Annotated in this window: 62 protein-coding genes (1 of these 62 cut by a window edge); 18 read left to right on the top strand and 44 right to left on the bottom strand. The window is 68.4% G+C overall.

Going from position 1 to position 53,947, the window contains the following annotated elements; all coding sequences use genetic code 11:
* Both AB0B90_RS19860 and AB0B90_RS19855 read left to right on the top strand, forming a co-directional pair.
* Positions 1-316: the 3' portion of a sigma-70 family RNA polymerase sigma factor gene (locus AB0B90_RS19860; RefSeq protein ID WP_362923917.1), read on the top strand. It extends 212 nt beyond the left edge of the window; only the last 316 of its 528 coding nucleotides appear in the window; its start codon lies off the left edge, out of view; it ends in the stop codon at positions 314-316.
* Between the two features lie 5 nt (positions 317-321).
* Complete coding sequence (locus AB0B90_RS19855) at positions 322-1,467, top strand: CU044_5270 family protein (protein ID WP_362924199.1); 1,146 nt, start codon at positions 322-324, stop codon at positions 1,465-1,467.
* Between the two features lie 12 nt (positions 1,468-1,479).
* Here the strand turns inward: AB0B90_RS19855 and AB0B90_RS19850 are convergent, their stop codons facing one another.
* Both AB0B90_RS19850 and nhaA read right to left on the bottom strand, forming a co-directional pair.
* On the bottom strand, positions 1,480-2,055 hold the full coding sequence (locus AB0B90_RS19850; protein ID WP_350942680.1) for an HD domain-containing protein: 576 nt from the start codon (positions 2,053-2,055) through the stop codon (positions 1,480-1,482).
* A gap of 190 nt (positions 2,056-2,245) precedes the next feature.
* Positions 2,246-4,282, bottom strand: a complete 2,037-nt coding sequence (nhaA, locus tag AB0B90_RS19845) for a Na+/H+ antiporter NhaA (protein WP_362923915.1) — start codon at positions 4,280-4,282, stop codon at positions 2,246-2,248.
* A gap of 226 nt (positions 4,283-4,508) precedes the next feature.
* On the opposite strand from nhaA, the gene AB0B90_RS19840 reads away from it, so the two are divergent.
* Positions 4,509-4,844, top strand: coding sequence for a metalloregulator ArsR/SmtB family transcription factor (locus tag AB0B90_RS19840; protein ID WP_350942677.1), 336 nt, complete (start codon positions 4,509-4,511; stop codon positions 4,842-4,844).
* Entirely contained in the window at positions 4,841-5,311 is a 471-nt protein-coding gene (locus tag AB0B90_RS19835; protein ID WP_362923913.1) for an SRPBCC domain-containing protein, read from the top strand. The genes AB0B90_RS19840 and AB0B90_RS19835 overlap by 4 nt, the downstream gene beginning before the upstream one ends.
* 266 nt (positions 5,312-5,577) lie before the next feature.
* Here AB0B90_RS19835 and AB0B90_RS19830 read toward each other — a convergent pair whose 3' ends face one another.
* Positions 5,578-6,129 carry a CGNR zinc finger domain-containing protein gene (locus AB0B90_RS19830; RefSeq protein WP_362923911.1) on the bottom strand — a complete coding sequence of 184 codons (552 nt, stop codon included), beginning with the start codon at positions 6,127-6,129 and terminating at the stop codon, positions 5,578-5,580.
* Between the two features lie 25 nt (positions 6,130-6,154).
* Between AB0B90_RS19830 and AB0B90_RS19825 the strand changes: the two genes are divergently transcribed.
* Complete coding sequence (locus AB0B90_RS19825) at positions 6,155-6,346, top strand: hypothetical protein (protein ID WP_362923909.1); 192 nt, start codon at positions 6,155-6,157, stop codon at positions 6,344-6,346.
* Positions 6,347-6,417: 71 nt separating this feature from the next.
* Here AB0B90_RS19825 and AB0B90_RS19820 read toward each other — a convergent pair whose 3' ends face one another.
* A complete protein-coding gene (locus AB0B90_RS19820) occupies positions 6,418-7,212 on the bottom strand; it encodes a DUF2306 domain-containing protein (protein ID WP_362923907.1) in 795 nt (264 codons plus the stop codon).
* Between the two features lie 657 nt (positions 7,213-7,869).
* Between AB0B90_RS19820 and AB0B90_RS19815 the strand changes: the two genes are divergently transcribed.
* Positions 7,870-8,949, top strand: coding sequence for a TNT domain-containing protein (locus tag AB0B90_RS19815; RefSeq protein WP_350942668.1), 1,080 nt, complete (start codon positions 7,870-7,872; stop codon positions 8,947-8,949).
* Positions 8,950-9,099: 150 nt separating this feature from the next.
* On the opposite strand, the gene AB0B90_RS19810 is transcribed toward AB0B90_RS19815, so the two are convergent.
* Positions 9,100-9,306: a hypothetical protein gene (locus AB0B90_RS19810; protein WP_350942666.1), complete on the bottom strand. Its 207-nt coding sequence runs from the start codon at positions 9,304-9,306 to the stop codon at positions 9,100-9,102.
* 30 nt (positions 9,307-9,336) lie between these two features.
* The gene (locus AB0B90_RS19805; protein ID WP_362923904.1) at positions 9,337-10,095 is read right to left on the bottom strand and encodes a L,D-transpeptidase; all 759 of its coding nucleotides are present in this window, start codon (positions 10,093-10,095) and stop codon (positions 9,337-9,339) included.
* Between the two features lie 90 nt (positions 10,096-10,185).
* On the opposite strand from AB0B90_RS19805, the gene AB0B90_RS19800 reads away from it, so the two are divergent.
* Both AB0B90_RS19800 and AB0B90_RS19795 read left to right on the top strand, forming a co-directional pair.
* Positions 10,186-10,872 (top strand): response regulator transcription factor, encoded by a 687-nt coding sequence (locus AB0B90_RS19800; protein WP_362923902.1) that lies wholly within the window; start codon positions 10,186-10,188, stop codon positions 10,870-10,872.
* On the top strand, positions 10,869-12,644 hold the full coding sequence (locus tag AB0B90_RS19795) for an ATP-binding protein (protein ID WP_350942660.1): 1,776 nt from the start codon (positions 10,869-10,871) through the stop codon (positions 12,642-12,644). The genes AB0B90_RS19800 and AB0B90_RS19795 overlap by 4 nt, the downstream gene beginning before the upstream one ends.
* A gap of 90 nt (positions 12,645-12,734) precedes the next feature.
* On the opposite strand, the gene AB0B90_RS19790 is transcribed toward AB0B90_RS19795, so the two are convergent.
* The 3 genes from AB0B90_RS19790 to AB0B90_RS19780 form a co-directional block, all read right to left on the bottom strand.
* The gene (locus AB0B90_RS19790) at positions 12,735-13,223 is read right to left on the bottom strand and encodes a hypothetical protein (RefSeq protein WP_362923900.1); all 489 of its coding nucleotides are present in this window, start codon (positions 13,221-13,223) and stop codon (positions 12,735-12,737) included.
* Between the two features lie 453 nt (positions 13,224-13,676).
* Positions 13,677-14,093, bottom strand: coding sequence for a PIN domain-containing protein (locus AB0B90_RS19785; protein ID WP_350942656.1), 417 nt, complete (start codon positions 14,091-14,093; stop codon positions 13,677-13,679).
* Positions 14,069-14,380: a hypothetical protein gene (locus tag AB0B90_RS19780; protein ID WP_350942654.1), complete on the bottom strand. Its 312-nt coding sequence runs from the start codon at positions 14,378-14,380 to the stop codon at positions 14,069-14,071. The genes AB0B90_RS19785 and AB0B90_RS19780 overlap by 25 nt, the downstream gene beginning before the upstream one ends.
* 311 nt (positions 14,381-14,691) lie before the next feature.
* Between AB0B90_RS19780 and AB0B90_RS19775 the strand changes: the two genes are divergently transcribed.
* Complete coding sequence (locus AB0B90_RS19775; RefSeq protein ID WP_362923897.1) at positions 14,692-15,609, top strand: hypothetical protein; 918 nt, start codon at positions 14,692-14,694, stop codon at positions 15,607-15,609.
* Positions 15,610-15,930: 321 nt separating this feature from the next.
* On the opposite strand, the gene AB0B90_RS19770 is transcribed toward AB0B90_RS19775, so the two are convergent.
* From AB0B90_RS19770 to msrA, 3 genes are all read right to left on the bottom strand, one after another.
* Positions 15,931-16,230 carry a helix-turn-helix transcriptional regulator gene (locus tag AB0B90_RS19770; protein WP_350942651.1) on the bottom strand — a complete coding sequence of 100 codons (300 nt, stop codon included), beginning with the start codon at positions 16,228-16,230 and terminating at the stop codon, positions 15,931-15,933.
* On the bottom strand, positions 16,227-16,583 hold the full coding sequence (locus AB0B90_RS19765; RefSeq protein WP_362923895.1) for a type II toxin-antitoxin system RelE/ParE family toxin: 357 nt from the start codon (positions 16,581-16,583) through the stop codon (positions 16,227-16,229). The genes AB0B90_RS19770 and AB0B90_RS19765 overlap by 4 nt, the downstream gene beginning before the upstream one ends.
* Positions 16,584-16,747: 164 nt before the next feature.
* Positions 16,748-17,437 (bottom strand): peptide-methionine (S)-S-oxide reductase MsrA, encoded by a 690-nt coding sequence (gene msrA, locus AB0B90_RS19760; RefSeq protein WP_350942647.1) that lies wholly within the window; start codon positions 17,435-17,437, stop codon positions 16,748-16,750.
* A 136-nt stretch (positions 17,438-17,573) separates the two neighbouring features.
* On the opposite strand from msrA, the gene rarD reads away from it, so the two are divergent.
* Complete coding sequence (gene rarD / locus AB0B90_RS19755; RefSeq protein WP_350942646.1) at positions 17,574-18,524, top strand: EamA family transporter RarD; 951 nt, start codon at positions 17,574-17,576, stop codon at positions 18,522-18,524.
* 10 nt (positions 18,525-18,534) lie between these two features.
* Here the strand turns inward: rarD and AB0B90_RS19750 are convergent, their stop codons facing one another.
* From AB0B90_RS19750 to AB0B90_RS19665, 18 genes are all read right to left on the bottom strand, one after another.
* A complete protein-coding gene (locus AB0B90_RS19750; protein ID WP_350942644.1) occupies positions 18,535-18,936 on the bottom strand; it encodes a MarR family transcriptional regulator in 402 nt (133 codons plus the stop codon).
* Positions 18,937-19,293: 357 nt separating this feature from the next.
* On the bottom strand, positions 19,294-20,289 hold the full coding sequence (locus AB0B90_RS19745; RefSeq protein ID WP_350942642.1) for a polyprenyl synthetase family protein: 996 nt from the start codon (positions 20,287-20,289) through the stop codon (positions 19,294-19,296).
* 14 nt (positions 20,290-20,303) lie between these two features.
* The gene (nuoN, locus tag AB0B90_RS19740; RefSeq protein WP_350942640.1) at positions 20,304-21,854 is read right to left on the bottom strand and encodes an NADH-quinone oxidoreductase subunit NuoN; all 1,551 of its coding nucleotides are present in this window, start codon (positions 21,852-21,854) and stop codon (positions 20,304-20,306) included.
* Positions 21,851-23,461 (bottom strand): NADH-quinone oxidoreductase subunit M, encoded by a 1,611-nt coding sequence (locus tag AB0B90_RS19735; protein WP_350942638.1) that lies wholly within the window; start codon positions 23,459-23,461, stop codon positions 21,851-21,853. The genes nuoN and AB0B90_RS19735 overlap by 4 nt, the downstream gene beginning before the upstream one ends.
* Positions 23,461-25,323, bottom strand: a complete 1,863-nt coding sequence (nuoL, locus tag AB0B90_RS19730) for an NADH-quinone oxidoreductase subunit L (RefSeq protein ID WP_362924197.1) — start codon at positions 25,321-25,323, stop codon at positions 23,461-23,463. The genes AB0B90_RS19735 and nuoL overlap by 1 nt, the downstream gene beginning before the upstream one ends.
* A gap of 66 nt (positions 25,324-25,389) precedes the next feature.
* Positions 25,390-25,686 carry an NADH-quinone oxidoreductase subunit NuoK gene (gene nuoK, locus AB0B90_RS19725; RefSeq protein ID WP_350942636.1) on the bottom strand — a complete coding sequence of 99 codons (297 nt, stop codon included), beginning with the start codon at positions 25,684-25,686 and terminating at the stop codon, positions 25,390-25,392.
* Positions 25,683-26,516 (bottom strand): NADH-quinone oxidoreductase subunit J, encoded by an 834-nt coding sequence (locus tag AB0B90_RS19720; RefSeq protein WP_350942635.1) that lies wholly within the window; start codon positions 26,514-26,516, stop codon positions 25,683-25,685. Before AB0B90_RS19720 ends, nuoK begins: the two co-directional genes overlap by 4 nt.
* Entirely contained in the window at positions 26,509-27,024 is a 516-nt protein-coding gene (gene nuoI, locus AB0B90_RS19715; RefSeq protein WP_350942633.1) for an NADH-quinone oxidoreductase subunit NuoI, read from the bottom strand. The genes AB0B90_RS19720 and nuoI overlap by 8 nt, the downstream gene beginning before the upstream one ends.
* Positions 27,011-28,360, bottom strand: a complete 1,350-nt coding sequence (gene nuoH, locus AB0B90_RS19710; protein WP_362896821.1) for an NADH-quinone oxidoreductase subunit NuoH — start codon at positions 28,358-28,360, stop codon at positions 27,011-27,013. The genes nuoI and nuoH overlap by 14 nt, the downstream gene beginning before the upstream one ends.
* Positions 28,360-30,969: an NADH-quinone oxidoreductase subunit G gene (locus AB0B90_RS19705; RefSeq protein ID WP_362923891.1), complete on the bottom strand. Its 2,610-nt coding sequence runs from the start codon at positions 30,967-30,969 to the stop codon at positions 28,360-28,362. Before AB0B90_RS19705 ends, nuoH begins: the two co-directional genes overlap by 1 nt.
* Positions 30,970-31,036: 67 nt before the next feature.
* Positions 31,037-32,323, bottom strand: a complete 1,287-nt coding sequence (gene nuoF / locus AB0B90_RS19700; RefSeq protein ID WP_350942628.1) for an NADH-quinone oxidoreductase subunit NuoF — start codon at positions 32,321-32,323, stop codon at positions 31,037-31,039.
* A 130-nt stretch (positions 32,324-32,453) separates the two neighbouring features.
* On the bottom strand, positions 32,454-33,116 hold the full coding sequence (gene nuoE / locus AB0B90_RS19695) for an NADH-quinone oxidoreductase subunit NuoE (protein WP_350943545.1): 663 nt from the start codon (positions 33,114-33,116) through the stop codon (positions 32,454-32,456).
* Between the two features lie 161 nt (positions 33,117-33,277).
* Positions 33,278-34,648, bottom strand: coding sequence for an NADH-quinone oxidoreductase subunit D (locus AB0B90_RS19690; protein WP_350942626.1), 1,371 nt, complete (start codon positions 34,646-34,648; stop codon positions 33,278-33,280).
* Positions 34,645-35,331, bottom strand: a complete 687-nt coding sequence (locus AB0B90_RS19685; RefSeq protein WP_362923889.1) for an NADH-quinone oxidoreductase subunit C — start codon at positions 35,329-35,331, stop codon at positions 34,645-34,647. The genes AB0B90_RS19690 and AB0B90_RS19685 overlap by 4 nt, the downstream gene beginning before the upstream one ends.
* Positions 35,328-35,882, bottom strand: a complete 555-nt coding sequence (locus AB0B90_RS19680; RefSeq protein ID WP_350942624.1) for an NADH-quinone oxidoreductase subunit B family protein — start codon at positions 35,880-35,882, stop codon at positions 35,328-35,330. The genes AB0B90_RS19685 and AB0B90_RS19680 overlap by 4 nt, the downstream gene beginning before the upstream one ends.
* Positions 35,883-35,884: 2 nt before the next feature.
* Complete coding sequence (locus tag AB0B90_RS19675) at positions 35,885-36,244, bottom strand: NADH-quinone oxidoreductase subunit A (protein ID WP_350942623.1); 360 nt, start codon at positions 36,242-36,244, stop codon at positions 35,885-35,887.
* A gap of 121 nt (positions 36,245-36,365) precedes the next feature.
* Complete coding sequence (locus AB0B90_RS19670) at positions 36,366-37,643, bottom strand: geranylgeranyl reductase family protein (protein ID WP_350942622.1); 1,278 nt, start codon at positions 37,641-37,643, stop codon at positions 36,366-36,368.
* 147 nt (positions 37,644-37,790) lie between these two features.
* Positions 37,791-38,516: a demethylmenaquinone methyltransferase gene (locus AB0B90_RS19665; protein WP_350942621.1), complete on the bottom strand. Its 726-nt coding sequence runs from the start codon at positions 38,514-38,516 to the stop codon at positions 37,791-37,793.
* 78 nt (positions 38,517-38,594) lie between these two features.
* On the opposite strand from AB0B90_RS19665, the gene AB0B90_RS19660 reads away from it, so the two are divergent.
* Positions 38,595-39,965 carry a hypothetical protein gene (locus AB0B90_RS19660; protein WP_362923886.1) on the top strand — a complete coding sequence of 457 codons (1,371 nt, stop codon included), beginning with the start codon at positions 38,595-38,597 and terminating at the stop codon, positions 39,963-39,965.
* Here the strand turns inward: AB0B90_RS19660 and AB0B90_RS19655 are convergent.
* Positions 39,949-40,146: a DUF4229 domain-containing protein gene (locus AB0B90_RS19655; RefSeq protein WP_350942619.1), complete on the bottom strand. Its 198-nt coding sequence runs from the start codon at positions 40,144-40,146 to the stop codon at positions 39,949-39,951. The two genes, AB0B90_RS19660 and AB0B90_RS19655, sit on opposite strands and share 17 nt — an antisense overlap.
* Positions 40,147-40,409: 263 nt before the next feature.
* Here AB0B90_RS19655 and AB0B90_RS19650 point away from each other — a divergent pair, with 263 nt between their 5' ends.
* Positions 40,410-40,649 (top strand): BldC family transcriptional regulator, encoded by a 240-nt coding sequence (locus tag AB0B90_RS19650; RefSeq protein WP_012887349.1) that lies wholly within the window; start codon positions 40,410-40,412, stop codon positions 40,647-40,649.
* Positions 40,650-40,834: 185 nt separating this feature from the next.
* Here AB0B90_RS19650 and AB0B90_RS19645 read toward each other — a convergent pair whose 3' ends face one another.
* Both AB0B90_RS19645 and AB0B90_RS19640 read right to left on the bottom strand, forming a co-directional pair.
* Entirely contained in the window at positions 40,835-41,074 is a 240-nt protein-coding gene (locus AB0B90_RS19645; RefSeq protein ID WP_350942618.1) for a hypothetical protein, read from the bottom strand.
* Between the two features lie 10 nt (positions 41,075-41,084).
* Positions 41,085-41,840 carry a hypothetical protein gene (locus AB0B90_RS19640; protein ID WP_350942617.1) on the bottom strand — a complete coding sequence of 252 codons (756 nt, stop codon included), beginning with the start codon at positions 41,838-41,840 and terminating at the stop codon, positions 41,085-41,087.
* A 192-nt stretch (positions 41,841-42,032) separates the two neighbouring features.
* Here AB0B90_RS19640 and AB0B90_RS19635 point away from each other — a divergent pair, with 192 nt between their 5' ends.
* Positions 42,033-42,329 (top strand): PLD nuclease N-terminal domain-containing protein, encoded by a 297-nt coding sequence (locus AB0B90_RS19635; RefSeq protein ID WP_350942616.1) that lies wholly within the window; start codon positions 42,033-42,035, stop codon positions 42,327-42,329.
* A gap of 165 nt (positions 42,330-42,494) precedes the next feature.
* Here the strand turns inward: AB0B90_RS19635 and ccsB are convergent, their stop codons facing one another.
* The 5 genes from ccsB to AB0B90_RS19610 are packed head-to-tail and all read right to left on the bottom strand — an operon-like array spanning position 42,495 to position 47,026.
* Positions 42,495-43,463 carry a c-type cytochrome biogenesis protein CcsB gene (gene ccsB / locus AB0B90_RS19630; protein WP_362923884.1) on the bottom strand — a complete coding sequence of 323 codons (969 nt, stop codon included), beginning with the start codon at positions 43,461-43,463 and terminating at the stop codon, positions 42,495-42,497.
* On the bottom strand, positions 43,453-44,988 hold the full coding sequence (locus AB0B90_RS19625) for a cytochrome c biogenesis protein ResB (protein WP_362896831.1): 1,536 nt from the start codon (positions 44,986-44,988) through the stop codon (positions 43,453-43,455). The genes ccsB and AB0B90_RS19625 overlap by 11 nt, the downstream gene beginning before the upstream one ends.
* 35 nt (positions 44,989-45,023) lie before the next feature.
* The gene (locus tag AB0B90_RS19620; RefSeq protein WP_350942613.1) at positions 45,024-45,758 is read right to left on the bottom strand and encodes a cytochrome c biogenesis protein CcdA; all 735 of its coding nucleotides are present in this window, start codon (positions 45,756-45,758) and stop codon (positions 45,024-45,026) included.
* Between the two features lie 15 nt (positions 45,759-45,773).
* Positions 45,774-46,343: a TlpA disulfide reductase family protein gene (locus AB0B90_RS19615; RefSeq protein WP_350942612.1), complete on the bottom strand. Its 570-nt coding sequence runs from the start codon at positions 46,341-46,343 to the stop codon at positions 45,774-45,776.
* Between the two features lie 56 nt (positions 46,344-46,399).
* Entirely contained in the window at positions 46,400-47,026 is a 627-nt protein-coding gene (locus AB0B90_RS19610; RefSeq protein WP_350942611.1) for a histidine phosphatase family protein, read from the bottom strand.
* Between the two features lie 78 nt (positions 47,027-47,104).
* Between AB0B90_RS19610 and AB0B90_RS19605 the strand changes: the two genes are divergently transcribed.
* Positions 47,105-47,971: a DMT family transporter gene (locus AB0B90_RS19605; RefSeq protein ID WP_350942610.1), complete on the top strand. Its 867-nt coding sequence runs from the start codon at positions 47,105-47,107 to the stop codon at positions 47,969-47,971.
* An 84-nt stretch (positions 47,972-48,055) separates the two neighbouring features.
* Here AB0B90_RS19605 and AB0B90_RS19600 read toward each other — a convergent pair whose 3' ends face one another.
* Positions 48,056-49,033 (bottom strand): LysR family transcriptional regulator, encoded by a 978-nt coding sequence (locus AB0B90_RS19600; RefSeq protein ID WP_350942609.1) that lies wholly within the window; start codon positions 49,031-49,033, stop codon positions 48,056-48,058.
* A 74-nt stretch (positions 49,034-49,107) separates the two neighbouring features.
* Between AB0B90_RS19600 and AB0B90_RS19595 the strand changes: the two genes are divergently transcribed.
* Positions 49,108-50,025 (top strand): EamA family transporter, encoded by a 918-nt coding sequence (locus AB0B90_RS19595; RefSeq protein WP_362923880.1) that lies wholly within the window; start codon positions 49,108-49,110, stop codon positions 50,023-50,025.
* 42 nt (positions 50,026-50,067) lie between these two features.
* Positions 50,068-50,664 (top strand): Uma2 family endonuclease, encoded by a 597-nt coding sequence (locus AB0B90_RS19590; protein ID WP_362923878.1) that lies wholly within the window; start codon positions 50,068-50,070, stop codon positions 50,662-50,664.
* An 8-nt stretch (positions 50,665-50,672) separates the two neighbouring features.
* Here the strand turns inward: AB0B90_RS19590 and AB0B90_RS19585 are convergent, their stop codons facing one another.
* Genes AB0B90_RS19585 through AB0B90_RS19565 form a run of 5 tightly spaced genes read right to left on the bottom strand, consistent with a single transcriptional unit; the run spans position 50,673 to position 52,654 of the window.
* On the bottom strand, positions 50,673-50,888 hold the full coding sequence (locus AB0B90_RS19585) for a DUF397 domain-containing protein (RefSeq protein WP_362923876.1): 216 nt from the start codon (positions 50,886-50,888) through the stop codon (positions 50,673-50,675).
* 45 nt (positions 50,889-50,933) lie between these two features.
* Positions 50,934-51,137: a DUF397 domain-containing protein gene (locus AB0B90_RS19580; RefSeq protein WP_362923874.1), complete on the bottom strand. Its 204-nt coding sequence runs from the start codon at positions 51,135-51,137 to the stop codon at positions 50,934-50,936.
* Positions 51,138-51,189: 52 nt separating this feature from the next.
* On the bottom strand, positions 51,190-51,420 hold the full coding sequence (locus AB0B90_RS19575) for a DUF397 domain-containing protein (protein ID WP_362923872.1): 231 nt from the start codon (positions 51,418-51,420) through the stop codon (positions 51,190-51,192).
* Between the two features lie 29 nt (positions 51,421-51,449).
* Positions 51,450-51,662 (bottom strand): DUF397 domain-containing protein, encoded by a 213-nt coding sequence (locus AB0B90_RS19570; RefSeq protein WP_362923870.1) that lies wholly within the window; start codon positions 51,660-51,662, stop codon positions 51,450-51,452.
* Positions 51,663-51,694: 32 nt separating this feature from the next.
* On the bottom strand, positions 51,695-52,654 hold the full coding sequence (locus AB0B90_RS19565) for a helix-turn-helix transcriptional regulator (RefSeq protein ID WP_362923868.1): 960 nt from the start codon (positions 52,652-52,654) through the stop codon (positions 51,695-51,697).
* Positions 52,655-52,745: 91 nt separating this feature from the next.
* Here AB0B90_RS19565 and AB0B90_RS19560 point away from each other — a divergent pair, with 91 nt between their 5' ends.
* Both AB0B90_RS19560 and AB0B90_RS19555 read left to right on the top strand, forming a co-directional pair.
* Positions 52,746-53,033 (top strand): hypothetical protein, encoded by a 288-nt coding sequence (locus AB0B90_RS19560; RefSeq protein ID WP_362923866.1) that lies wholly within the window; start codon positions 52,746-52,748, stop codon positions 53,031-53,033.
* Entirely contained in the window at positions 53,030-53,557 is a 528-nt protein-coding gene (locus AB0B90_RS19555) for an ATP-binding protein (protein WP_362923864.1), read from the top strand. The genes AB0B90_RS19560 and AB0B90_RS19555 overlap by 4 nt, the downstream gene beginning before the upstream one ends.
* The last annotated feature ends 390 nt before the right edge of the window (positions 53,558-53,947 follow it).

The raw sequence follows: 53,947 nt of genomic DNA, 5'->3' as shown, positions 1-53,947 counted from the left end.
CGCCGAGATCCGGCGTGAGTCGCTCGCCCGCGAGCTGCGCGCGTGGACCGAAGAGGACCACGCCGACCAGGTCGCCGAACGCCTCGCCGTCATGACCGCGCTCGCCTCGTTGAACCAGGACGAACGCGAGCTGCTGATCCTGGTGGCCTGGCAGGGACTCACGCCGCGCGACGCGGCACGCGTCATCGGCTGTTCCGCCGCGACCTTCCGCGTACGGCTCCATCGGGCCCGCAAGCGGCTGGTCCACGCGATGAAGTCGGCATCGGCGATCCGCCCCCGGCCCCGGGTGCGCAATCTCAGTGAGGAGTGGTCTTGAACCCGATGGACCAGCTGCGGGCGGCCCGCCCGGCACATCTCGACACCCCGGCCGACGAGCACACCCGTGCCGCCGAGCTCTCCTACGCCATGTCACAGCCCAGGACGGGGCGCACCCGCAAGGCCGGTATCCCCAGGCCGGGGTGGGCGCTCGGCCTGGCGGGCGTGGCCGCCGCCACCGCCGCGGCCGTGACGATCGCCACGACCGGCGGCACCACACCGCCTCCGGGCTCCCCGATCGCCACGGGCCGGCAGCCGACGACGCACTCGTCGGAGCCGGTGGCGCGGCTGTCGGCCAGGCAGCTCCTCCTCGTCGCGGCCGAGTCGTCGCTCAAGGCCCCCCAGGGCAGCGGGGCCTACTGGTACGTCGAGAAAGTGAGCGGCGACGCCCAGCAGGTGGGCACCAGGACGCGGTACACGGTGGACAGCCTGGGCCGCAGCCGGACGTGGATCGCCCGCTCGCCCGAGCGGGAAAGCTGGTGGGTGTCCCAGAACCTCGGCACCAAGCCCGCGTCCGGCTCGGAGGATGCCTGGAAGCGGGACGGCTCGCCGTCCACGTGGACGGTGAGCGTGAACAAGAACGCCGGCGCCAGGGAACAGCTGATCATCGAGGCCAAGGGCGGCAAGCCCTTCGGCAACGCGATCAACGACGGCGACAAGGTCGCCGACCTGGCCGGCGAGAACGTCTCGATGGCCGAGCTCCAAGATCTGCCCACGACCGCGGCCGAGCTGAAGGCGTACCTGCTCAAGGGATACCGGGGGCACGGCACCGAATCCACGGGCGACCCGCAGGACGCCGACTCCTGGCTCTTCCAGGTGACCGCGGGCCTGTTGAGCGACATGCCCGTCAAGCCCGCCGTCCGGGCCGCGGCCTATCAGGTGCTCGCCGGGCTGGACGGCGTGCGGTCGCTGGGTGAGGTGACCGACGCGCTGGACCGCAGGGGCGAGGGCATCGCCCGTACCGAGAAGTGGCCCACCGGCGAGTTCGAGCGCCAGCTCGTCGTCGACCCGCGGACCGGCATCCTGCTCACGGACCGGTTCGTCGCCGTCGCCCCGACCGGAACCTACGGCTGGGCGAAGCCGGGCACCGCCGTCCACTGGAACGCGATCGTCAAGGCCGAGTGGACCGACCGGGAGCCGGTCAAGCCGTAACCGCGAGGTGTCTCAGCCTCCGTTCAGGACGCGTTTCACCCATTCCAGCGACCCCGTGCGAAGCGCCTCGTCCGCGAGGCGCTTCGCCGACGTCGTCTTCAGGGCGGCGAGTGAGCTGTCGATCCACGGCTGGACGTTCTGGTGGCCCTGCTCGCGGTACTCGATCGCCTGGATCAGGCATTCGAGCTTGTCGGCGTCACGGGCGCAGACCGCTTCGAGACTGGCCTTCTCCTCGTACTCGCCGACCGCGCCGCTCACCATCTCCGCCACCGGCCCGGGAACCCCGCGTACCTGGTCGGCGGTGACCTCCTCGTTCGGCGTCGCCTTCAGGTACAGCTTGCCGAGATAGGGGATGTCGGTGATGCGGGTCTCCTGCGTGTCGTGGAAGAGGCTCATGAACGCCGCACGCTCGGGATTCCCGCCCTCCAACGCCGTGATCACACTCGCGATGATCGCCGTCCTGAAGGAGTGGTCGGCGATGCTCTCGGGGTCCCGTACCCCCGCGACCAGCCAGCCCGTGCGCCGGTAACGCTTGAGCAGCCCGATCTCGTACAGCAGGCCCGTCAGATTCGACAGTTCCTCCGCCATGGAAATCCCCTCTCCCCCTCGGTGGATCATGCGCGGCGCGTAGCCGACCATCCCGTTTCCGGCGTGGACCGCGGTCGCCTCCTCCAGCGTACGGATGGCCGCTTCCCTGAGCGTCTCCCGTGGTCCGCGTGTCCGGCGTCGGGCACGCGGCACGGGCGACGCTCACATGAGAGGTCCCCCTCTCGTGCCGTCAGGTCGTCTCCGGGCGATCAGGAGACCGGTCCGCCTCCCGCGCGGGGGCGTCGGTCGAGTCCGACACGGCCTCCGCACCCGGCTCGGCCGCCCCCGCCGCGGGGACCGTACCGGCCGAGCCCGGGGCGACGGGCGCGAGAGCGTCGACCGCCTCCGGCAGGGCGGGCCCGGCGTCCCCGCGCGACTTCTCCAGCGCGCGGATGAGGGACTGCGCGTCGTAGGGGCCGACGTGCCGACGGCCGTTGACGAAGAGCGTCGGCACCGCCGTGATGCCCATCGCCTCGGCGTCCAGCATGTCGTCGCGGACCCTGCCGGTGACCTCCGGCGCCGTGAGGTCCCGTTCGAACTTCTCCATGTCGAGTCCGAGGTCGCGCGCGAGACGGATGATGTCGGAAGGCCGCTGGTTCTCCTGGTCCGCGAACAGGCCGCGCTCGAACTCGAAGAACTTGCCCTGAAGCGCCGCGGCCTCGGCCGCCTCGGCGCCCGCGAGAGCGTTCGGGTGATACTGCGTGAGTGGCGCGTGGCGCCAGACGTATCGGAGTTCGTCGCCGAGGACCTCGTGCACCTCCAGGATGGAACCGGAGGCCTTGAGGCAGAAGCCGCACTGGAAGTCGCCGTACTCGACGATGGTGTAGGGCGCGTCCACCGGTCCGAAGACGTGGTCCCGCCTCGGATCGACCGGGCGGGCGAGCGCCGCCTCGGAGTCGGGTCCCGGGCGCAGGGCGTCGGAGACACGGAAGATCACCGTCGCGATGAGGAGGGCGATGACGGATGCCGCGAGCACCCCGACGCGCGCCTCGTTCTGTGCCGCCGGGTCGTCGATCGCGAGGTCGACGATGAACAGCGAGATCGTGAAGCCGATACCGCACAGCGCGGCCCCGCCCGCGACGCGGTCGAGCGTCAGCCCGGGTCCGAGCTCTCCCAGTCGCAGGACGCGAAGGATCGCGGTGGAGCCGAAGACGCCGACGAACTTGCCCGCCACGAGGCCGGCCACGATTCCCCAGGTCAGGGGCGATCCAAGCGCGGCGGCGAGGTTTTCCCGACTGATCTCGACACCGACGTTCGCCAACGCGAACAGGGGCAGGATGACGTAGGCGACGTACGGGGCATACGCCGACTGGAGCCGTTCGTTGATCGAGATCGACTCCCGCAGGCTGTTCGCCGCCGCGCGGGCGTACGCGGTGTTCGGTGACTGACGGAACACCCGCGCGAGGTCGAGAGCGTGCTCGACGTCCCGTCGATCGGGCCGGTAGACCGGTACGAGAAGGGCGATGGCGACGCCCGCCAGGGTGGGGTGCACGCCCGAGGCGAGGAACGCCAGCCAGACGATGATCGCCAGCGTGCCGTACACCGGACCGCGCCCGCCGCGCAGGTACCGCGTGAAGTAGACGCCCGCGAGCCCGGCCGCCGCGACGATCAGCGGGAGGAGGTCGAGGTTCTCGGTGTACATGATCGCGATGATGCTGAGCGCGCCGATGTCGTCGACCACCGCGAGGGCGAGGAGGAAGACCCTCAGCCTGCCCGGTATCCGCGGGCCGATCAGAGCGAGGGCGCCCACCAGGAACGCGGTGTCGGTCGAGATCACGACGCCCCACGCGTACTCGTGTCCCGACCCCGCGGCGATCAGCACGAACAGCAGCGCGGGGATCGCGAGCCCCGCGACGGCCGCGGCCACCGGCACGACCGCCCGGGACCAGCTGGTGAGCTCACCGATCGCGAACTCGCGGCGCACTTCGAGCCCGACGGTGAAGAAGAAGATCGCCATGAGCGCGTCGTTCACGAGCGCGTGCAGGGTGAAGTCGAGATGAAGATCGCCGACACCGATGGTGAGGTGCGTGTCCCAGAAGGCGTCGTGTGAGCCGGGAGAGGCGTTCGCCCAGATGATCGCGGCGAAGGTCGCGAGCAGCAGGAGCAGCGCCCCGATCCGGTTCTGGCCCAGCGCACGAACGCGCTCGGCGATCGAACGCGAGGCGACCGAGTGCGCGTCGACCTGCTCAGGATTCGGTGATTGCCGAGTGGTCGTCGAGTTCGCCATACGTCAGGTCCTCGGAACCTCGTGGGGAAACAGCAGGAGCACAACATCCGCTGAAAAATCGTCAGTATATGGCGAAGGCCCGCAACCCCATAGAGGGACGCGATGTCCCCCGAAAGCCGTCAGCACGTGACGACGGCCCGCGACCACGTGGCGACGCGGTAACCGACCGGGGAGCACTCCCGGCCAATCATTGAACCATATGGTTCAATGAGCTATAGTGAACCACATGGTTCAGCAAGAGGTCCTTGACCGCACGTTCGCGGCCCTCGCAGATGCCACGCGACGACAGATCCTCATCCGGCTCGGCCAGGGGCCCGCCACGATCGGCGAGCTGGCCGCACCGTTCGACATGTCGCTCACCGGCATGAAGAAGCATGTGCACGTCCTGGAGAACGCCGGACTGGTCACCACGGAGAAGGTCGGGCGATCGCGGCAGTGTCGCCTCGGCACCGAACGACTGGAGGACGCCATGTCCTGGATCAGGTTCTACCAGCGGCTCTGGGAACGTCGGCTCGACGGCCTCGACGCCTACTTCACCCTCACGAAGGAAGACGACCAATGACCCGGAACATCGAGACCGATCGGCTCCACCTGAGCCGTGTCCTGCCCGCGAAGCCGGAGGAGGTCTTCGACGCCTACACCGACGCCGAGAAGCAGAAGATCTGGTTCAACATCCTCAACGAGGAACCCGGCATCGTCGAGATCGACGTCGACCTGCGCGTCGGAGGCCGGCAGACCGCGGTGTGGGGGCCCGACCGCGAAACCCTGTTCCGAGAGACGCAGACCTTCCTGGTCGTCGACCGCCCGCATCGCCTGGTCACCGAGTCCGTCGGCTCCAGCCCGGACGGCATGACCATGACCACCACGATCGAGATCACGTTCGAGGAGCACGAGGACGGAACGCTCTTCACCGTGACGCAGACCGGATTCCCGACGCCCGAGATGCGCGACTTCTTCGTGGGAGAGGTCCTGCCGGGAGCACTCGACCGGATCGAGACGTACCTGCGCGGCGTGCGGACGCGGCCCTGAAGCGGCACTGAAGGAGAACGCGAAGAGCCGGGATCCGACTCGACCCGCGGATCCACGCCTCACCGGAGGCCGGGCCGACCGGAGACCTCGATGTCCGGTCGGCCGGAGACTCGAACGGAGCCAGGCCGGTAACCGCACCACCGGTTATCGCCGGTACGGCGTCGCCGAGCTGTCACGGTCAGAACGCATCCGCGGCCTGCGACGCCTCGAACCGCCGCTGCGCCAGATCGCCGATCTGCCGGACGTTCCCGAGGCTCAGCGGAGGTTCACCGTCGATGCGCCGTAGAAGCCGTAGAAGAGGGGACGTGCCTGGCCCGGTGCCGCCGCACCGCGTCGCGGTTGGCGCAGCGCGGCGAGCAGTAGCGTTGCCGGCCGCTCCGCGAGACGTCCGCGTAGACCAGCCCGCAGCCGTCGCGTGCGCAGCGCGCCAGCCGTGACATGCCGCGCCCCGTCAGATGCAGGGCGGTGCCCACCGCGACCAGGGCGCGCAGCACGCCGCCGAGCGGCAGGTCCGCGTCGCGGTAGTGCAGGTGCCAGCCGGTTCCGTCGTGGTCGGTGACGCGGGGGTACGCCGCCGAGGTGGCCAGCAGGTCGTTGAGCAGCGCGACCCGTGCGCGCTCGTCGCGGGTGTCGACGATCTCGCACCACTGCTCGGACAGGTTGAGCGTGGCGACCAGGTCGGCCTCCCCCGGGGAGCGGTCGATGACGAGGCCGGCGTCCGCGCACCGTTTCACCAGGTCGTCGAGGGAGGCGGGCGGGACGTTGACCAGGTCCGCCATCAGCAGGACCGCGTCCGCTCCGTAAGGGTTGATATGCACAATGCCATTACAGCACGCTGGACCCATGAACGACCACGACGGACATGACTGGCACACCCGCTCCCACCACCGCACCAGCGAAGGGCTGGTGCGCTACCAGTCCTGCCACTGCGGCACCTGGCGGGTGCTGTGCGAGGCCCCCGCCCCGCCCGCCGCGGCGGTGGTGGCGTGGAGCGCCTGGCGGAGCGCGGTCCGGCCGGGCGCGCCGCCGACATGAATCGTGCGGCGCGCCCAAGGGCGGTCAAGGGCGGTCAGGGGTGCTCAAGGGTTCAGGCACCGCTGTCGCCCTCACCGGTCGGCGAGACCGCCCACGGAGGGACGACCCGCCAGGACGCGACTCCGACCGATCGGCCGCCTGCGGATGAACCATTCGGCCACGGTGAGGTTGATCACCCACCCCGCGGCCACGAGCAGTGCTCTGGGGAACTCGTCGGGCGTCCCGAAAATCAGGAACCACGGCAGGTGGGTCAACGCCTGCGTGCCCGCCCCCAGGCCGATCGCATAACCACGCATCATCCAGGCGCGGTGTCGGGCGATGTCCCGCCGCCGGATCGCGGCGAGCCCGAGAACGATGGCCACGACCATGGCGGAGCCGAACACGAGCCGGATGCCGGCGAGAAGATCACCGTCACCGACGGGGCGGGGATAGAACAGGTTCATCCACAGGCCGGAAAGCGCCGCGACGAGGCCGCAGAGAACCAGGACCCGCCCGGCGATGCGGTGCCAGCCCGGCCTACGGCCGCGGAAACGGGGGGCGAACTGGAAAGCTCCCAGAACGCTGTACACGCTGACACTGAAAATGTGCAGCACCACGGGCAGAGGTGCCGCGAAGAACCGCGCGTTTCCCGGCGTGATCTCCGCGCCGACCGTCAACTCGGTCAGGCGGACGGCTCCGGCGATCATCGGAACGGCACTGAGCGCGATCAGCGCGGTGGGCAGAAGCCAGCCCGGCCGCCGGGAGGTCGCGGCGACGTTGTGGCCACGAACAGCGAAAGCCTCCGCCGTGTTCCGGTCATTCGTCGACCGGCTGCTTCGCGGTGACTGCGCGGACGGGGGGCGTCCCGTCGAGCTCTCATCGGTCATGATCCGATCGTGACGGCCGGCACCCCGGACGCTCATCGGTAGGACGGTCCGATCCGAACCGGCCGATCATCCATCGGCAGGCCGTACTTTCGGCCCACACTGAGCTCCCCACAGCCCGGAAACCGCTCACTCGCCTGTCCTTTTCCGGCACTCGCCGAACGACGGGCGGGATGACCGCGACCGGGTGTGGCCACCTCGGGTGCTCCACGTCTGCCGGCCACCGCGATCACCGAGGTGTCGGCGACACCCGGCGAAAGGTCGGCGCACACCTCCGCACATTTTCCCCACATTATCGTGACGAGATCCGCGAATAGCACACATAGCTAACTCAACACGTAAGAGATCGCATATTCCGATATTTGCCATATGGCGAGCCAACCCTTTCCCGCCCCATTTTTTGCCCTTCCCTTATGGCTTGGACACTGCAATCCATGCGACATCGGGAATGTAGGAATCAATCACTGATCCAACGTGTACGACCACACCTGTAGCAACGTGCCCTAATTCGGATAACCCTCTCGCTTTTGAAGCCGAGAGAACCGGTTCTTCCTGAATCCTGGGTGGACCGGGGTGCGCGCATCGCGGGTCGGCGTTTCATCGACTCGCCCGTGGTCGGTCGATTCTCGTCCGTCTGCCTTTAACACCAGCAGGGAAGTCATGCCACATTACCGACGGAGCGTCGTACTGGCCACCGCGATATGCGCGCTGGTCTGCGCCATGAGCGACACGGCCGCGCGTGCCGACAGCCCCGCCCAGCGGAAAACCCCACTGATCACCTTGGCGGATCTCCAACCCGCACCGCCGTCTGCCGAGAGAGTGGCTCATGACCAGAGCCCGCAGAACGGGGCGCAGGTCTGCGGACCGCCGTACGTGACCGGAGACCCGGACCTCGGACCGACACTCCTGCCACGGACCGGCTATCTCGGCGCACTCCTGCGCGGTTACGTGCCACTGGGCGGTCTCACCCCCCAGCACTTCCTCTCGCGCTACTGGAACTACACCGTGAACGACTATCGCTACCCGCCCAACTCCGGATTCGCCAACTCCGGTGACTATCCCAACGGCAGGCCGCTGGTCAAGACGACGTTTTTGCAGATCGGCATGAGACTCGACCGTTTCGGCGGCTACGGCGGCTCGTTTCTGGCGCCGATGGGAGATCTGTTCACCCGGCGCGCGCTGCCGCCACGGAACCTGAACACCAACCCGCTGGATCCCACACACCTGTGCAACTATCACGTGTTCAAGGTGCTCAAGTCGTTCCGCGTCGACGTGGGCCCGGTCTCCCTCGCGTTCGAGATGCCGGGCTGGGGCACGCAGTACCACGTGCTCAGCAAGTACATTCCCGAGGCCCCGCAGACGAGCGAAGAGGTTCCGGTGAGCTGGCTGCTGCAGAACGGATATCTGGAAGAACTCCCACCGCCCGTCCTGCCTGACCCTCCCCCGCCTCACCGGATCACCGTACCGACAACGTTGTCCGAGGACGCCGACCAGGACGAGCCGACAGAAAGAGCCGACGACAGAAAACCCCTCTGCTCACCGTCGGCGAGGGCGAAGCGGTCTGCCACCGGGCGGTGCTTCGCCTCGGCGGGACGCGAAGGCCTCGGCCCCGACACACGTCACGCCTCTCCCTCTCGCGGTCGTGCCGTCAACCGGCCGCCGACAGCCGCCGACCGGCGGATATCCGCGGCGGGAAGGCCGGCTGATCGCCCGCGGCCGCACCGGTCGTCGCGTCTCTGAGGAGCGGAGTCCTGCTCCTGCCCGCGATGGCCTGGTCGCCGACGCGACCGCGGGCAGGAGAGGACCGTCATGAGCCCGCAGGCGCCAAGAAACACCGGAGACACCGGAGACACCGCCGCGGGCCCCGGAAACCGCGGCGACGCTCCATGATCAGCCGGTGTAGGCCGGCCTGACGACGACGGCCTCCCTCGGGACCGGCCTCGGCTCCTCGACCGCGGGCCGGCGCTCGGCCGGGGCCGGGGAGGGTGAGGCGGACGGCTGCCTGGGATCGGCCGCGGCCGTACCGGAAAAGCCCGCGAGGCCCGCGGCCAGAGCCAGCGCCGCGCTGAAGCCGATGAGCGTGGCTTTGATCTTCATATGGATTCCCCTGTTCATTCGAGTCGGGCCTCAGCCCTTGATGACGACCGGAGTACCGATCGCCAGGTTCTTCGCCATCCACCTGATGTCGTCGTCGCCGACCCGGACGCAGCCATGGCTGGCCCGTGTCCCGATGGCGGACTGCTTGTTCGTCCCGTGGACCGCCAGCTGGCCCGGGCCTCCGGCGAAGCTCTTCAGCACGGGCGAGAAGCCGCTCAGCCCGAAGGCGTAGGCGCCGTAGGCCCCGCCGTCGTCGACGGGTTTCACCAGCTCGGTGAAGAAATAGCGACCCGGAGGCGTCGGCGTTCCCGCCTCACCCGTCGCGACCTTGCCCGTCCTGACGGCCCGGTCGCCGTCGTAGACCGTGAACCTGAACGCCCCGCGGTCGATCTCCACCCGGTGGGAGGTCTCCGCGAGCGTCACGTCGGTGGCCCTGATCCAGCCCTTGCTGCCGTTCGGCCGGACCGGCAGCAGCACCCGCAGCCACTCACCATCGTCACGGTCCACCAGGAAGACCCGCGTCGCGCCGTAGTCGTTGGGGCTCGTGATCGTCCGCTGGACCACCCCCTCCTTGTTCCGGTAGACCGTGATCCGAGCCCCCTTGACGCTCGCGATCTTCGATCCGGCGCCGCTCACCGACTCCGACCGCGGGCCACCTGTCGCCGGCTCCGACCGCGCGCCACCGCTCGGAGGCTCATGCCGTACGGCGCCGCGCGCGTCGGCCGCACAGCCGGTCAGCAGGAGGACGAGTGTCGCCGCGGCGGCCGTACCGAGCAGGTTGGTTCTCACCCGCCACAGCCTCGCGGCAGAATGTGTGAAACCTGTTTGGTTGTCATGCAGATCCCATATGCACCCCTGGCATGCGCATAACCTCAGGCCATGTGCGCGTACGTACTGGTCGCCGAGGACGACCCCAAGCAGGCCGAACTGCTCAGGCGGTATCTGGAGCGGGAGGGCCACGAGGTCCTCGTCGTGCACGACGGGCGTTCCGCGATCGACGAGGCCAGGCGGGCGGATCCCGGCCTCGTGGTGCTCGACGTGATGATGCCGAAGGTCGACGGGCTGGACGTCTGCCGGGTGCTACGTGCCGAGTCCGACCTGCCGATCCTGATGCTGACCGCCAGGTCCACCGAGGACGACCTGTTGCTGGGGCTCGACCTCGGCGCCGACGACTACGTGGCCAAGCCGTACAGCCCTCGTGAGCTGATGGCCCGCGTGCGAACGCTGCTGCGCCGTGCCGGCAGGTCCCAGGACGCCGACCGGCGGCTGTTCCAGGCGGGCGATCTCGTCGTGGACCCGATCAGGCACACCGTCACCGCGGCGGGCACGCCGGTGGAGTGTACGCTCGCGGAGTTCCGGATCATCGAGACGCTGGCCGCCGAGCCGGAACGGGTGTTCACCAGGAAGCAGTTGCTGGAGCGTGTCCACGGCTTCGACAGGTTCATCACCGAACGCACGGTCGACGTGCACGTGATGAACCTGCGCAGGAAGATCGAGCCTGATCCGCGCCGCCCGGTCCGGTTGCTGACCGTGTACGGCGTCGGCTACAAGCTGACCCACGCATGAGGTCGCTGTTCGTCAGGCTGCTCACGAGTTCGGCCGTCGTGGCGGTCTGCTCGATCAGCGCGACGGCGTGGCTGGCCGCGAGCAGCACCTCCGGCGCCATCCAGCGCGAGCAGGGGCAGACGCTGGCCAGCGACGCCCAGATCAACAACAACCTGCTCGGCTACGCCTCCCGCCATCCGGACTGGTCGGGCGTCGCCGCCACCGTACGTGATCTCGCCGCCCGGCACAGCCGTCGCATCGCGTTGACCACCGAGAAGGGCACCCTCATCGCGGACTCGGCGACCGCCGGGACCCCACTGCCCTCCAGGGTGTCGGCCGTCGTCGACCCGCTGGCCGTGGACGTGACCCTGGTGCCCGGGGCGGCCAGGGACCGGATCGATCCACGCGCGGTGGGTCCTTTCCTGCTGCCCGCCTCCGAGCGCGCCCGGCTGGTCAAGGCCGTCGACAACTACGCCATCTGTGCCGGCCGTGTCAGACAGACCGTACAGATGACCGTCTCGAACACCGGCCGGCCCGTCGTGACGACGACCGCCATGGAGGCCGACCAGGAGCCACGCCCGGTGCCGCGCGAGTTCCCCGTGCTGAGGGACGTCTGCGACGCCACTCCCTTCAGCGCGCCGACGCGCACCGAGAAGGCCGCGTTGAAACAGCTCAACCACCTGGTCGGCAGATGCCTCAAAGGCAAGAGCAAGGAACGGGGCTCGGTCGGCCTCGACTTCGCCTGGGTTTCCAAGGAGAGGCGGCCTCCTGACGCGGAACCCGAACAGACGATCTCGTCCTGCATCGTCACCGCCCGCAAGGAGCAACTCGATCCCTACGTCGCCCCCGCGGCCTACCTGTACATCGGCTCCCCCACCGAGGCCACCGGCCAGCGCTTCCCGCTCCCCTCGATCGCCGGCGCCGCCCTCCTCGTGCTCGTGCTGACCGTGGGTGTGAGCGTCATGGCGGCCCGGCGCCTGGTCATGCCCGTCAACGCGCTCACCCACGCCGCGCGACGGATGCGTGACGGGGACAGCTCCGCCCGCGTCACCGTCAGGACGACCGGCGAGATCAACGAGCTCGCCACGGCGTTCAACGAGATGTCGGAACACCTTCAGCGCATGGAGGAGCAGCGCAAGGCCATGGTCAGCGACGTCTCCCACGAGCTGCGGACCCCGCTGAGCAACCTCAGGGGGTGGCTGGAGGCGGCCCAGGACGGCGTCGCCGAGCTCGACCCGGCGCTGATCGCCTCACTGGTCGAGGAGATCCTGCTGTTGCAGCACATCGTCGACGACCTTCAGGAACTCGCCCTCGCCGACGCGGGCAAACTCCGTCTGCACGTCGAACCCGTTCACCTCGGCGACCTTCTCGACCAGGTGGCCACCGCTCACCGAAGCCGGGCAGAGGCCGCGGGGCTCACCCTGACCACCACCGTCATCGGCGACCCCTCGCTGACCGCGGATCCGGTACGGCTCCGTCAGGCCGTCGGCAACCTGGTCACCAACTCCCTACGCTACACGCCACCCGGCGGGCACATCACGCTGTGCGCCCGCCAGGACGGCGACCGGGTCGTCATCGAGGTGACCGACACGGGGGTCGGGATCCGCGCCGAGTATCTCCCCCACGTCTTCGACAGGTTCTGGCGAGCCGAGAAGTCCCGCAACCGGCGGACCGGGGGCAGCGGACTCGGGCTCGCCATCGTGCGCAACCTGGCCGAGGCGCACGGCGGCACGGCCACGGCCACCAGCGTGCCAGGCGTCCGCACGACGTTCACCCTGCGCCTTCCTGCGTAGCGAGCCCCGAACCAGGCGGGCGGCCACTCCTGGCACGATTCAGCCTCACCAGGTGGCCGAGACGCAGGGTATGTGTACGCGCCTCTTGGCTCATGACCATCCCCTGTAAACGATCATCTGGTCAGCCCCACGAGTGTCCTTCCTGGAGAGGAACAGCAGGATCGTCGCGGCGACGTAGAGGAGCCAGACCACGATCGCCAGCCAGGCGGCCAGGTGCGAGTATCGCTCCAGGATTTCATCGGCCCGGAAAACCGACGTCAACCACAGGATGAAACAGAGCAGCGTGTACGGTACGAGGCCCACCGTCATGGCGGCCCGCGTGCCCGGCGTCCCGCCTCGTCGCCATGCCAGAGCCGCCAGCGCCAGCGTGATCGCCCCTAGCATGGCGTAGGAGTACAGAAGCGTCTGGGCCTTGTCCAGCGCGAACTCGGTGTAGAAGCTCACCCCGTCACCGCCCTTCTCCTGTCTCTCCGACTCCGCCGCAAGGCCGGGCAGAAGAGCGAGGCCGACTCCCACGACCACCAGCTCGCACAGGCAAGCCGCCAGCAGGCACATGGAAGCACGTCCCGGAACCTTCAATCCCGCCCTCCCTCATCGCCGCCTTCTCCTGGGACCATGGCGGAACCTGCTTGCGAGGCGCTTGTGGGTCACAAGGAAATCCCGCCGAACCCTGATCGCGAACACGTCTCGAAACCAGGGCTTCGGCGTAGTGAGGATTCACCCGTTTGCTTGATCGGGGTTCCGGCGCACGCTCGGAGAGTGGGTGCGAGCCGTACGAGCGCGATCCAGAGGATTACTCCTCTGCGGGAATCAGGCCTGTCTGGCAGGCGGCCCACTCGGACGGGTCACCTGGCTTGACGTTGGTGCCGTCGATGCCGCGGTGGCCGTCCGAGGACCTTGGACAGGTGCTGCCGGCCACGCCCGGATGGAGTACGGCCGGTGAAATCCAGGTCAGGCCTCGCCGGAGGTCAGGCCGACGGGGCAGCTCACACTGGTGCCGGCCACCGTGCACTGCCAAGTGGCCGGTGGGCCTCAGACTCCGATGACCTTGACGGTTTTTCCGCAGAGCTTGTACATGTCGTCCTCGTCGGAGGTGAGGACGATCACCGGCTTGACCGCACGCAAGGCGGTGGCAGCCACCACGGCATCGATGGCGTACTTGTGACCGTGCAGCCGAGCCTCGCGAAGAAGCTCGATCGCCCGCACACAGATGTCCTCGGTCACCGGCTCGACCTTCAGCCGGGACAGATGCCATGTGAGGCGATCATTCTTCACTCGGACGTCCTGAGCCTCGATCGGCGTCATCGCGCTGACGACGACTCGGAAGTCGTTGTCCTGGGCCTCGCGCACGATCGCGGTCACCCTCTGATCGGCCTCGCACCACCTGACGAGGCCTTCGCAGTCGAGGACCACGGTGCCCGCGCTCAGCTTGCTTCGTGTGCGCGCCATCCGCCCTCTTCCTGGAGCTCGGGTGCGGATTTCACGCTGCGAAACAGCTCCGCCGCCTCATCGCGCAATCCTTGCGGAATCGGCCCACAGGCGGTCTCGTTCGCCTGAAGTGCCTCCTCCAGGAGATCCCGCTCGATCTGACGTTCAACCGCGGCATCGACATAGGCGGAGAACCCGCGCGCTCCAACGCGTTCCCTGACCGCCCGGATGTTCCCCGCGCGCAAGGAGACACTCACCTTGGCCGCCGGGCCGTCCCCCGGGGCGAACTCCCGCTCAGGCACACTCATGCAGTCAGTTTACTACTTCAAGTAGCAAATGGCTGGGAAGTTCACCACTCACTTGGATCGAGCGGTCGAGCTCTACTCCTCTGCGGGAACCAAGCCCCTCCGGCAAACGTCCCACTCGGATGGATCACCTGGATTGACGTTGGTGCCGCAGTAACGTTCAGTGCATTTGCACCATGAGGGAACCCTCCGCGAGAGTCTCCGGCCACGAACCGACGCCGGGTAGCCGACGACCTTCGCAAATTGTGTGCCCGGCAGGCGCTTCCGCCCCCTGGGCTGGTCACCTGTCCGCGCCCTGTGTCAGAGTGACCGGCATGCTCGCGATCACCGTACTGACAGAGGACGGTCACCGGCACGTCCGGGCAAGCGCTGGGAAACTCGCCGAACTGGTCAACCGGCTGGGCGGTCAGAACGATAGGTTCCTGGTTATCCAGCGGATTCCCGACCTACCCGAAGTCTTCATCCAGGTATGGCACGAGGATGAAGGCGACTATGAGCTGGAACACCGCGACGGGGCATCCGACCGGCACTTCCAGGCGGTAGTCGACAGGCCCGAGTCGGTGATCGCGGCCATGACCCGCTGGGCTTGCCGTGAAGACGAATGGGGCTCCGGCCTGAATTGGACCCCGCTGGACCTGGGCCTCCCCGAACCTCCACCGTCTCTCGAACTTGACGAGGACGAGCGCAAGGAGCTCGATGCGCGCATCCGTGAAGTGATCGTGGGCGGTTACGCGACACGGGCACAACTGGCCGAGATCGCACAGGACTATCTCGTGTCAGGAGACCGCCGACCGGTCTCTCCCGAACAGGCACGCCGGTTAGTGGACCGAATGTGGCTGGAGCGCGTCGAGGAGCAAGCCTCCTGGAAGGGGGAGACGGACCCGGAACGGCTCAGCCGGGCCTTCACCGCCCTGGAAGCCACAGGCATCACGGCGAGGGAGAACTTCGCCTGCTGCCGTACTTGCGGTCAGGCGGAGATCGCAGCGACAGGCTCACCGGATGCCCGCGGCTATGTCTACTTCCACAGCCAGTGCACGGACTCGGCCACAGCCGGCCACGGGCTGGCACTCCTGTACGGCGGATTCGACTGTTCATCGGATACGACGGCGTCCATCGGCCGAGAGACCGTAGCCGCACTCCAGGAGACCGGCCTTTCGGTGGAGTGGAACGGCGATCCCCTGCAGACCATCACTGTTGTCCCTCTCGACTGGCGCAAACGCCTCATCGGCTAAGGCACGTCCTGCAGTAAAGATCGCCATCGGGGACGTCGACAGCCCAGACCGTCGTGGGATGAGCCTGGGCCAGGCTACGTGTCAGGTCAGGTCACGCCTCACCGGCCATGAGGCCGAAGAGGCAGGTGTCCCGGCACCGACCTGAGTCCGCACGAGAGTCTCCCGCTGCCGTGCTCACTTCTCCGAGTCCGTCAGGCCCGTCTGGCAGCTGGCCCACTCAGATGGGTCACCTAGCTTGACGCTGGTGCCACCAACGCTGCAGTAACCCGCGAGGTGTCGGCAGCATGACGACAGGTTTCCTGTCGGCGTTGAGGCCTCGGCTCAAGCAGCGGGAGCCCGTGGTGTAAAGCGAACCTCGACATCCGCGTCCAGGGCACGCGCCAGACGTTCCAGAACCGGCAACGTGGGAATGGTCCCGCCCGCCTCGAAGCGCGCCACGGCCGACTGTGTCATGCCTGCCGCACGAGCCAGGTCGTTCTGACTCCAGCCTCGCCCCTCACGCATCCCCCGGACCGTCTTACCCAGTTCGTAGGCGAGACGTGTGGCCTCATAAGCCTCAGCCGCGCCCGGCTCGGTCATCCGACGATCTCTGAGCTCTCGCCAGCTCCCCTGCTCGCTCATGCTGTTTCTTCCTCCTCGTCGATGGTGTGCGCCAGTTCGACACAGCGACGCATGGCTCGCCGAGCCCGCTCAACTTCACGGTCATCACGCATCCGCGTCTTGTGAAACACGGTCAAGAGCACGATCCGGCGATGAGGTGCGATCCAGTAGGTGATGCGCATGGCGAACTCGTCAAGGTGAAACCGGAGCTCACGTAGCTTGCCGTCAAGCTGCTTCGTGTAGGGCTCCCCCAGCAGGGGCCCTTCCGCCGCAAGCAGATCAACATAGAAAGCCGCCCTCGCGAACGATGCCGCAGGTAGACCTTCAAGCCACTTCTGAACTTCCGGTTCCAGTTCTACGGTACCCCAGCTCATAGCGTTGATGCTATGGCCACACCTTCGTCGCACTCTGCTTTCAACTGAACACAGCCGCCTACCGAAGGAGCATCTTCGCCGAGGAAGACGGCGAAACCGGACGATCAACGAATACGGCTCACGCCCACAAGATGAGCGGAAGCCGTATGAGTGGACCCCGGAGGCTACTCCTCGGTCGGGACCAGACCCGTCTGGCAGGCGCCCCACTGGGACGGGTCACCCAGCTTGACGTTGGTGCCGCCGATGCCGCAGTAGCCGCCGGGGTTCTTGTAGAGGTACTGCTGGTGATACTCCTCGGCAAGGTAGTAGGCACCCGCCGGGGCGATCTCGGTGGTGATGGGGCCGTAGCCCGACTCGGTGAGCACCTGCTGGTAGGCGTCACGCGAGGTGAGAGCCGACTTCTCCTGCTCGGGGGAGTTGAAGTAGATCGCCGAGCGATACTGCGTGCCGACGTCGTTGCCCTGGCGCATGCCCTGGGTGGGGTTGTGCGCCTCCCAGAAGACGCGCAGCAGCTCCTCGTACGACACCTTGGAGGGGTCGAAGACGACGCGGACGAGCTCGGTGTGACCGGTCTGGCCGCTGCAGACCTCCTCGTACGTCGGGTTCTGGGTGTAACCACCCGCGTATCCGACCGAGGTGGAGATCACGCCCGGGGTCTGCCAGAAGATGCGCTCGGCGCCCCAGAAACAGCCGAGGCCGAAGTCGGCGATCTCGCTTCCCTCGGGGTACGGCGGGGCGAGCGGGGCGTCGAGGACGGCGTGCCGGCCGGGCACCATGATCGGTGTGGGGCGGCCGGGGAGCGCGTTCTCCGGGGACACCATCGTCGTCTTGTCCTTGCCGAACAACCAGCCCATTGTGAACCTCCTCCTGACACGTTCTCACCAGGAGGCAACCACGGGCCACCCCTCCGTGTTCCCGTAAGGATCTCTTAACAGATAGAAAAGCACTACTAAATTGCGGTAAATAAAGTAAGGGGCGAAGATGGGCTACATGCCTGAAACGCGCCGGGGAGTTCTGTACGGCATCGCCGCCTACAGCATGTGGGGACTGTTCCCGCTGTACTGGCCGCTCCTGAAGCCCTCCACCGCCCTGGAGATCCTCGCTCACCGTATCGCGTGGTCTCTCGTCGCCGTGGTCGCCATTCTGGCGGTACGACGCCACTGGTCCTGGTTCCGCGCGCTCCTGCGCACTCCGCGGAAGCTCGGCCTCCTCGTCCTGGCGGCGGCGATCATCACGGTCAACTGGGGCCTCTACATCTACGCCGTCAACAGCGGCAACGTGGTCGAAGGAGCGCTCGGCTACTTCATCAACCCGCTGGTCAGCGTGCTCTTCGGGGTGTTCCTGCTGAAGGAGCGGCTGCGAAGGTGGCAGTGGGTCGCGGTGGGACTGGGCACGGTGGCGGTGGTCATCCTCGCCTTCGACTACGGGCGGCCGCCGTGGATCGCGCTCGTGCTGGCCGCGAGCTTCGGCACGTACGGGCTGGTCAAGAAGACCGCCGGGGTGGGCGCGGCGGAGAGCATGACGGTCGAGACGCTGGTGCTGCTGCTGCCCGCGCTGGGCTACCTCGTCTACCTGGAGCAGCAGGGGACGAGCACGTTCGGCAACGTGGGAGCGGGCCACGCGTTGCTGCTGGCGGGGGCGGGTGTGGTCACCGCCGTCCCGCTGCTCTGCTTCACCGCCTCCGCGATCCGGATACCGCTCACCACGATCGGCCTGCTGCAGTACATCGCCCCGCTGCTGCAGTTCCTGTGCGGTGTGTTCGTCATGCGGGAGGTCATGCCGCCCAGTCGCTGGCTGGGATTCTGCGTCATCTGGCTGGCGCTGTCGGTCTTCACCTGGGACAGCCTCAGGGCGGCCGCCCGGTCCCGCCGGACGGTCGCGGAATCCGTCCCGGCACGAGAGCCCGGGAGTGTGGAAAGCGTGGAAACCGTGCCACGGTGACCGGGGACGGTCAGGAGCCGCGTACCGCGAGGACGAGCGGGCTGAGCTCCGGGTCGACGTCGGCCTGTTCCAGGGCCGCGGCGAGCGAGCGCTCGTAGGTGGGCGTGGCCCCCGCCAGGCGGGTGCGCCCCTCGTCGGTGATCACCGAGTAGACGCCGCGACGGTCGTCCGAGCAGAGGTCACGCCGGGTCATTCCGGCCGATTCGAGGCGGGCGACAAGGCGGGTGACCGAGCTCTGGTTGAGTCCCACCGCCTCGGCGAGCTCCTGCATGCGCATGCAGCCGCCGGGAGCGGTGGCGAGCCGTCCCAGTGCGCGGTACTCCGACAGGCCGAGGCCGTGCCCGCGCTGGAGTGCCTTGGTCAACTCCGCCTCCACGCGAGCGTGCAAGAGGGCGAAACGGTCCCACGACATGGTGATTCCTCCTGGGGTGTTCCATCGGCAGGAGTCTACATGCACGTACATTATTTGCTTTCATCTGCAAGCAATATCGTGGAAGAGACACGAAAAAAGCTCGGCCGAGCCAGCCGATGATCATGCCTGCGGTGGCCCACCCGAACGTTTCACGAGGCGGTCACGCGGGGCGGATGACCATGCCCGCGACAGCGGGCCCGGACGTTTCACGACGTGGTCGCGCGGGGCGGGTGACGGGCCCCGACGGGGTCAGGGCCGGGCGGACAACTCCCCCACGTGGTCAGGACCAGGCCGAACGGCTCCCCGGCAGGTGCCGGGCGGCGGGACCGTGCCCCGGCCCGCACGACGGGCCGGGCGTCAGCCGGACCGCTCCACCACGTAGTCGCACAGTGCCAGGTAGGCGGCGCGGGCCGGGATGTCGGGAAGGCCGTTGAGCGCCTCGCGGGCGCGGTCGGCCCAGGCGAGCAGCTCGGCGCGGGCACGCTCCATCGCGGGGTCGGCGCGGAGCAGGCGCAGGGCCTCCTCGATGTCCTCCTCCGCCACCGGACCGGCCAGCAGCTCGCGCAGGCGGGCGTTCTCGGGAGCGTCCGAGGCGAGGACGTAGAGCACCGGCAGGGTCCGGATGCCCTCGCGCAGGTCGGTTCCTGGCGTCTTGCCCGACTCGCCCGTCTCGGCGGCGACGTCGAGCAGGTCGTCGCCGAGCTGCCAGGCGACCCCGATCGCCTCGCAGGCCCGGGTCACACGCTCGATGATCTCGGGCGAGGCACCGCTGAGCATCGCGCCGAACCGGCCGCCGGTGGCCACCAGCGAGCCGGTCTTGTCGGCCAGCACCCCGATGTAGTGGGCCACCGGGTCGTCACCGGGGCGAGGACCGATGGTCTCGCGAATCTGGCCGCGCACCAGGCGGGAGAACGTCTGGGCCTGGATCCTGATGATGTCGGAGCCGAGGTCCGCGAGGATCTCCGACGCCTGGGCGAACAGGTAGTCGCCGGTCAGGATGGCCACGGTGTTGTTCCAGCGGGCGTTCACCGAGGCGGAACCCCTGCGGACCGAGGCCTCGTCCATCACGTCGTCGTGATAGAGCGTCGCCAGGTGGGTCAGCTCGATCACCACGGCTCCCGGCACCACGCCCGCGGACTCCGGTGAGCCGAACTGGGCGGCGAGCAGGACCAGCATCGCCCGGAACCTCTTGCCGCCGGCCTCGATGAGGTGCTTGGACGCCTCCGTGACGAAGGCGTCCTCGCTCTGCACCGAGGACCGCAGCAGCTTCTCGACCTCCGCCAGTCCGGTAGCGAGGTCCTGCGCCAGCCGTTCGTCGACAAGCGGGAGATCAACAACCGGTGGCGCAGCCATGAAACGTTACTCCTCTAGCGAATGAACAGCGCGGACGCAGCCTTGTCCGCGAGATCGAGCACCGGCTGCGGGAAGACTCCGAGCACTACCGTAGCCGCTGCCGCGAGAGCGACCACCGCCGAGGTGCCCACCGTGGGAGCCGCGATGGACGGCCCGTCGGCGGAGGGCTCGCTGAAGAACATCAGCACGATGACGCGGACGTAGAAGAACGCCGCGATCGCCGAACTGACCACACCCACGACGACCAGCGGCAGCGCGTCACCGGCGACCGCCGCCGAGAAAACGGCGTACTTGCCGAAGAAACCGCTGGTGAGCGGGATGCCGGCGAAGGCGAGCAGGAAGAAGGCGAAGATGCCCGCGAGCACCGGGGCGCGCTTGCCCAGACCGGCCCACCGGGACAGGTGCCCGGCCTCGCCTCCCGCGTCGCGGACCATGGTGACGACCGCGAAGGCGCCGACCGTGGTGAAGCCGTACGCGGCCAGGTAGAACAGGATCGCCGACAGGGCCTGCGCGTTCTGCTCGGCGGCGCCGACCGCGACGACGCCGGTGAGCAGGAAGCCGGCGTGCGCGATCGAGGAGTAGGCGAGCATCCGCTTGATCTCGGTCTGGGTGATCGCCAGGATCGCGCCGACGATCATCGTCAGGATCGCGACGCCCCACATGACCGGCTTCCAGTTCCACTCAAGACCCCCCAGAGCCACCCAGAAGACTCTGAGGACGGCACCGAAGGCCGCGACGAGCACGGTGGAGGCCATCAGGGCGGTGACCGCGGTGGGCGCGCCCTGGTAGACGTCAGGCTTCCACGCCTGGAACGGCGCGGCTCCGATCTTGAAGAGCAGGCCGATGCCGAGCATCGCGGTACCGATCAGCAGCAACGTCTCCTGGCCGCTGACCGCGCTGAGCGAGTCGCTGATGGCCCGCAGGTCCACCGATCCGGCGTAGCCGTAGACCAGGGCCATCCCGTACAGGAAGAAGGCCGAGGAGAACGCGCCGAGCAGGAAGTACTTGACCGACGCCTCCTGCGAGAGCAGGCGGCGACGACGGGCCAGGCCACAGAGCAGGTACAGCGGCAGGGACAGGACCTCAAGCGCGACGAACATGACCAGCAGGTCGTTGGAGGCGGCGAAGAGCAGCATGCCGCCGACCGAGAACAGCAGCAGCGGATAGACCTCGGTCTGGGCGTGGCCGCTGAGGATCGCCTCCTCCTCGTCGGGGCTTCCCGGCACCGCCGCCGCCTGCGCGACGAACTGGTCCTCGTCGTTGATCAGGAGCGTGCTGACCAGGGCGAGAACGAGGATGATGCCCCAGATGAACAGGGAGGGCCCGTCCACCGCGATGGAGCCCATCGCCGCCGGGGTGTCCGGCAGGCCGTTGACGGCGTTGAGCACCGTCATGAGGAACGCCCCGAGCAGGGCGAGCAGCGTGAGCGGCATGTGGATCGACTTGCGCAGGTAGCGGGGCGCGAACGCCTCGATCAGCACGCCGAGGATGGCGGCACCGAAGACGAGCAGCAGCGGCGAGAGCAACGCGTACTCGATCATCGGGGCTTTGATGGTGTCGTTCACTCCCCGGCCCCCTTCTGGTCTGCCACGGCGGGGTTGGGCTGGTCGATCTTGACGCTGGTGAGCGTCTTGTCCACCGCGGGATTGATCACGTCGAGCACCGGCTTGGGATAGAAGCCCAGGATGAGGAGCACCGCGATCAGCGGAGCCACCACGTACATCTCACGCCGGTTGAGGTCGGGCATGGCGTAGGTCTTCTTCGGGGAGTCGGCCGTGACCTGCGCGGATCCTTCCTCCGAGGAGACCGGCTCCTTCGGGGAGGAGGCGGCCACGGCGTACGCCGGGTTCGGAGCACCGGTCATCATGCGCTGGTACATCCACAGGATGTAGACGGCCGCGAGGACGACGCCGCTCGTCGCGATGATCGCCGGGATCGGGTAACGCTCGTAGGTGCCGACCAGGACCATGAACTCGCTGACGAACGTGGACAGACCCGGCAGGGAGAGCCCGGAAAGACCGGCGATCAGGAAGGTGCCCGCGAGCAGCGGGGCGACCTTCTGCACGCCTCCGTAGTCGGCGATCTGACTGGAACCCCGGCGGTAGATCAGGAATCCGGCGATGAGGAACAGCGCGCCGGTCGAGAAGCCGTGGTTCACCATGTAGAGGGTGGCGCCCGCGCCCGCGTGCGCGGTCATCGCGAAGACGCCCAGCGCGATGAAGCCGAAGTGCGAGATCGAGGTGTAGGCGATCAGGCGCTTCATGTCGGTCTGGCCGATCGCCACGATCGCGCCGTAGACGATGCCCACGACCGCGAGCACGATCACCAGCGGGGTGAAGAACTTCGACGCCTCGGGGAACAGCTCCAGGCAGAAGCGGAGCATCCCGTACGTACCGACCTTGTCCAGCACGCCCACCAGCAGCACCGCGGCACCGGCGGGGGCCTGCGCGGCGGCGTCGGGCAGCCAGGTGTGGAACGGCCACAGCGGCGCCTTCACCGCGAACGCGATGAAGAAGCCCGCGAAGAGCCACTTCTGCGTGGTCGGGTCCTGAACGACCCCGATCAGGTCGGGGAACATGAAGGTGTTCTTCTGGGCGACCACGTAGAGCGCGATCACCGCGACCAGCATGAGCAGGCCACCGAAGAGCGAGTACAGCAGGAACTTCACGGCCGCGTAGGACCGCTGCGCCCCGCCGTACGACCCGATCATGAAGTACATCGGGATGAGCATGGCTTCGAAGAAGACGTAGAACAGGAAGACGTCGGTCGCCGCGAAGACGCCGATCATCATCGCTTCCAGCACCAGCAGCAGCGCGAAGTAGGTCTTCACCGACCGCTTGGGCGGTGCCGCGGCCCCCGAGCCGTCGGCGTCGTGCCAGGAGGCGAGGATCACGATCGGCACCAGCACCGCCGACAGCGCGATCAGCACCAGGGCGATGCCGTCGACGCCGACGCCGTAGTGGACGCCGAAGCTCGGGATCCACTCGTAGACCTCGGCGAACTGGAACCGCGTCCCGGACGGGCTGAACTGGGCCGCGATGGCGCCGGTGAGCAGCAGCACGACGAGCGAGACCACCAGGGCCAGCAGCTTGGCGAGCTTGTCACTCTTGACAAGGGAGACACCCACCGCGCCCAGCAGGGGCACGGCTATCAGGGTCGAGAGCCAGGGCATCACATGTTCCCTACGTAGAGCAGCGCGCCAACGACCACGGCGGCACCGAAGAGGATGGACAACGCGTAGGACCGCACGTAGCCGGTCTGGATGCGGCGCAGCCGCCCGGAGGTCCCGCCGATCCCCGCCGCCAGGCCGTTGACCAGGCCGTCGATGCCGCGGTTGTCGAAGAACACCGCGATGCGGGCCAGCCACTGGCCGGGGCGCATGAACAGCGCCTCGTTCAGCGCGTCGCCGTACAGGTCACGGCGGGCGAAGGTGGTGACGAACGAGCCGCGCGGGGCGACCCGGGGAACCTCGGCGGCGCCGTAGCGGAACCAGGCGAGCACGACGCCGACGGCGACCAGCGCGAGCGTGGTCAGGCCGGGGACGCTGAAGGGGTGGAACCCGGGGAGCTTCTCGGGCAGTCCCACCGCGGGGGCGAGGAACCTCATGAGCCGGTTGTCCAGGATCATGAAGGCGCCCAGGACGATCGAGCCGATCGAGAGCAGGATGAGCGGCACGGTCATCACCGAGGGCGACTCGTGCGGGTGCGCGTCGTCGGCCCAGCGCTTCTTGCCGAAGAAGGTCATGAAGATCATCCGCGACATGTAGAAGCCGGTGATGCCCGCGCCCAGCACCGCGAGCCAGCCCAGGATCTGGTTGTGGTGCATCGCCGTCTCGATGATGCCGTCCTTGGTGAAGTAACCGGACAGCAGCGGGAAGCCGATGATCGCGAGGTAGCCGACGATGAAGGTGGCCGCGGTGACCTTCATCACCGAGAACAGGCCGCCGTACTTGCGCATGTCGACCTCGTCGTTCATGGCGTGCATCACCGAGCCCGCCCCGAGGAACATGTTGGCCTTGAAGAAGCCGTGCCCGATCAGGTGCGCGATGGCGAACGCGTAGCCGACGGGGCCGAGGCCCGCGCCGAGCATCATGTAGCCGATCTGCGACATCGTCGAGCCCGCGAGGCCCTTCTTGATGTCGTCCTTGGCGCAACCGATGATCGCACCGGCGAGCAGCGTGGCCACACCGACGATCGTCACGACGAGCTGCGCGGTCGGGGCCGCCTCGAAGAACGCGCCGGAGCGGACGACCAGGTAGACGCCCGCGGTGACCATGGTCGCGGCGTGGATGAGCGCCGAGACCGGGGTCGGGCCCTCCATCGCGTCCAGCAGCCACGACTGCAGCGGCAGCTGGGCCGACTTTCCGCAGGCGCCCAGGAGCAGCAGCAGGCCGATCGCGGTGATCGTGCCCTGCGAGACGCCGCCGGACTGGAGCGCCCCGTCCACGGTCTGGCCGGACAGCTCGCCGAAGGCGACCGTGCCGAACGTCGTGAAGATCGTGAAGATCGCGATCAGCAGGCCGAAGTCACCGACGCGGTTGACGATGAAGGCCTTCTTCGCCGCGGCCGCCGCCGAGGGCTTGAACTGCCAGAACCCGATGAGCAGGTACGAGGCGAGGCCCACGCCCTCCCATCCGATGAACAGGGCGACGTAGTTGTCGGCCAGCACCAGCAGGAGCATCGCCGCGACGAACAGGTTCAGGTACGCGAAGAACCTGCGCCGGTCCTGGTCGTGCGACATGTAGCCGATCGAGTAGATGTGGATCAGCGATCCCACACCGGTGATCAGCAGGGCGAAGCTGATCGACAGCGGGTCGATCAGCAGCCCCATGTCGGCGATGCCGGGGATGAACTGGTAGAGCGCGACGCCCTGGCGGCGCTGTGCTTCGGGCAGGCCGAGGATCTCGACGAAGGCGGCGACCGCCACCACGAAGGCGGCCAGGGACATCGCGACGCCGAGGAGGTGCCCCCAGCGGTCGGTGCGACGCCCGCCCAGCAACAGGACCGCGGCGCCGAGCAGCGGGAGGGCGATCATGAGCCAGGAGACTCCGATCACGCCCCCGGAATGCTGGATGATCTCAGCGGGTTCCACGGCCACCTCTTAGTACTTCAGCAGGTTGGCGTCGTCCACCGACGCGGACCTGCGGGTTCGGAAGATCATCACGATGATGGCGAGGCCGACGACGACCTCGGCCGCGGCCACCACCATCACGAAGAACGCGATGATCTGGCCGTCCAGGTTGCCATGCTGTCTGGCGAAGGTGACGAACGCGAGGTTGCAGGCGTTGAGCATGAGCTCCACGCACATGAACACCACGATCGCGTTGCGCCGCACCAGCACACCGACGGCGCCGATCGCGAACAGCAGCGCGGAGAGCACCAGATAGTGAGTCGTCACTTGCCGTCCTCCTGCTGGAGTGCCGCGTCCCTCACATGGACGGGCTCGTCGCCCGAGTCGGAGTCACGGCCCTGCGCCGCCTCCTTCTCCAGGACCTGCTTGATGAGCGCCGCCTTCTCCGGGTCGGTCGGCTCGAAGCCCTCCGCGACCTGCCGGGCGAGCACCCGGTTGACGGACTTCTCCGAGACCGTGCCGTCGGGCAGCAGGGCCGGCATGTCGATCGCGTTGTGCAGCGCGTAGGTGCCCGGCCCCGGCAGCGGCGAGGGCTGCGGGCCGGCGAAGCGGGCGCGGGCCAGGTCACGCTGGGTGGCCTTGGGCCGGATGCGCTCGCGGTGCGCCAGCACCATCGCGCCGAGCGCGGCGGTGATCAGCAGCGCCGAGGTGACCTCGAAGGCGAAGACGTATCTGGTGAAGATGAGCTCCGCCAGACCGGGCACGTTGCCGCCCGCCGCCTGCACGGCCGCGTCGAGGCCGACGGGCGGGGCGTAGACGGCGTTGCCGACGCCCAGGGCGAGCAGCACCGCGAAGCTCAGGCCCGCGACGGACGCCCACAGGCGCTGTCCCCTGATCGTCTCGACCAGCGAGTCGGCGGAGTCGACGCCGACGAGCATCAGGACGAACAGGAAGAGCATCATGACCGCGCCGGTGTAGACGATGATCTGCACCGCGGCGAGGAAGGGGGCCTCCTGGACGGCGTACAGCACGGCGAGCGACAGCATGACGACGCCCAGCATCAGCGCCGAGTAGACCGCCCTGCGGCTGAAGACGAGCCCGAGGGCGGCCCCCACCGAGACGACCGCGAGAACCCAGAACGTGATGGTCTCACCCATTGTTGCGTCCCAGCCGGTAGTAGTCCTCTTCGTTCTCGCCGAGACGCATGGGGTGCGGCGGGATCTCCATGCCGGGACCGAGCGGCGCGAGCAGCATCTCCTTGGTGTAGATCAGGCTCTCACGGCTGGTGTCGGCGAGGTCGTACTCGTTGGTCATCGTGAGCGCCCGTGTCGGGCACGCCTCGATGCACAGGCCGCACAGGATGCACCGCAGATAGTTGATCTGGTAGGTGCGCCCGTAGCGCTCACCCGGCGAGAACCGCTCCTCGTCGGTGTTGTCCGCGCCCTCGACGAAGATCGCGTCGGCCGGGCACGCCCAGGCGCACAGCTCGCAGCCGACGCACTTCTCCAGGCCGTCGGGCCAGCGGTTGAGCTGGTGCCGGCCGTGGAAGCGCGGCGCCGTGGGCCGCTGCTCCTCGGGATAGTTGACCGTCTCGACCTTCTTGAACATCGTGTGGAAGGTCACGCCGAACCCCTTGATGGGGTTCAGCCAATCAGTTGCTCCCACTGGGAACCTCCTTGCGCGCTACACCGTGGTAGTGCGGCAGGTCGAGCGGCGGCACCGGGAAGCCACCCGCGGACGGCTCGGCTTGGAGTTGCTCGAACTCGGCCTCGACCTGGGCGGCCTTGGCCTCCTTGCGCTTCTGCAGCACGCTGTCGAAGCGCCACCAGATCCCGAGGCAGGCGATCATCACGACCGCGGCCAGGATGAGCACGAGCGAGCGGTCGGTGCCCTCCAGCTGCAGGGCCCGCACCGTGGCGACGAGCATGATCCAGGCCAGGTTGACCGGGATGAGGATCTTCCAGCCGAGGGCCATCAGCTGGTCGTACCTGACGCGCGGCAGCGAGGCCCGGCACCAGACGAAGAAGGAGAAGACCAGCACCATCTTGAGGAAGAACCACAGCAGCGGCCACCAGCCGGTGTTGGCCCCGTCCCACATCGAGATCGGCCACGGGGCCCGCCAGCCGCCCATGAACAGGGTGATGGAGACCGCGGAGACCACGAAGACGTTGACGTACTCGGCGAGCATGATGACCGCGAACTTCAACGAGTTGGAGTATTCGGTCTGGAAGCCGCCGACCAGCTCGCCCTCACCCTCGGGCAGGTCGAAGGGGACCCGGTTCGTCTCGCCCAGCATCGTGATGATGTAGATCAGGAAGGACGGGATCAGCAGGACCATGTACCAGGAGGGCATCGGGATCTCCAGGCCGAAGAGCGGGAACACCCCGCCCGACGCCTGCTTCGCGACGATCTCCGAGGTGGAGAGGGTCCCGGCGAACAGGAAGACACCCACGAACGACAGGCCCATCGCGATCTCGTACGAGACCACCTGGGCGCTGGCCCGCAGTCCGCCGAGCATCGAGTAGGGGGAGCGCGAGCCCCAGCCCGCCAGCACGATGCCGTACACGCCGATCGAGGCCATCGCGAGCACCAGCAGCACCGCGACCGGCAGGTCGGTGAGCTGCAGCGGCGTCTGCACCCCGAACATCGAGACCATCGGGCCCATCGGGATGACGGAGAAGGCCATGAAGGCCGGGACCGCCAGGACGACCGGGGCGATGAAGTAGATCACCTTGTCGACGGTCCTGGGCATCAGGTCTTCCTTCAGCCCCATCTTGAGACCGTCGGCCACCGACTGGAGCAACCCGAACTTGCCCGCCCGGTTGGGGCCGTACCGGTTCTGCATGCGGGAGATGAGCTTGCGCTCGAACCACACGCCGAACAACACGCCCAGCATCAGGACGATGAAGATGACGACGGCCTTGATGATGCTGATCCAGAGCGGGTCCTTGCCGAAGTCGGCGAGGGTCGGATCGGCCGCTAGAAGAGTCCGGGCATTCATTACCGCTCCTCGTTGGCTTCGCCGGCGGCACGTGCCTCGCCGGCCGTGGTGCCGGTGGCACGCTCGTCGGGTCCGGTGCCCGCGACGGTGCTCGCCGAGCCCGGCGTGACCGGGCTCGCCGCGGCGGGCGCGACGGCGGCGTCTCCTGCAGGCACGACTTCAGGCACGACGCCTGGCGAGGAGGCGCCGATCCTGACGACGTCACCGGCGACGGCGCGCAGGTCCCGGGTGACCGAGCGGCCCGCGGAGTTGGCGGGCAGCCACACCACCCGGTCGGGCAGGTCCGCGATCCGGAAGGGCAGGCTCAGCGAGCCGCGCTCGCCGGTGACGACGATCTCGCCGCCGTCGACCAGGCCGGACTCGGCCGCGGTCGACTCCGACACCAGCGCGTACGCCGGACGGGCGGTGCCCGCCAGGTACGGCTCTCCGGCCTGCAGGCGACCGTCGTCGAGCAGCAGGTGCCAGCTCGCCAGGACGGCCTCTCCCGCGGCCGGCCTGGCCGCGGTCCGGCCGGTCGCGTCGAGGGCCATGTCGGGAGCCGCGGCCCTGGGGCCGCGCCACGCGCCGATCGCGCCGAGCTCGCGGCGGGCGGCGGCCGGGTCGGGCAGGCCGAGGTGCACGTCCATCGCGTCGGCGATGGCGGAGACGACCCGCAGGTCGCTCATGATCCCCGGAACCGGGATCGCCTCGGCGAAGGTGCGCCCGCGTCCCTCCCAGTCGACGAAGGTGCCCGACTTCTCGGCCACCACGGCGACGGGGAGCACCACGTCGGCGCGGTCGGTGACCGCGCTGGCGCGCTGCTCCAGGCTCACGATGAACGGGGTGTTCTCCAGGGCGAGCAGTGCGGCCTGCGGCGCCGGCAGGTCGTAGGGGTCGACACCGGCGACGACGAGGGCGTCGATCTGGCCGTCGAGCGCCGCCGCCAGCATGGCGGTGGTGTCGCGGCCCTCCCCCTCGGGCAGGGAGGCGACGTTCCAGGCCCTCGCCACCTCGGCGCGAGCGGTCTCGTCGCCGACCGGGCGGCCGATCGGCAGCAGGTTCGGCAGCGCACCGGCCTCGATCGCCCCGCGCTCACCGGCGCGGCGCGGGATCCAGGCCAGCCGGGCGCCGGTGGAGTCGGCGAGCCGCAGCAGCGCCGAGAGCGCGCCCGGCACGGTGGCGAGCCGCTCACCGGCGAGGATGATCGCGCCCGGCTGCCTGATCGCCTCGGCGGCGATCGCGTCCACCGCGGCCAGGTCGTCCAGCACTGCGGTCTCGGTGCCCGGCACCGCCGGGATGAGGGTGCCGCCCATCTTCGCGAGGCCGGGACCGGCGAACGGGGCGACCGAGAAGACCTTCAGGCCCTTCTTCCGTGCCGCCTTGCGCAGGCGCAGGAAGACGATCGGCGACTCCTCGTCGGGTTCGAACCCGGCCAGGAGCACCGCGGGCGCCTTCTCCAGGTCGGCGTAGCGGACCTCGATGCCCCGGCCGGCGACGGCGTGCGCCAGGAAGCGCGCCTCCTCCTCGGAGTGCGGCCTGGCGCGGAAGTCGACGTCGTTCGTGCCGAGGGCGATCCGGGCGAACTTCGCGTACCCATACGCCTCCTCGACGGTGAGGCGACCGCCGACCAGCACGCCCGCGCGTCCGCGTGCCGCGGACAGGCCCTTGGCGGCCGCGGCGAACGCCTCGGGCCAGGAGGCGGGGACCAGGCGTCCCTCCTCGTCACGGACGAGGGGGGTCTTCAGCCGGTCGGGCTGGGTGGCGTAGGTGAAGGCCCAGCGACCCTTGTCGCAGTTCCACTCCTCGTTCACCTCGGGGTCGTCCCCGGCGAGGCGGCGGGTGACCTTGCCGCGCCGGTGGTCGGTGCGCAGCGAGCAGCCGCTCGCGCAGTGCTCGCAGGCGCTGGGCGTGGAGACCAGGTCGAACGGGCGGGCCTGGAAGCGGTACGCGGCACCGGTCAGCGCGCCCACCGGGCAGATCTGCACGGTGTTGCCGGAGAAGTAGGACTCGAACGGGCGGCCGTCGGCGGTGGCGACCTGCTCCTTGGCGCCGCGCTCGAAGAAGTCGATGAGCGGGTCGCCGGCGATCTCGTCGGAGAAGCGGATGCAGCGCGCGCACTGGACGCAGCGCTCGCGGTCGAGCAGCACCTCGGAGGAGAGCGCGACCGGCTTCTCGAAGATCCGCTTCTTCTCGACGAAGCGGCTCTCGCCCTGGCCGTTGGACATCGCCTGGTTCTGCAGCGGGCACTCGCCGCCCTTGTCGCAGACCGGGCAGTCGAGCGGGTGGTTCAGGAGCAGCAGCTCCATCACGCCGCGCTGCGCCTTCTCGGCGACCGGGGAGGTGAGCTGGGTCTGCACGACCATGCCCTCGGCGACCTCGATCGCGCAGGAGGGCTGCGGCTTGGGGAAGCCGCGGCCGTTGCCGGCGTCGGGGATGTCCACCAGGCACTGGCGGCAGTTGGCGGCCGGTTCGAGCAGCGGGTGGTCGCAGAACCGGGGGATCTGGATGCCGAGCAGTTCGGCGGCCCGGATGATGAGCGTGCCCTTCGGGACGCTCACCTGGAAGCCGTCGATGGTGACGGTGACCAGGTTCACCGGCGCCTGCTGCTCCGGGGTGGTTTCGACGGTCATGGCGTCTCCTCCGTCGGCCTGGTGACCGAGACGGTGCTGTGCTTGCCGGTTGCCTGGATCCGCGCGCTCACTGGGCACCCCACACCGTGGACGGGGCGTGATCGAACGGGCAGCCGCCGATCTCGAAGTGCTTGAGGTATTCGTCGCGGAAGTGCTTCACCGACGAGTGGATGGGGCTGGTGGCACCGTCGCCCAGGGCGCAGAAGGAGCGTCCCAGGATGTTGTCGGCGATGTCGGTGATCGTGGTCAGGTCCTCTTCGGTGCCCTGACCCTTCTCCAGCCGCTTGAGCACCTGCTTGAGCCAGAAGGTGCCCTCCCGGCAGGGGGTGCACTTGCCGCACGACTCGTGCGCGTAGAACTCCGTCCAGCGGAGCACCGCGCGCACCACGCAGGTGGTCTCGTCGAAGATCTGCAGGGCCCGGGTGCCGAGCATCGAGCCCTTCGCCCCGACGGACTCGAAGTCCAGCGGGACGTCGAGGTGCTCGTCGGTGAAGATCGGGGTGCTCGACCCGCCGGGGGTCCAGAACTTGAGCCGGTGTCCCTCGCGGATGCCGCCGGACATCTCCAGCAGCTCGCGCAGCGTGATGCCGAGCGGGGCCTCGTACTGGCCGGGCCTGGTCACGTGGCCGCTCAGCGAGAAGATGCCGAAGCCCTTGGACTTCTCCGTGCCCATCCCGGCGAACCAGTCGGCGCCGTTGGCGATGATGGAGGGAACACTCGCGACCGACTCGACGTTGTTGACGACGGTCGGCGAGGCGTACAGGCCCGCCACGGCGGGGAAGGGGGGCTTGAGCCGAGGTTGGCCGCGATAGCCCTCCAGCGAGTCGAGCAGCGCCGTCTCCTCGCCGCAGATGTAGGCGCCGGCGCCGCTGTGCACGACCAGCTCCAAGTCGAAGCCGGAGCCGAACAGGTCGGTGCCGAGGTGGCCCTTGGCGTACGCCTCGGCCACGGCCGCCTGCAGGCGGCGCACCACGTGCAGCACCTCGCCGCGCACGTAGATGAAGGCGTGGTTGGCCCGGATCGCGTACGCGGTGATGATGACGCCCTCGACGAGCGCGTGCGGGTTCGCCATCATCAGCGGGATGTCCTTGCACGTGCCCGGCTCGGACTCGTCGGCGTTCACCACCAGATAGTGCGGCTTGCCGTCCCCCTGGGGGATGAAGCCCCACTTCATGCCGGTGGGGAAGCCCGCGCCGCCTCGGCCGCGCAGTCCGGAGTCCTTGACGGCCTGGATGACGGCGTCGGGGTCCATGCCCAGCGCCTTCTTGGCCGCCGAGTAGTCGCCGTAGCCCTCCAGGGTGAAGGAGTTGGGCTGGTCCCAGTTCGCGGTGAGAACCGGGGTGAGAGTGGTCACTTCGTCTCCTCGCCTGACAGCCCGTCGCTCCGTGACGAGGCCGCGCCGTGCCTGTCGGCACGCTCGTTACGCCCGCACACGCCGGTCTGACCGGCGCGTCCGCTCGTGGTGGCTCCGCTGCGTGTCACGCTCACGCCTCCGGAGCCTTCCATCCGTTCGCCTTCGCGATCTTCAGGCCCTCCAGGGAGGCGCCCTTCGCCGAGGGGCCGTCGCCGGCCAGGCCGTCGGGCAGGCCCGCGAGCACCCGGGAGGCCTCCTTGAACGTGCAGAGCTTCTTCGGACCCCGGGTCGGGGAGAGTTCCTTGCCGTCCCTGAGGTCGTCGACGAGCTGCTTGGCCGACGCCGGGGTCTGGTTGTCGAAGAACTCCCAGTTGACCATCATCACCGGGGCGAAGTCGCAGGCGGCGTTGCACTCCAGCCGCTCCAGCGAGACCTTGCCGTCGGGGGTCGTCTCGTCGTGGCCGATGCCGGTGTGCTCGGACAGCTCGTCCCAGATCTGGTCGCCGCCCATCACCGCGCAGAGCGTGTTGATGCACACGCCCACGTGGTACTGGCCCATCGGCCTGCGCTTGTACATCGTGTAGAAGGTGGAGACTCCGACGACCTCGGCCTTGCTCAGGCCGAGGATCTCGGCGCAGAACTCGTGGCCGTCGTCGGAGACGTAGCCGTCCTCGGACTGCACCAGGTGCAGCAGGGGCAGCAGGGCCGACCGCGGCTTCGGGTAGCGGCCGATGATCTCCTTGGCGTCGCGCTCCAGGCGCTCCCGCACTTCCGGCGCGTACCCCTTGGACACGGTCGCGCTCACCTCCTCGCCGCCCGCGCGGGCGGCCTCGTTCGAGGGCTCGCCGCCCAGGGCGGTGGTCGTCTCGAGGGCGCTCTCGCCCGTCAGGCCGGTGCCCGTGCTCGCGTCGACCTTCTCGTGCGCCGGCCGGCCGTCCGTACCCTTGCTGGAACTCATCGGTCGACACCTCCCATCACCGGGTCGATCGAGGCCACCGCCGAGATGACGTCGGCGACCATGCCGCCCTCGCACGTCACGGGCATGGCCTGCAGGTTCGTGAAGGACGGGTCGCGGAAGTGTACGCGGTAGGGGCGGGTACCGCCGTCGCTGACCACGTGGGCGCCGAGCTCGCCCCTGGGCGACTCGACGGCGGCGTACGCCTGCCCCGCCGGGACCCGGAAGCCCTCGGTCACCAGCTTGAAGTGGTGGATCAGCGCCTCCATGGAGCCGCTCATGATGTGCGCGATGTGGTCGGGCGAGTTGCCCAGGCCGTCGGGGCCGAGCGCGAGCTGCGCGGGCCAGCCGATCTTCTTGTCGTCGACCATCACCCGGCCGTTCTTGAGCGGCCCGGAGAGGCGGTCGAGAGCCTGCTCGATGATCTTGAGCGACTCCTCCATCTCGGCGACCCGTACCAGGTAGCGGCCGTAGACGTCGGCGGTCTTCTCGGTCGGGACGTCGAACTCGTAGGTCTCGTAGCCGCAGTAGGGCTGCGACTTGCGCAGGTCCCACGGCAGTCCCGCGGCCCGCAGCATCGGGCCGGTGACGCCCAGCGCCATGCAGCCGGTGAGGTCGAGGTAGGCGACGTCCTTGGTGCGGGCCAGGTAGACCGGGTTCGCGTCCAGCATCTTGCGCATGTCCCTGATGCGCCCCGGCATGACCTTGAGCAGCTCGCCGACCTTGTCGACGGCGCCCGCGGGCAGGTCGACGGAGACGCCGCCCGGCCTGACGTAGGCCATGTTCATCCGCAGGCCGGTGATGTACTCCATCACGTCGAGCACCATCTCGCGCTCGCGCGACCCGAACAGGAACGGCGTGGTCGCGCCCAGCTCCATGCCGAAGGTGCCGATCGCCACCATGTGCGAGGAGATCCGGGTGAGCTCCATCATCATCACGCGGATCGCCTGGGCCCGCTCGGGGACCCGGTCGGTGATGCCGAGCAGCCGCTCGACGCCCATGCAGTAGGCGGTCTCGTTGAAGATCGGCGCCAGGTAGTCCATCCGGGTGACGAACGTGGTGCCCTGGGTCCACGTCCGGTATTCGAGGTTCTTCTCGATGCCGGTGTGCAGGTAGCCGATGACCGTGCGGGCCTCGGTGACCGTCTCGCCGTCCAGGTTCAGCACCAGGCGGAGCACGCCGTGCGTGGACGGGTGCTGGGGGCCCATGTTGATGACGAGCTGCTGGTCCTGCTGGCCGGAGAGGCTCTCGACCAGCTCGCTCCAGTCGTTGCCCGAGACGGTGTAGACCTTGCCTTCGGTGGCCTCGTCGTACGCGTCGTACGGGCCGTTCCCGACCGTCTCCTTCGTCTCCTGGTGAGGGACGCTCATGTGTAGGACCTCCTCTGGTCCGGCGCGGGGATCTCGGCGCCGCGGTACTCGACCGGGATTCCGCCGAGCGGGTAGTCCTTGCGCTGGGGGTGACCGTCCCAGTCGTCGGGCATCATGATCCGGGTCAGCGCCGGGTGCCCGTCGAAGACGATGCCGAAGAAGTCCCAGGTCTCGCGCTCGTGCCAGTCGTGCGTCGGGTAGACGGAGACCGTGGAGGGGATGTGCCGGTCGTCGTCGGGGCAGGAGACCTCGACGCGCAGGCGGCGGTTGTGGGTGATCGAGCACAGGTGGATCACCGCGTGCAGCTCCTGGCCCTCCAGGTGGGGGTAGTGCACGCCGGAGACGCCGAGCGAGAGCTCGAAGCGCAGGGCGGGGTCGTCGCGCAGGGTCTTCATCACGTCGAGCAGGCGCTCACGCCTGACGTGGAAGGTCAGCTCGCCGCGGTCGACGACCACGCGCTCGACGGCGTCGCCGAGGTCGCCGCCGAGGGCGCGCTCCAGCTCGTCGGCGACGGTGTCGAAATAACCGCCGTACGGGCGGGGGCTGGACAGTTCGGGCTTGCGCCGCACGACGAGGCGGCCGTAGCCCGAGGTGTCACCGGTGCCCGAGGCGCCGAACATGCCCAGGTGGGCGATCGGCTCCTTCGGCACCTCGGGGAGGTTCTCGGTGGGTTCGCTCGTCATTTCTTGGCGCTCCCCTGGTCGATCAGCGGCAGCGTCCGCAGGGCCTGCAGTTCGAGCTCGTCGATCTGCTTGGCGCGGTGCGCGCCGAACTTCATGTTCTGGATCTTGTCGTGCAGCTTGACGATCGCGTCGATGAGCATCTCGGGGCGCGGCGGGCAGCCGGGCAGGTAGATGTCGACGGGGACGACGTGGTCGACGCCCTGCACGATCGCGTAGTTGTTGAACATGCCGCCGCTGGAGGCGCAGACGCCCATCGCGATGACCCACTTGGGCTCGGCCATCTGGTCGTAGATCTGGCGCAGCACCGGGGCCATCTTCTGCGAGAGCCGCCCCGCGACGATCATCAGGTCGGCCTGGCGCGGAGACGCCGAGGCGCGCTCCATGCCGAAGCGCGCCAGGTCGTGCTTGGGACCGCCGGTGGACATCAGCTCGATGGCGCAGCACGCGAGGCCGAACGTCGCCGGCCAGACGGAGTTCTTGCGCGCCCAGCCGGCCACCTGCTCGACCGTGCTGAGCATGAACCCGCTCGGAAGTTTCTCTTCAAGACCCATATCTAGTCCCAGTCCAGACCCTTGCGGCGCCACACGTACGCGTAGGCCACGAGCACGGTGACGATGAACAGCAGCATCTCGACCAACCCGAAGATCCCGAGCTTGTCGAACGCGACCGCCCACGGATAGAGGAAGATGATCTCGATGTCGAACACGATGAACAACATCGCGGTGACCATGTACTTCAGCGGGAAGCGTCCTCCGCCCACCGGCTGGGGCGTCGGCTCGATGCCGCATTCGTAGGCGTCGAGCTTCGCGCGGTTCCAGCGCCTGGGACCGGTGAAGGGGGCGATCGTCACCGAGAAGACCGCAAATCCCGCCGCGAGCACGGCGAGCACCAGGATGGGTGCGTACAACTCCATCGCTACGCCTCCTCTCCCATCTCCACGCGCGCCGGCGCGTAGCTCTGCGTTGTGGTGTATCTCGAAAGTCTAGGCAAAGCGATCATCGCCCACGGCTCCAGGTGCTCGGCATTCGTCGACCTCATGCCGGTGGCGCCACCTTCGACAGGGCGTTGATGATGCGGTCGGACGCGTCACCTCGCCGGTCGGTGAGATTAGCAAGGAGCTTGAGCGCGAACCGCATCAGGTGGGGGTGTGGCAACGCGTGACGCGTGGCGAAGTTCATCACCCCGCGATGCCCGATCAGCTCCACGAACCCCCTGCCGAGGGTGAAGTAACCACCGTATGCGTCTTTCAGCCTCTGGGGGTAGGCGCGCAGCACGCGCTCCCGCTGCGCGGGGGTGACCCTGCCGAGCGCCTGGACGATCGTCTCGGCGGCGATGTGGCCGCTCTCCATCGCGTACGCGATGCCCTCGCCGTTGAACGGGTTGATCATCCCGCCCGCGTCGCCCACCAGCACCAGGCCCCGCGTGTAGTGCGGCTGGCGGTTGAAGGCCATCGGCAGCGCGGCGCCCCTGATGGGGGTCGTCATGTTCTCCTCGACGTAGCCCCACTCGGGGGGCATCCCCTTCACCCAGCGCTTGAGCAGGTCGCGGTAGTCCATGCCCTTGAAGGACTCGCTGGTGTTCAGCAGTCCGAGGCCCACGTTGGAGGTGCCGTCGCCAACGCCGAAGATCCAGCCGTAGCCGGGCAGCAGGGTGTCGCCGTCCCACAGCTCCAGCCAGGTCTCCAGGTAGTCGTCGTCGTGGCGGGGGCTCTCGAAGTATGTCCGCACCGCGACGCCCATCGGGCGGTCCTCGCGCTTGTGCAGCCCCATCGCGAGGGAGACGCGGGTGGAGTTGCCGTCGGCGGCGACCACCAGCCGCGAGCGGTAGACGACCTCCTCACCGTCCCGCTTCGCGACGACGCCGACGACGTGCCCGCTGCGCTCGTCGAGGATCGGGGCGGTGACGTTCACCCCCTGCAGCAGGCGGGCGCCCGCCTTGACCGCGTTGGCGGCGAGGATCTCGTCGAAGTCCTGGCGGGTGCGGACCAGCCCGAAGTCGGGGAAACTCGACAGCTCGGGCCAGTCGAGCTCGAAGCGCATCCCGCCGCCGACCACGCGCAGGCCCTTGTTGCGGACCCAGCCGGGGGCGTCGATGTCGATCCCCATCGCGATGAGCCGTTTCACCGCCCGGGGGGTCAGCCCGTCGCCGCAGACTTTCTCACGGGGGAAGGTGGTCTTCTCGAGCAGCAGGACGTCGAGTCCGGCCTGCGCGAGATGGAAAGCGGTTGTCGAACCGGCGGGCCCGGCGCCGACGACGATGACGTCGGCGTCAGCCTCAGCGACTTTCCGCTGTGTGGCGGCTGGCACGGTCACGGGACCTGTCCTGTCCTACACGCTGTGGGGGCCTCGGGGTAAGGGGCCTTTCGTTCCTTTGTGAAGGTCTTCACAAACTTGTCGCGCCGAAGTCTAACGCCTTCGGAGGGCAAAGTGTCAGGCGGGTGTCGCCATCGCCCGAGAAAGTCAGGAGGGCTTGTACGCACGGTGAAGGGCCACGATCCCCATCGTCAGGTTACGCCAGGCCACGCGCTCCCAGCCCGCCCCCTGAATGATCTTCGCCAGCCCCGCCTGGTCCGGCCAGGCCCTGATCGACTCCGCCAGATACTCGTAGGAGTCGTCGTTGGAGCCGAAGAGCTTCGCGGCGCGCGGCATCAGCTTCATCAGGTACTGCGAGTACACGAGATCGAAGGATTTCGGCGTCGGGTGTGAAAATTCCAGGATCACCAGCCGCGCGCCCGGCCTCGCCACCCGGTACATCTCGCGCAGCGCCTGGCCGGTGTCGTGCACGTTGCGCAGCGCCGTGGAGATCGTCACCGCGTCGAAGACCTCGTCGGCGAAGGGGAGCCGCAGCGCGTCGCCCGCGACGAAGCTGACCCCCCGCACGCCCCCTCCGTGGATGCCGGAGCCGCCCCTGCGCCGCACCCCGGTGCTCAGCATGCCGAGCGAGAAGTCGGAGGCGATGGCGCGGGCGCCCAGCGTGGTGAACGCGTCGGTGGACGTGCCGGTGCCCGCGCCGAGGTCGAGGACCAGCTCACCGGGGCCCGCGTCGACGGCCGCCGCGGCGGCCTTGCGCCACAGCCGGACCTGCCCCAGGGAGATAACGTCGTTGACAAGGTCGTACCGCCTGGCCGTGCGATCGAACATCGCGGCGACCTCGTGCGGCTGCTTGTCCAGAGAAGCGCGCGTCATGCCTCCCACCCTAGGGCCGCCCCGACAATCCACGGAAAGTAGTCATTCCATTACCGTTGGCATGCTAAAAATTGTCGAATGTTTGCCAGAGCCACTTACGTGCTGGTCGCGGCCCTCACCCTGCTCTCCGCGCTCACCCTGCTCTCCGCGCTCTCCGTGCTCTCCGTGCTCCCGGCCGGGGTGGCCGTCGCCGGCACCACGAAGCACGGCGGGGTCGTCTCGGCCGATCCGGTGGACACCACTCCCCACGTGCTCGACGGGATCGTGAACGCCATCGCGCTGGTGGACGGCACGGTGGTGGTCGGCGGCTCGTTCGGCGAGGTCCGCGAGGCCGGGAGCGCGACGGTGCTGCCGCGCGCCAACCTCTTCGCGTACGACCTGGCCACCGGCCGGGTGCTGCCCGGCTTCGCGCCGCGCCTGGACCGGCCGGTTCTGGCGCTGGCGGCGGGGGTCCGCGGCACCGTCTACGCGGGCGGGCGGTTCACGAGGACCGGCGGCGCCCAGACGCGGGGCCTGGTCCTGCTCCGGCTCTCCGACGGCTCGCCGGTCTCCCACTTCGGCGCCCAGGTGCGCGGCGGCGCGGTCACCGGCCTGGCCAGGCTCGGACGCCACCTCTACGCGGGCGGCGACTTCACCCACGTCGGCTCCGTCGCCCGTACGGCACTGGCGAGGCTCGACGCCGTCACCGGCGCGGCCGACCCGTCCTTCACGATCGAGCCCGGCGCGCCCAGGGGCGGCAGGACGAGGATCCACGCGATGGCCCTCGGCCACGGCAGGCTCGCGGTCGCCGGCGACTTCACCACCCTGGGCGGCCTGCCGCGCGCCCAGCTCGGCCTCATCTCGGTCGCCCCGCCCGGCCTCGTCTCGCCGAACGCCGCCGCACCCGACGGTTCGTCGCCCGGCCTCGCCCCCTCCCCGGCCACGGTCGCGCCGTGGCGGACCGACGCCTACCGGGGCCGGTGCATGGCCGACTTCCCCGGCTATCTGCGGGGGGTGGACCTCGCCCCCGACGGGAGCTATCTCGTCGTCGTCACGACCGGCGGGCCCGGAGGTCCGGACAGGATGTGCGACACCGCCGCCCGCTTCGAGACCGGCGCGCGCGGCGCGGTGAAGCCGACCTGGGTGAACCACACCGGGGGCGACTCGCTGTACTCGGTGGCGGCGACGGGGGCGGCCGTCTACGTCGGCGGGCACCAGCGCTGGCTGAACAATCCGGACGGACGCGACTCCGCGGGCCCGGGGGCGGTGGCGCGGCCGGGAATCGGCGCGATCCATCCGCGCACCGGCAGGGCCCTGACATGGAACCCCACCCGGGACCGCGGAATCGGGGTCAAGGCATTCCTCGCGCATCCCGGCGGATTACTGGTTGGTAGTGACACAACCCGCCTTGGTCACGAGTACCATGCCCGGGTCGGCATGTTCCCGTTGCCGATCACTCCCGGTTCTTAGTGATTCGCTCGCTCACCGCGTCCCTCTGCTTCGAGAGCAGGACGTAACTGGCCACACCGCTGACCAGGAATGCGGCGATCAGGAGAACCAGGGGCTGGCGCAGGCCGAGGATATAGAGCACTCCCAGGCTCACGGCCAGCAGGCCGATCCTGGACGCGGTGTAAACGATGACGGGATGCACAGCGTCGAGGCTACGTCACTTCGCCCAACCGGTCGCGATCGCGGTGGCCCTACGGGTAACTCTTCGCATCGACTGCGAGCGCTGCTAGTCTTCCCAAGAGATCTGTTTCGTAAAGAAACACCCACGAGAGTCCCAAAAAGGCTCTATCATATAACAATCGGGCAGGCAGTAGATAACAACCCGTGATCTTTGTTGGAAAGCACGGATAAATCAGGCTTCGCTCGGCACACTGGTTACCTGTCCGCCCGCTGGCAGGAAGCGGGATGCGAGGGGGAGAGATTGTGGAGAGTAGCAGCGAGCGTCTGCTGACGCCCGGAGAGGTTGCCGCCCTCTTCCGGGTCGACCCAAAGACGGTTACACGCTGGGCCGCGGCAGGCCGCATCAGCAGCATCCGTACCCCCGGAGGGCACCGGCGTTTCCGCGAGTCGGAAGTGCACGCCCTTCTGCGCGGAGAGGACGTCTTGACGGCCGAACGGCCGGCAGGCGAGTCCCCGCGCGTCTGACGACTTAGGACGTCACACCATCGGTGATCCTGCGCGCCTTACCCGGAAGCCGCAGGGTCACCGTGGAGTCGTGTGAGCCACGACACGGACGATGACCTCCCCCGTCACCGGCCCACCCGCTCCACGGCCTTCCTCCACTCGAACCCGCCCGGCCTCGAACGACGCCCCGCGCGGCCCCCGAGCCTCTAGGTCTCCTGCTCGGCCTTGAACGCCAGGAACTCCCGCTCCAGCTCGTCGTTCTCCTCCAGCCATCGGCGCCGCCGCTCGGACAGCTCCTCCTCGGTGAGCGACTCGGCGAGCCATCGGTCGTAGTCGGGATCTCCCGGAGAGACCTCCACGTAGGCGTTGCCGATCAGACGCCCGTCATCGCCGACCAGGGTCTGCGGCACCCGCAGGGTCCCGTCGGCGAGCCTGACGACGTACATCCCAGATCACCTAGATTCCGTAGCGCCGGTTGAAGAACAACATGACGTTGAGCGCCATCCGTGTGTCGCCGCCCAGCATGTCGACCAGCGCGGGGCGCTGCCGGGAGACGATCGCGGCGAAGGCGTCGGCGAAGAACTCCTTGCGGCCCAGGTCTCCCGACTGGAGATGGAACGCCGAGGCGAGCGCGGGAACGCACTGTTCGTAGAGGGCGGCGAACTCCGGGGAGTCGGACACCCAGCCGCCGCCGGGGGCGTCCACGTCGTCCAGGGCGTGCCCGACCTCGTGCATCATCACGTCGGGGGTGGGCGAGGGCCGGTCTCCCACCACGATCTTGCGATCGCCGTACGCCCCCGCGCAGATGTCCCACGTCGCCCGGCCCGAGGGGAGCGGTGCGCCGCGCAGGTATCCCATGTCGTCCAGCTCCGGCACCCCGCCCGCGCCGACGTAGATGCCGTCGAGCCCGTCGGCCAGCTTGTCCTTCAACACGTCGGGCAGCCTCGCGAGGCTCTCCACCGCCCGTACGGCCTCGGGGGGCGGCGCCTCCCACCGCGAGTCCCACTGGCGGTGCAGAATGCGCTCCAGACGCCCGCAGTGGCGCAGGCCGTCCCCCAGGTCGGGGGTGTCGGGAGAGTTGGGCTGGGCCCGGGGACTCTCGTCGAGCTCGAAGTCTCTCCAGGTGTACTGCGGGCGGTCGGCCACCGGGGCCGTGACCGTCCCGACCCGGCGCTCCGCCCCGCGGGGAACCTCACGCGGAGCCTCCCGCACGGCACTCTCCGCACGCGTGGCCGGACCTCGCTGCCACCACCGCCGTCGATGGCGGCCCTTGTCGCCCGAATGTGCCATCACACCCCCTGGGGAAGTGGCAACGGCTCCTACGGTAAGGGGTGGGAGCCTTGCCAGTCATCCGTAACGTGGTGTGGGACCGCAGCAGGTCTCATGATGGCTTACAGTTCGGGCATGCCCCTGCTTGGTCTGGCGATACTCGCCTTCTGGCTTTACTGCCTGTTCGACGTCATCACCACGCCGGACAAGGAATCCAGGAACCTCCCCAAGCTCCTCTGGGTGCTCATCGTGGTGTTGATGCCGATCGCGGGGGGCGTCTTCTGGCTGTTGCTCGGCCGGCCGACCGGCCCCAGACCGCCCCGCTTCCTCCGTGTCGAGGACGCGCCGTCGCGCCCCGAGGCCCCGAAGGGCCCCGACGACGACCCCGACTTCCTCAAGGATCTCGACCGCCGCCTGCGTGACGACGACTGAGAACGCACCGGAATCGGCCCCTAACGCGCGACCGATAGGTCAGTTACGGACAACCGAATTCCCGCACGAAAACCTGCGCGGTAATCGGCGGGAACCTCGGCGCGGCAATTCGCCGTGGAATTCCAGCGGAAAGAATTCGGCCCGAGGAAATCTCGGTGCCGAGAATCAGCCCGGAACCTCGGCGTAGGAGTGCAGTCCCCCGAGGAAAATGTTCACCCCGACCAGGTTGAACAGCAGGCAGGCGAGGGCGATGAGCTGCACGATCGTCGCCGCCTTTCCCTTCCAGCCCGCGGTGGCCCTGGCGTGCAGGTAGGCGGCGTAGGCGATCCAGGTGATGAACGCCCAGATCTCCTTGGGGTCCCAGCCCCAGTAGCGGCCCCACGCCTTGTCGGCCCAGAGCGCCCCGGCGATGACGGCGAAGGTCCAGATCGGGAAGCCGATCACGATGGCCCGGTGCGCGACCCGCTCCAGGTCCTGCCGGGACGGCAGCCGGACCGAGGCGTCCTTCCTGACCAGATAGAGGATGCCGCAGACTCCGGCCACGATGAACATCCCGCTCGCGACGATCGCCGCCGACACGTGGATCGCGACCCAGTACGTGTCCAGCGCGGGCACCACGGGACCGGCCTGCACGTGCAGGTACCGCACGGCGAAACCGAGCCCCAGCGCGCTCGCGACCGTGACGAACGCGCCCAGGAAGCGGATCGGGTAGCGGAGCTGCATGAACAGGAACGCGCTCACCGCCGCGAAGCACATCGCGACCACGAACTCGTACATGTTGCCCCACGGCCACCGGTCCACGGCCAGGCCGCGGGTGAGGATGGAGGCGAGGTTGGCGACCCAGCCGAGCCAGCTCAGCCCGACGGCCACCGGCCCCGCCCACGCCGCCCAGGCGGGCGACGCCTTGACGGCGGGAGCGTCCTCGGCGGGGGCGGTGTCGGCCGGGGCGCCCCCGCCGACACCTGCCAGGACCGGCCGGTCCGCGCGGGCCACCGTCTGCCGAGACGCCCCCGCCTGCCGCCAGAAGGCGAGGTCGAGGGCGTAAGCGATCATTGCGAAGACGTAGAGCAGCACCGTCGCCAAGATGAGCTGGTCGCTCAGCGTGGCGAGGCCGGCATCGACCTCAGCGGACATCCTTCACTCCTGAATCGGGAACTCCTGGGTTCAAAACGGAGACGATCTCGGTGAACTCCTCGCTGAAATCGCCGCCCTCGGTGCGCGTGAGACCGCCCGCCTCGACCTTGCGGTCCCCGTGGATCCGCACCCAGATCCTGCGGCGGCGAACGGTGAGCGTCAGCACCAGGCCCGCGACACAGAGGATCGAGGCCACCAGCGCGGGCATCCGGCCCGGATCGTGGGTGATCTGCAGGGCGATCCACTCCCGCACACCGGTGAACTCGATCGAGCCCGCGCCGTTCGGCAGCGTGAGCTTCTCACCGAGCGCCAGCGGGTCGGCCTTCATGACCAGCGGCTTCATCTTCTTCAGGCTCGCCGGGTCGAGCTCGTAGACCGACTGCGGCCGGCCGTCCTTCAGCCCCAGGTCACCGGCGAAGGCGCCGTACACCTGGGCGGTGGGGTTCGCGGCGCCGGGGAAGACCGAGACCCACTCCGAGCCCATCGGGACGGTCGTCGGCAGGAAGCCGACGAGGACGCCGAGCTGCTCGGGCCGCGCGTCCGGGACCTTGATCACGCACTCGGAGGTGAAGGTGGCGGGCTGGACCACCAGGCAGGGCACCGGCCCCTCGAAGGCGACCTCGCCCTCACCATCGGTGATCTTGAAGGTCGGCGCGTAGCCGTGGTCGATCAGGTAGCTCAGCGTGCCGTTGACGTCCAGCGGCTCGTTCACCTTCAGCACGTAGTCGCGCGGCGCGGCGCCCGGGGCGTCCTCGACCTTGAGCCTGGCCTCGTAGTCGAGGGCCTGTCCCCTCTTCTCACCCGTCGCGATGTAGGTCGCCTGGAAGTCGTCGACGGTGAAGGAGAACGGCTCCAGCGACTCGGCGTTCACCTGGGTGCCCGGCATGTAGCGGTCGTAGGCCGCGACCGTGTTGGCGAACCCCTCGCCCTCCACGACCAGCACGTTGCCCCGGTAGCCGTACAGCGACCCCATCCCGACCGCGACCAGCAGGCCGAGCAGGGCCACGTGGAACAGCAGGTTGCCGGTCTCGCGCAGGTAACCCTTCTCCCCGGCGACCCAGCCGGGCCCCGTGGTCACCCGGAACCGCCTGGCGCGCAGCCTCGCGGCGGCCTCCTCGACGGTGAGATCCGCCTCGAAGGAGGCGTGCTGCGGCAGCCTGCCCAGGTTGCGCGGCGCCGCGGGCGGCTTCCTGCGCAGCTCCCGCAGGTGGGTCGCGGTACGGGGGAGCACACAGCCGATCAGGGACACGAACAGCAGAAGGTAGATCGCGGCGAACCAGGGCGCCCTGAAGACGTCGAACAGCCAGAACCTGTCCAGCCACTCGGCGAGCTCCGGACTGTCGTCGAAGTACTGGACGACCATGGCGTCGGAGACCCCGCGCTGCGGCCAGATCGAGCCGGGAATGGAACCCAGGGCGAACAGGAACAGCAGGATCAGCGCGGTCCGCATCGAGGTGAGCGTCCGCCAGAACCAGCGCGCCCACCCCACGACCCCGAGACCCGCGGGCCGCCGCGCCTCGCTCACCGTTCGCTCCCCCGTCTTCGGGTCGATCGACACCATCAGATCACCGGCTCGAATCCGCCGACCCAGCCCTGCGTCATCGCGACGAGCTCCCCCCACAACCCGGTGACGAGCAGCACGCCGACGACAACCAGCATCACGCCGCCCGCCCTCGTGATCAGCCGCGAGTGCCGGCGTACCGCCTTGAACGTCCTCAGCGCCCTGCTGTACGCCAGTCCGGCCGCCACGAACGGCAGGCCGAGGCCGAGCGCGTACGCGAAGGCGAGCAGCGCCCCCCGACCGGCGCTGCCCTCGTTCAGGCCGAGGGTGAGCACGACCCCGAGGGTGGGGCCGATGCAGGGGGTCCAGCCCAGCCCGAACACCAGGCCGAGCAGAGGCGCCCCGGCCAGCCCCGCGGCCGGGACCCGGTGGATGCGGAAATCGCGCTGCAGCCCCGGAATCACCCCCATGAAGGCGAGGCCGAGCACGATCGTGAAGACGCCGAGCACCCGCGTGATGATCCCCGCGTTGGTGAACAGGACCGCGCCGAGGCCGCCGAAGAGCGCTCCCCCGGCCACGAACACGACCGCGAACCCCAGAACGAACAGCACGATGCCCGCCACCATCCGCCCCCGCCTGGGGTCGGCGCTCATACCGGTCACGTACGACAGGTAGCCGGGAACCAGCGGCAGCACACACGGCGACATGAACGACACCAGCCCGGCCGCGACCGCGATCGGCAGCGCCAGCGCCAGCGAACCGCCGGCGACGGTGCCCACGAGGTCGGCGCTCACGACGACCCCGAGCGGTTATCTCTCATCGCCGACCTTGGTCACGGCGTCGAGAAGGTCGTTGTACTTCACCGCGCCGAGCGCCCTGGCGGCGATCCGGCCCTGCCGGTCGATGATCAGGGTCGACGGGATGGCCGCGGGCGGCACCGTCCCCTGGAAGGAGAGGGCGACCTTGCCCGGCTGGTCGAAGATGCTCGGGTAACCCGGCTCGTGGCTGCGTTCGAAAGCCAGGGCGTCGGCCTTGCGGTCCTTGAAGTCGATGCCGAGGAACTCCACGCCGTCGGCCTTCTTCTTGGCGTGGATGTCCTTGAGCACCGGCGCCTCCGCCCGGCAGGGCGCGCACCAGGAGGCCCAGAAGTTGAGCACCACGATCTTGCCCTTGTGCGCCGCGAGGCTCGCGGTGCCCCCGTCGAGGGTCTCCCCCTCCACCTGCGGGGCGACCTTGCGGTCCTCGGCCTGGAACAGGGTGATCTTTCCGTCACCGGCCACGAAACGGGTGTCACCGCTCTGCGGCTGCGATCCCGGGTTTCCGGCGCATCCGGCCACGGCGATCAGCAGCGCGACGGCGGCGAAGGATTGTGCGCGCATGGGTGACGGAGGCTCCCTGTACTACAACCGGTAGAGCAATCACTGTACCGGCGAGGTCAGGCGCCCGGCACAGTGGGGCGTTTGACGAGCGCCGCCGCGGGCTCGCTGTATCCGACGCTGATCAGACGGTTTCCCTCGAAGGAGAAGCTCGTGAGGCTGGCGAGCCCGCACTGCCTGCGACGCGGGTCGTGCGGCAGGCGCCTGCCCTCGGCCGCGAGCCTGATCGTCCAGATCGGGAGCTGGTGGCTCACCATGATCGCCTCATGGCCGCGCGCCGCGTCACGGGCGGTGTCGATCGCGGCCCTCATCCGGTTGACCATGTGGATGTAACGCTCCCCCCACGAGGGGCGCAGCGGGTTCCACAGGTAGCGGTAGAAGCGCGGATTACGGAAGCTGCCGACGGAGAGGCCCTCGAAGATGTTCTCGGCCTCGATGAGCCGCTCGTCGATCGTGACATCCAGGTGGAAGGTCGCGGCGAGCGGGGCAGCCGTCTCCTGCGCGCGCTCCAGCGGCGAGGAGAACAGCGCGGTGACGTCACGTCCGGCGACCGCCTTCGCCACCGTCTCGGCCATCTGGACGCCGTTGTCGGAGAGGTGGTAGTCGGGAAGCCTGCCGTACAGGACGTTCGCGGGATTGTGCACCTCACCGTGGCGCAGGAGGTGAACGACGGTGGTCTCAGCCATGGTGTCCGCCAGCCTACCGAGAGGCACCGGGTACCTGCCTGGCAGGTGGGTCGAACGAGGCAGGATAGGGTCACCCGGGTGAGCCCCCTCGCGCTCGCCCTCGTCCTCTCCTCCGCCGTCGCCCACGCCTGCTGGAACCTCATGAGCAAGCAGGCGGCCGACGCCGACGGTGTCGTCTTCGTCTGGATGGTCGCCGCCGCCTCCACCCTCCTCTGGACCCCGGTCGCGGTGGGCCACCTCCTCCTCGGCGGCACCGGCCCCTCCTGGACCGACCTCGCGGTGATCGCCGCCAGCACCACGCTGCACCTGGGCTACTTCATGCTGCTCCAGCGCGGCTACCGGCACGGCGACCTCTCCATGGTCTACCCGATCGCCCGGGGCACCGGGCCGATGCTGGCCAGCCTGGTCGCCGTCCTCTTCCTGGGCGAGCGGCCGGGCCCGGTCGGCGTCGCGGGAATCCTGCTCGTCGGGGTGGGCGTCTTCCTGCTCGGCGCGGCGCACGGCCCCAGCCGCCAGGACCTGGGCGGGATCGGGTACGGGCTCGCCACCGGAGTGTTCATCGCGGCGTACACCGTCTGGGACAAGCAGGTCGTCAGCGCCTTCGCGGTCGCGCCGATCCTGCTCAACTACGGCGGCGACCTCGGCCGCGCCCTGGTCCTCACCTCGCCGGTGCTCGGCTCCCGCCGCAGGGGCCTGATCCTGCCCGTCTGGCGAGAGCACAAGACGCGGGTGCTGGGCGCGGCGGTGCTGATGCCGCTCTCCTACCTCCTCGCGCTGACCGCGTACACGTTCTCGCCGATCAGCGCGGTGGCCCCGGTACGCGAGGTCAGCGTGCTCGTGGCGGTGGTGCTCGGCGGCAGGCTGCTCGCCGAAGGCGACCTGACCCGGCGGCTGCTCGCGGCCTGCGTCATCGTCGGCGGCGTGGTGACGATCGCCCTCGGCTGACCCGGGTTCCGCACGAGCTGGCATTGGTCACCCACCGAACCGGATCGGAAATGACGCGCCACGTATGAAAACCGAAACCCGACGTCACCCAGAGCCGTCTGGGCCACCCCGAACCACCGCCACCGGAATCGTCGCCGACTCGACGGGCTCGGACACAGGCCCGCGAAACTCGACCGAGACGGCCTTCAGCGCCTCCACCGCGGCCCGGATGGCCGGACGGCGGGCGGCGTCACTGCGCCAGAGCGCGTAGATCCTGCGCGTCGGACGCGACCGGATCGGGACGACCCGCACCCCCTGCGGGACGAAGTCGCGGCCCAGCCGGGGGATGATCGCGCACCCCTGCTCCGCCGCGACGAGGGCCATCTGGGTCGGATACTCGTCCGTCATGCAGGTGATGTCCGGCTCCAGCTCGGCCGAACGCAGCGTGTAGACCAGCCAGTCGTGGCAGACCGTACCGGGCGAGGAGCTGATCCACTGCTCCCCCGACAGCTCCGCGAGCTCGATCTCGGCACGACCCGCCAGCGGGTGGGACGCGGGCAGGATCACGTCGGCGATGTCGTCGAAGAGCGTGGCCCGGGACAACCCCTCGGGGATCGCCATCGGACGGTTCATCCAGTCCTGGATCACCGCGAGGTCGAGCTCGCCCCTCGCCACCTCACGGATCTGCCGCTCCGGCTCGCGTTCCATGAGCTGCAGGCGCAGGTCGGGGTGGCGTGAGCGCAACAGCGCGAGCGCGGCGGGCATCAGCCCTCTCGCCGCCGTGGGGAAGGCGCCGATGCCCAGCCGCCCCACGACCTCGCCGCGCAGCGCCTCGAAATCGGCCTCCGCCATCTCGACCAGCGCGAGGATGCGCTCGGCGTGGTCGGCGAGCAGCCCGGCCGCGTCGGTCAGCCGCACCCCGCGCCCGTGACGCTCCAGCAGGGGCGCCCCCGTCTCCCGCTCCAGCTTGGCCAGCTGCTGGGAGACCGCCGACGGAGTCACCATGAGCGCCTCGGCCGCGGCCCCCACCGAACCGTAGACGGAAACCGCGTGCAGCGCCTTGAGCCGGTTGAGATCCAACATGTAAGCAACTCTAAACGACACAAGCAAGAAGGTCTCGCTTGTGCTGAAATATCAGTCGAAACGACGATTGCTGCATGCATACCCGGCACCTCCTGCTCGCCATCACCCTCACCGCCCTGTGGGGCTTCAACTTCGTGGTGATGGAGGCCGGACTCCGCCACTTCCCCCCGCTGCTCTACGTGGCGCTGCGCTTCCTGTTCGCCGCCTTCCCCGCCGTACTGCTCGTCGGCGGCCCCGGAGTGCCCTGGCGGAAGGTCCTCGTGGCCGGCGCCACGCTCGGCATCGGCCAGTACGCCCTGCTGCTGACCGGCATGCGGGCGGGCATGCCCGCCGGGCTCACCTCGCTCGTCGTCCAGGTCCAGGCGATCTTCACCGCGATCCTGGCGGTCGCCCTCCTGGGGGAACGGCTCACTCGGCGACGGATCATCGGCATGGCGGTCGCGTTCGCCGGTCTGGCACTGATCGCCACCGACCTGGGCACCGGCAGCCCCATCGGCGCGTTCCTGCTGGTCATCGGCGCGGCGTTCTTCTGGGGCATGGGCAACATCGCGGTCAGGAACGCCGCACCACCCAACTCGTTCCGCTTCATGGTCTGGATCAGCGCGGTCGCAGCCATCCCCATGACGGCCCTGTCCCTGCTGGTCGAGGGCGTCCCCCACCTGGAGTTCTCCGTGGAGGGCAGCCTCTCGGTCCTCTACGTCTCCCTGATCTCCACCCTCGGCGGCTTCGGCATCTGGGGCTTCCTCCTCCAGCGCTACGACGCCTCGGTGGTCGCCCCCTCCGCCCTGCTCGTCCCGGTCTTCGGCATGTCCTCCGCCGCCCTGTTCACCGGCGAGTCGATCTCCCTCACCAAACTCCTCGCCGCCACCCTGATCATCTCCGGCGTCCTCTACTCCAGCACCCGCACCCGTTCTCTCTCTTCTTCAGCGCCCGCTCCTTCCGTTCACTCCAAAACGGGAGAGAATGAAAGGAAGGCAACGGAGATGATCTGAATGAACACACCGAGTGACGGAGACGATGTTACGGTGACCGACGTGAGCGCCGCACTCGACTACTGGCCCTCCCCACCCCCATGGGGATGGACCGCCGACGACCTCGACAACCTCCCTGCGGAGGGACCGAACGGCGAACCTGACTTCTTCAAGCACGTCGAACTCATCGATGGAGCTCTCGTCTTCATGTCCCCCCAGAAACGCTTCCACGAGCGTGTGCTGTTCGGTCTTCGCGTGGCCCTGAACGCCCAGGCTCCCGAGCACGTCGCGGCCGTGCTCCAGATGGACGTCAAGCTCGGCCACCGGATGCGTCCCTGCCCCGACGTCGTGGTCGTTGACGTAAAAGCAGCCGATGACGACGAACGGACTTTCTACACCCCCGGCGAGGTGCACCTCGCCGTCGAAGTGGTCTCCCCCGAGTCCGAAGACCGCGACCGCAAGACCAAGCCCTCCCGCTACGCCGAGGCGGGCATCCCACACTTCTGGCGGGTGGAGAACAACAGCGGTTCCCCCGTGGTCTACGTCTACGAGCTCGACCCGGCCACCCACGCGTACGCCCTCACTGGCATCCACCACGACCAGCTGACGGTCCCCGTCCCCTTCCCCATCACCATCGACCTCAGCAACCTTCCCAGGTAGGCCCCGGATCAGCCCAGGTCGTCGAAATCGCCGCTCTTGACGCCCCTGACGAAGGTTCGCCAGCTCTCAAAGGAAAAAACCAGCACCGGACCTGAGGAATCTTTGCTGTCTCGAAGGCCCACCACCCCAGGAAGGCCAACGGCGACCTCCACGCAGTCGGCACCCCCATTGCCACTGAGACTGCTCTTACGCCACAAGGCATTGGCCAGGTAAGACCGAGGCATTTGTACCCCCTTACGAGTGGGGATCTTCGTAGACCGATCACACGCTCAAGGGCGTGTGTCGAAGTCTCCAGTCTTGACGCAGCCCAGGAAGATGGTCCAGTCGCCCTGGGAGAAGACAAGTGTGACGCCGCCGGGATTCTTGGAGTCGCGGACAGCGATCGATCCCGAGACGAAGGCGACTTCAACACAGTTGTTGCCGCTGCCACTCAAGCTGCTCTTACGCCATACAGCGCTCACCAGGTCAATCATGGGACACCCGAACTCCTAGCTTCCCGAGAGCCCTTCTCTGATCCGTCGAATATCAGGGACCCGTGTCGAAGTCTCCAGCTTTGACGCACCTTAGGAAGGCAGCCCAATCATTTGGCGAGAAGGAAAGTATGGCGCCACCGGGATCCTTGGAGTCCCGAACGGCGACCACTTCTGAGGCAAAGGCGACCTCGACGCAGTTGTCCGTAGTTCCCTGACTACGCGAACTCTTGAACCAAGCGGCATTGACCAGGCGTTGCTGGAGCACCTCCACTCCCTCCACCATCTCAAAAGATCTTTCCCGCCGGTCACACGTCAGGGACGCGTGTCGAAGTCTCCAGTTTTGACGCGGCTCAGGAAAGCTGTCCAGCCACCCGACGAGAAGGAAAGTATGGCGCCATCGGGATCCTTGGAGTCACGGACGAGGTAGCAGTTGTCCGTACGGGCGACTTCGACGCAGTTGCCGCCGTCAGTGCTGTAGCTGCTCTTACGCCATGTGACACGGAAAGAATTTCCATTCGGGGCCATCCCGTACTCCTTTTCCGGTGAGCGCGATGTCATTATTCGATCATGGAAGAGATGAGGGTCGCAGACTCCTCGGCAGTAAGCGCCTGGCTGGCTAGATTATTGAACATCCAGGCATATTTTGCGAGCTCTTCGGCTTCTTCGAGGACCAGACCGCTGACAGCCTGTTCGATATAGACGAGATCCGGATCCATCGGGTCAGGGAACTCCAGGATGACGAATGGACCGTCCATCGCTGGATGTGCCCCCCGTCCGAAAGGCAGCACCTGGATTGTGATGTTCGCCAGCTTGCTTCGCTGGAGTAGGCAGGCCAACTGATCGCTCATCGTCGTCGCTCCACCTACCTCCCGCATCAGTACAGCCTGGTCGAGCACCGCGTGCAGCCGAATCGGGGCATCACGGGTCAGGAGCTGCTGGCGGGCGAGACGAACACCGGCTTTCTTCTCGATGTAGGTCTTGTCCGGTTTCATAGCCGCTGCCTCCATGACCGCTCGGGCGTATGCCTCGGTCTGCAGGAGCCCCGGAATGACCTGTGCCTCATAAGTGCGGATCGTCGCCGCGTCGGACTCAAGTCCGATGTAGTAGTCGAATCCGGTCTTCAGGGTGTCGCGGTGGCGGTGCCACCAGCCTTTCTGCCGGGACTCGCGCGCCAGCGTGATCAGCTCTTGTCGAAGTGTGCCGTCAGCGACCTTGTAGTGGTCGAGCAGGTCGCCGACATCTCCGTGATGAACGCTTACCCGTCCGGTTTCGATGCGGGAGACCTTGGTCCCAGACCATCCCAGGGCGGCGGCCACGTCGGCCCCGTTGAGACCGGCGGCTTCTCGCAGGCGCCTGAGCTCGATCCCGAGTCGACGACGCCGAGCGGTGGGACTGATGGCCATCGACACCTCTCTTGTTGGGCCTCTCAGCTTGGCAAAGCCCGGGAGTGCGTGCACGCACAACCGACTTAAAGATTTCGCGCGAACGCGATTGCGCGAAAGCACTTGCTCGTGCATGCTCTAAGCGTACGCCCGATGACTCTGAGTAGGTGTCAGATATCGGAAAGTAGCGACATGCCAGCCGAAAATGGCGACAGAAGGGTTAGCTGTGAAGGAACCTGATCCGCAAGAGCAGTTCGTTCATCTGGTGCGGCTGGGCTGGGACCTGCGGGGCCTGGGCCTGGGTACCTCGCTGGTGCTGCCCCAGAGGGGGCAGCCGATCCTGGAGGTCATGTCCGAAAACGAGACCCGCGTCCGCATCACCGCCGTACGCCGTGCCCGCGGCTGGGTGTTCGTCTGGCGCCCCTGGTGGGCCAGGATGTGGCGGCCCGGCGAAGCGATCTGCGCCGACGCCGACAACGCCGCCGACGTCATCGTCACGGCGGCGATCGCGTGATCGCGCCCTACCAGGCCCCCTGCCGATACGAACGCCAGCGAACAGCCTCGCAGCGCTGGGCCGTACTGCACCCCCTGGGCCACGCCGAGTTCGCCGCGACCCCCCACTCGGTCGCGACCGTCCGCGCCTGGGCCCGACACCTCCTGCACACCAGAATCACCGCCACCGCCCTCGATGACGTGGTGCTGCTGCTCAGCGAGGTCGTGACCAACTCCGTCGTCCACTCCGACTCCGGGCGTACGGCCACAGGATCGGTGACCGTCTGCCTCGGTCTGGGAGGCAACATGGTGCACGCCGAGGTGATCGACGACGGCTCGGCCACCAGCCTGCCCTTCGTCCGCGCGACCGACCTCGACAGCGACGGCGGACGCGGCCTGCTCCTGGTCGAGGCCATGGCCACCGCCTGGGGCACCCACCACGACCCCGAAGCGGGCACCGCCGTCTGGTTCCGCCTCCCCGCCCACGAAACCAACAGCCCCGACGAAGCCGGCAGCACCGACACCCCAAGCTCCTCATCCAACTAACCCACCCGGCCGAAGCCCTGCGAGACCTACCCCTCCCTTCGGTCACAGTGGCCGTCCATCACGATGTGCCCTATCAAAGGGCCACACCTGTCCCTGCGCGAAGCCGTGATGTCCGTGACCAGCAACGACAAAGCGCAGCACGCCAACCGTCAGCGAACCACGCCGAGCCCGATGAAGTCACGGCGAGCCCCATGCGCTCCTTTCCGCACCGACGCTTCAGCTACGGCGACGACCCCCGAACGACCCCGTACGGATTGCTTCAGCATCCCCAGAGCCCCGTGGGCGGCCCGAAAGGAAGCGACTACGGCCCGCACCACCTACGGCGAGACGGGCCGTGTGCGGAGGTGGGCGGGTGTTCCGGGCGGCTTATAAAAATCCGTAACCAACGCG

The sequence above is a fragment of the Streptosporangium sp. NPDC049078 genome, from assembly GCF_040648855.1.
Classification (GTDB): domain Bacteria; phylum Actinomycetota; class Actinomycetes; order Streptosporangiales; family Streptosporangiaceae; genus Streptosporangium.
Note: the sequence above shows the minus strand (reverse complement) of the source record. Positions and strands in the feature narration are given on the sequence as shown.

Bases quoted from the DNA above. Each gene is read 5' to 3' on its own strand.
- AB0B90_RS19635 (WP_350942616.1), top strand. From the start codon at position 42,033: ATGCCCCTGCTTGGTCTGGCGATACTCGCCTTCTGGCTTTACTGCCTG.
- AB0B90_RS19770 (WP_350942651.1), bottom strand. From the start codon at position 16,230: ATGAGCGAGCAGGGGAGCTGGCGAGAGCTCAGAGATCGTCGGATGACC.
- AB0B90_RS19765 (WP_362923895.1), bottom strand. From the start codon at position 16,583: ATGAGCTGGGGTACCGTAGAACTGGAACCGGAAGTTCAGAAGTGGCTT.
- AB0B90_RS19780 (WP_350942654.1), bottom strand. From the start codon at position 14,380: ATGAGTGTGCCTGAGCGGGAGTTCGCCCCGGGGGACGGCCCGGCGGCC.
- AB0B90_RS19595 (WP_362923880.1), top strand. From the start codon at position 49,108: ATGCATACCCGGCACCTCCTGCTCGCCATCACCCTCACCGCCCTGTGG.
- AB0B90_RS19785 (WP_350942656.1), bottom strand. From the start codon at position 14,093: ATGGCGCGCACACGAAGCAAGCTGAGCGCGGGCACCGTGGTCCTCGAC.
- AB0B90_RS19705 (WP_362923891.1), bottom strand. From the start codon at position 30,969: ATGACCGTCGAAACCACCCCGGAGCAGCAGGCGCCGGTGAACCTGGTC.
- AB0B90_RS19685 (WP_362923889.1), bottom strand. From the start codon at position 35,331: ATGACGAGCGAACCCACCGAGAACCTCCCCGAGGTGCCGAAGGAGCCG.
- AB0B90_RS19840 (WP_350942677.1), top strand. From the start codon at position 4,509: ATGGTTCAGCAAGAGGTCCTTGACCGCACGTTCGCGGCCCTCGCAGAT.
- AB0B90_RS19775 (WP_362923897.1), top strand. From the start codon at position 14,692: ATGCTCGCGATCACCGTACTGACAGAGGACGGTCACCGGCACGTCCGG.
- AB0B90_RS19850 (WP_350942680.1), bottom strand. From the start codon at position 2,055: ATGGCGGAGGAACTGTCGAATCTGACGGGCCTGCTGTACGAGATCGGG.
- AB0B90_RS19690 (WP_350942626.1), bottom strand. From the start codon at position 34,648: ATGAGCGTCCCTCACCAGGAGACGAAGGAGACGGTCGGGAACGGCCCG.
- AB0B90_RS19750 (WP_350942644.1), bottom strand. From the start codon at position 18,936: ATGTCGTGGGACCGTTTCGCCCTCTTGCACGCTCGCGTGGAGGCGGAG.
- AB0B90_RS19615 (WP_350942612.1), bottom strand. From the start codon at position 46,343: ATGCGCGCACAATCCTTCGCCGCCGTCGCGCTGCTGATCGCCGTGGCC.
- AB0B90_RS19825 (WP_362923909.1), top strand. From the start codon at position 6,155: ATGAACGACCACGACGGACATGACTGGCACACCCGCTCCCACCACCGC.
- AB0B90_RS19565 (WP_362923868.1), bottom strand. From the start codon at position 52,654: ATGCACGAGCAAGTGCTTTCGCGCAATCGCGTTCGCGCGAAATCTTTA.
- AB0B90_RS19600 (WP_350942609.1), bottom strand. From the start codon at position 49,033: ATGTTGGATCTCAACCGGCTCAAGGCGCTGCACGCGGTTTCCGTCTAC.
- AB0B90_RS19795 (WP_350942660.1), top strand. From the start codon at position 10,869: ATGAGGTCGCTGTTCGTCAGGCTGCTCACGAGTTCGGCCGTCGTGGCG.
- AB0B90_RS19675 (WP_350942623.1), bottom strand. From the start codon at position 36,244: ATGGAGTTGTACGCACCCATCCTGGTGCTCGCCGTGCTCGCGGCGGGA.
- ccsB (WP_362923884.1), bottom strand. From the start codon at position 43,463: ATGTCCGCTGAGGTCGATGCCGGCCTCGCCACGCTGAGCGACCAGCTC.
- AB0B90_RS19650 (WP_012887349.1), top strand. From the start codon at position 40,410: ATGCGAGGGGGAGAGATTGTGGAGAGTAGCAGCGAGCGTCTGCTGACG.
- rarD (WP_350942646.1), top strand. From the start codon at position 17,574: ATGCCTGAAACGCGCCGGGGAGTTCTGTACGGCATCGCCGCCTACAGC.
- nhaA (WP_362923915.1), bottom strand. From the start codon at position 4,282: ATGGCGAACTCGACGACCACTCGGCAATCACCGAATCCTGAGCAGGTC.
- AB0B90_RS19680 (WP_350942624.1), bottom strand. From the start codon at position 35,882: ATGGGTCTTGAAGAGAAACTTCCGAGCGGGTTCATGCTCAGCACGGTC.
- AB0B90_RS19645 (WP_350942618.1), bottom strand. From the start codon at position 41,074: ATGTACGTCGTCAGGCTCGCCGACGGGACCCTGCGGGTGCCGCAGACC.
- AB0B90_RS19735 (WP_350942638.1), bottom strand. From the start codon at position 23,461: ATGCCCTGGCTCTCGACCCTGATAGCCGTGCCCCTGCTGGGCGCGGTG.
- AB0B90_RS19820 (WP_362923907.1), bottom strand. From the start codon at position 7,212: ATGACCGATGAGAGCTCGACGGGACGCCCCCCGTCCGCGCAGTCACCG.
- AB0B90_RS19800 (WP_362923902.1), top strand. From the start codon at position 10,186: ATGTGCGCGTACGTACTGGTCGCCGAGGACGACCCCAAGCAGGCCGAA.
- AB0B90_RS19835 (WP_362923913.1), top strand. From the start codon at position 4,841: ATGACCCGGAACATCGAGACCGATCGGCTCCACCTGAGCCGTGTCCTG.
- AB0B90_RS19665 (WP_350942621.1), bottom strand. From the start codon at position 38,516: ATGACGCGCGCTTCTCTGGACAAGCAGCCGCACGAGGTCGCCGCGATG.
- AB0B90_RS19580 (WP_362923874.1), bottom strand. From the start codon at position 51,137: ATGATTGACCTGGTGAGCGCTGTATGGCGTAAGAGCAGCTTGAGTGGC.
- AB0B90_RS19570 (WP_362923870.1), bottom strand. From the start codon at position 51,662: ATGGCCCCGAATGGAAATTCTTTCCGTGTCACATGGCGTAAGAGCAGC.
- AB0B90_RS19745 (WP_350942642.1), bottom strand. From the start codon at position 20,289: ATGGCTGCGCCACCGGTTGTTGATCTCCCGCTTGTCGACGAACGGCTG.
- AB0B90_RS19575 (WP_362923872.1), bottom strand. From the start codon at position 51,420: ATGGTGGAGGGAGTGGAGGTGCTCCAGCAACGCCTGGTCAATGCCGCT.
- nuoH (WP_362896821.1), bottom strand. From the start codon at position 28,360: ATGAATGCCCGGACTCTTCTAGCGGCCGATCCGACCCTCGCCGACTTC.
- AB0B90_RS19720 (WP_350942635.1), bottom strand. From the start codon at position 26,516: ATGGGTGAGACCATCACGTTCTGGGTTCTCGCGGTCGTCTCGGTGGGG.
- AB0B90_RS19660 (WP_362923886.1), top strand. From the start codon at position 38,595: ATGTTTGCCAGAGCCACTTACGTGCTGGTCGCGGCCCTCACCCTGCTC.
- AB0B90_RS19815 (WP_350942668.1), top strand. From the start codon at position 7,870: ATGCCACATTACCGACGGAGCGTCGTACTGGCCACCGCGATATGCGCG.
- msrA (WP_350942647.1), bottom strand. From the start codon at position 17,437: ATGGGCTGGTTGTTCGGCAAGGACAAGACGACGATGGTGTCCCCGGAG.
- AB0B90_RS19610 (WP_350942611.1), bottom strand. From the start codon at position 47,026: ATGGCTGAGACCACCGTCGTTCACCTCCTGCGCCACGGTGAGGTGCAC.
- AB0B90_RS19810 (WP_350942666.1), bottom strand. From the start codon at position 9,306: ATGAAGATCAAAGCCACGCTCATCGGCTTCAGCGCGGCGCTGGCTCTG.
- nuoL (WP_362924197.1), bottom strand. From the start codon at position 25,323: ATGATCGCCCTCCCGCTGCTCGGCGCCGCGGTCCTGTTGCTGGGCGGG.
- AB0B90_RS19855 (WP_362924199.1), top strand. From the start codon at position 322: ATGGACCAGCTGCGGGCGGCCCGCCCGGCACATCTCGACACCCCGGCC.
- AB0B90_RS19585 (WP_362923876.1), bottom strand. From the start codon at position 50,888: ATGCCTCGGTCTTACCTGGCCAATGCCTTGTGGCGTAAGAGCAGTCTC.